Consider the following 56893-nt stretch of genomic DNA (forward strand, 5'->3'; position numbering starts at 1 on the left):
GTGGATAAAGTTGGGGAAAACGTGGCTGAAGACGATGTAGTTGCCGGACTGTGGCAACAGCTAGTCGCCCAGCTAAATGGCGATGATCGCCTAACCCCGCAGCTTCTTGGCTTTATCAGCCTGGTTGAACCAAAAGGTATTTTGGGCGAGACCCTTTATCTTGAGGTTCCCAACGAACTAACCCGCGAAATGATTCAGCAGCGCATGCGCACCTATATTCAGGAAGCCCTTGCGCCAAACGCCGACTTCGGCGGCCCAACAAACTTTGCCGTGGTGGTTAACCCCGATATCGAGGCTGCCTTTACCCCGGCAACTCCAATAGAGGAACCAATCGCCACGGTTACTCCCATCGGTGCTCCGATAAATTATGCGGAACTTCGCACTGGCGGGCCGGCGACCAACACTTTTGACACTCGGCTGAACCCAAAGTACACATTTGACTCGTTCGTGACCGGTGGATCTAACCGCTTCGCCCACGCGGCGGCATTTGCGGTGGCCGAAGCCCCGGCCAAGGCTTACAACCCGCTGTTTATCTATGGAAACTCGGGGCTGGGCAAAACTCACCTTTTGCACGCCATTGGTCACTATGCGCTTAGCCTTTACCCGCGAATCAAGGTTCGCTACGTGTCTTCTGAGGAGTTCACCAACGACTTCATTAACGCCATTCAGAACAACAGAACCGTCGACTTCCAGGCAACTTATAGGGACATTGACGTCCTGCTGATTGACGATATTCAGTTCTTGCAGGGTAAAGACCAGACCCAAGAGGCCTTCTTCCACACCTTCAACACCCTGCACGATCACAACAAGCAGGTTGTAATTACCTCTGATTTGCCGCCAAAGCAGCTGACTGGCTTTGAGGATCGCATGCTTAGCCGCTTTGAGTGGGGTCTTTTGACCGATATTCAGGCTCCGGAACTTGAGACTCGCATTGCGATTCTGCGTAAAAAGGCCGAAAACGACAAACTCCGCGTACCTGATGACGTACTCGAATACATGGCGGCCCGTGTTTCTTCAAATATTCGCGAGCTTGAGGGTACTTTGCTGCGTGTGAACGCTTTTGCGGCACTAAACCGCCAGGTAGTTGACATGCAGCTGGTTCAAACAGTGCTGAAAGATGTAGTTCCCCTCGGTGAAGACTCTGTGGTTGCACCAATTGAAATCATCAACGCTGTGGCGGCCTACTACAAGATCACACCCGATGACCTTTACGGCCAGAGCCGAATTGCAGCAATCGCGCTAGCCCGCCAGATTGCCATGTACATCTGCCGTGAGCAGACAAACTTGTCGCTACCTAAGATTGGCCAGCTATTTGGTGGCCGTGATCACACCACGGTGATGTATGCCCAAAAGAAGATCACCGAGTACATGAACGAACGCCGCTATGTTTACAACCAGGTGACTGAGATTATTGGCCGAATCAAAGCCGGTCAGCGCTAGAAATCTGAATTTTTTATAAATTCTTTATAAATATCCACATTGGGTACAACCCTGTGGATAACTGTGGATAAATCCCTAGTTTCCGTGTAATTCCGTCTATTTGGCTGTGATATCTAGATCGCTAATTCACAACCCCAATAGTTATCCACAGAATAATCCACAACTGTGTAAACATCTTTCATCGATGTAGTTCCGTGAGAAACATTGGTAAGTAGTTACTTATCCACATTTTCCACAGGGGTTAATAATGTTGTTTTAAATATTTAAATATTTAGCTAACTCATAACTCTTTAGTTGGAATTACAAGAAATTTTGGGCAAAACAATTTATGCCACAATAAACCCCTAACCGAATTTGGGGAGAATCTTGAAGTTCCAGGTCAATAAAGACGTGCTCAGTGAAGCCGTTTCATTTGCTGTTCGACTATTGCCACAGCGAACCACTTTGCCAATTCTTGGTGGAATCCTGATTGAAGCAGACGCCAACGCGCTGCGCCTATCGGTGTTTGACTATGAGGTTTCAGCGCAAGCCGAGATCGTGGCCAAGGTGGAAGAGTCCGGCCGTGTCTTGGTTTCTGGACGACTGCTTTCAGAGATCGCCAGCAAGCTGCCAAATGCCCCGGTTGAATTTGCCACCGATGGCTCCAAGGTCACCGTGAGCTGTGGCTCAACCAAGTTCTCACTTTTGACCATGCCGGTCGATGAGTACCCAACTCTTCCTGAAATTCCATTGCTGTCTGGCACCATCAGCGGTGAAGCATTTGCAAATGCCGTTGGCCAAATTGCAGTTGCCGCGTCGAAAGATGATGTGACCCCGGTGCTTACCGGCGTGCAAATTGAAGCCAGTGAAAAGACTTTGTCATTCGTAGCTACAGACCGATACCGCGTTGCTCTTTGTGAAGCAGCATGGAACGGATCAAAAGACGCAGATGGTTCAGTTGCTTTGGTACCTGCCCGCACACTGCAAGAAGTTGCAAAGACTTTTGGCAACCAGGGTGACATTCAAATTTCAATCGCCAAGAGCGATGATCGCGAAATGATTGCTTTCAAAGCTAACAACCGTTCAGTTACCTCGTTGTTGCTGAAAGGAAACTTTCCTCCGGTGAAATCTTTGTTCCCTGCCGAGATTGAGAACTACGCGGTAGTTGCTACTCAGGATCTTATTGATTCAACTCGTCGTGTCTCTCTAGTGCTTGAGCGCGAGGCTCCACTGCGTTACTCATTTGACGATGGCAAAGTTTCTATGGAAGCTACCGGAAACGAAACTGCCCAAGCTTCTGAAAATATTTCTGCCGAGCTAGAGGGTAAAGAAATTGTGGTCTCTCTAAAGCCGCAGTTCCTGATTGATGGACTTGCCGGCGTGCACAGCGAATTTGTGAAGATCGCTTTTACCAACAACGAGAACCCAAATAAGCCGGGTCCGGTTTTGATTTCGTCACACGGTTCAAAAGAAAAGACTGCCGCGGATTCTTACCGCTACCTATTGCAGCCAAATCTTTTGGTTCGCTAGTTAGCAATAACTAGGGCAAAATTACAAAAATCTGAGTCGAAGGGGCTGACGCGAGATGTTAATTAAGCATCTTTCGTTAGCCCATTTTCGTAACTACGAGAACGCGGAAGTTGAATTACAAAAAGGTGTGAATCTTTTTGTTGGTCCAAACGGTCAAGGCAAAACAAATCTTGCGGAAGCAATTAGATATTTGTCGACTCTTTCTTCGCACCGTGTGGCCGGCTACATACCAATGATCAAGCAGGGTGCAGCCCAGGCAGTTGTTCGTGCACTTGCATCATTTGATGACCGCGATGTTTTGCTTGAACTGGAATTAAATCGCGACAACCCAAACAAGGCACGTGTTAATAAATCGCCCGCGCAAAAAGTGCGCGACATTTTGGGTTACGTAAATTCAGTGACCTTTGCGCCGGAAGACCTAGACATCATCAAGCGCGACCCAAGTAATCGCCGTGCTTTCATTGACGAACTTGTAGTTCAGGTGTGGCCAAGATTTGCTGGCGTGTATGGCGATTATGAACGCGTGCTGAAACAACGAAACACACTTTTAAAAACCGCGCGCCAAACTGGCGCTAAAGGCTCCGCGCTGTCGACCCTGGATGCCTGGGATCAATCACTGGTTTCCTACGGCTCAGAAATTATTGCCGCGCGAGTTGATTTGATTGAACGACTTCGCCCCCACTTATTTGCCGCTTACCAATCAATTGCGATTGCCAACAACGAGCCAAAGATTTTGATTAAGTCATCTTTACTGAGCGCAACTGTTGCGCACTACCTGGACGAAGATGAAAGTTCCGAGTTTGCCGAAGCGGAATTCTTGAACACTGGCGATCGCGCCGAGATTGAAGAATTGTTCCGCCTGAAATTACAAAGTGTGCGCAACAAAGAGCTAGAGCGCGGAATTACATTAGTTGGCCCGCACCGCGATGATTTGGTGTTGCTGCTTGGATCACTGCCGGCAAAGGGTTATGCGTCGCACGGCGAATCATGGTCTTACGCACTTGCACTTCGTTTGGCATCGATTGCACTGCTTCGCGCAGAAACCAGAAGCGGCGACCCAATTTTAATTTTGGACGACGTGTTCGCCGAGCTTGATGCTGGCCGCCGCGAACGCTTGGCCCAAATGGTTAAAGAAAACGAGCAGGTACTTATTACCGCTGCCGTTGCTGAAGACATTCCAAAAGATTTGATCGCCACCGTGTTTCACGTGAAAGCCGGGGTGGTCACGAGTGAATAATTCGAACTCGCCTAGCGACGAAAACAAGGGCCAGGAATCCCCACAGGATTTTGCCCAAGAGTTCTACTGGAAGATGCGCGAGGCCATCACCGGCCGACTAAGCCGAGACGCCAAGAGGATTGCCGAAAAAGAGCAAAAGGCCAACTCGCGCCCGTTTGAAAAAGGTCGCGATTTTGTAAAGGGCGGCGATGCCATCGATGGTTTGATGAAGGCCTTCCGCTGGGAGAGCCAGCTGGCCGAGGCCGACCTTTTCAATAAGTGGGCCGAGATCGTGGGCGACACCAATGCTGCCAGCAGTCAGCCTGAGACCCTGACCAGCGGAACCCTCACGATTCGCTGCAAATCAACTGCCTGGGCCACCCAGCTGCGCCTGATGCAGGCCCAGATCCTGGAGAAGATCAATGCGGCCTATCCCGAGGTTGATATCAAGGCCTTGAAGATGCTTGGACCGGATGCTCCGAGTTGGAAAAAGGGCCCACGCTCTGTACCGGGCCGTGGCCCGCGCGATACCTACGGATAGAAATTAATCCAGAGCTTTTGCGCGCTGTTTCAAAAATGCTGCGACGTCGTAATTTTGATCGCGCCTAAATGGCAGTGCGCCAGAAATAATTTGATCGGGCAAGTCGGCAAGAGTGGCAAGTTGCTCTGTGATTACAGCCTCTGCGGCTTTTCTAGAAACCCCAAGTTCCCCAGCTGCTTCAACCAAAAGCGATCTTGACCAGTTAGTGGTCAACTCGTTGATCGCCAGGGCCATGGTGCGATCTTCGTAGTATCGGGTGCAGAGCAAATCGTAGGCAGGTGAAACTCGCCACTCGCCGGAATCAGATTCCAGCACAGAGAAATTCTTGGCGTGTGCGTCACCGTTGCCAATGAGCCAGTTGAAAATAAGTTGTTTAAAGAGTTCGTAGCCGGCAACCATCGAAGCCGGGCAAAGCGAGGCCAGCCCCTTGGCCATTTGCAGAAAATCAATGTTGTATTTGTCTGCCGGGTAAAGATTCGCCACCTGGCAACCGTCCTCGGCTGCTAACAACTGCTTGCCTTGCTTGGTTGCTAAGCGGTCAAAGCGTTCCAACAACAAAGCGGGTTGCCCTTGACCATCGATCAACAATTTGTGATTCGCGACCTTGATTCCACATTTTTTTGCGAGACCCAAAAAATACGCCTCGTTCTCGACCGCAAAGGGAACATCGGTGGGGTTTAGTTTCAACATGTAATCCACGTTTGCCATTCGCGCGCGGGCATTCAACATCTTGCTGGATAGTTTGTCTTGAACTCCGGGAATGCCAGTTGGTTTGGCGCCTTTGAATCGCTCGCGAATTTCTGAAAATGAGATTTCCGCGAGATCGTTAGGAAGCATCAGCGACTCACGCTCTGTTGCTGGGTTGGCGCCCGGGGCTAAGACCTGAACATCACCAATCAAATCTGCACCGATTTCCAGCAGCAAACCAAGGTCATCACTAAGGGAGGTCTTTAGGCGGTCGCTGATGGCGTTTAGTCGACGGCCCTCTGGTAGTAGCCCGGCAAAGTATGCCGGAGCTGCGCTGCCGCTCAGTAGCAAGGGTTCAGACGTGCGCGGCAAGGTAGTGGCGACTGGCTGACCACCAGAGGCCAGGTAGGCGTCGTCGTATTGAAACTTGATGTTGCCGCCCTGGCTGCTTAGCGTTGCCGCGAGCACACCCTTTTTGTAGACGAGGCCAAGCTGCTTATTCATTAGTTGCAAGTTCTAACTTGAGACTGAGGCCAAGCGTTGAAATTACTAACAGCATGCGATCTAGAGCAACAGTGGCCTTACCGTTTTCTAAATTGTGAATAAAACTAGATGAAACCCCAGCTAAGTCAGCGAGCTCAATTTGGGTAATTCCCAGCTGTTGTCGACGTTTTTTTATTGCAGACGCAAAACCTAAAACCGAGTCATTAATATCGCTCAAAATGGCCTCATTTTTATTCGTTCGAATAGATTATGGATAGATTACGTCAGAAAAAACGCTTAAACAAGGATTATTTACTCGAACGACAAAATTCAAGCGAAATCGGGGTTATCCACAAGTTCGCCGACGGGCCTATATCCCGCATAAATACTGGGATATTGGCATTTCCGAGTGGTAAAAATTGTCTGCCCGGCGGGGTAGAATTTGGGTAGTTAATCACCCCGAAAATCAGTCGCTCGGACGAGCGCATTTCTATAGGGCCTAACTACCGAGAATTAGGAGTACCACCGCAATATGTCTGAAAAAGCAACTGGGTCAGCAGCAGAAAAAGGCTCAAAGAACGCAGCGGAGCAAAGCTACGATGCCGGAAATATCCAGGTTCTAGAAGGCTTAGAGGCGGTACGTAAGCGCCCGGGCATGTACATCGGTTCTACCGGTCCCCGCGGTTTGCACCACTTGGTCTACGAAATCGTAGATAACTCGGTAGATGAGGCCCTGGCGGGCCACTGTGACACCATCAACGTCACCATCACCAAAGACGGTTGGATCAGAGTCCAAGACAACGGCCGCGGTATTCCAGTAGATGTTCACCCAACAGAGGGTGTATCAACCGTTCAGGTTGTACTTACCGTTTTGCACGCAGGTGGAAAGTTCGGTGGCGGCGGATACGCAGTATCGGGTGGTTTGCACGGTGTGGGTGCATCTGTTGTTAACGCGCTTTCAACCAAGCTTCGCGTGGCGGTTGCTCGCGAGGGTCACTACTGGACCCAGTCATACACCGTGGGTGTGCCAGACGCTCCCCTAGTAAAAGGTAAAGAGACTGACCTGCACGGAACCATGATTGAGTTCCTGGCCAGCCCAGAAATTTTTGAAACCGTTGAGTACGACTACGAAACTCTGCGCATGCGATTCCAGCAGATGTGTTTCTTGAACAAGGGCCTAACAATTTCGCTGAGCGATGAGCGCAACGGACGCGAAGACACTTACTGCTACGAAAACGGATTGAAAGATTACGTTGCGTATCTAAACAACTCTAAGAAATCGGAAATCGTAAACGAAGAAATTATTTCGTTCGAGGCTGAGACCAAAGAGAAGAACATGTCGGTCGAGATAGCAATGCAATGGACCAACGCCTACAACGAATCCGTTCACACTTACGCAAACACAATTAACACTCACGAGGGTGGAACACACGAAGAAGGTTTCCGTGCAGCACTTACCTCATTGATTAATAAATACGCACGCGAGAAGTCACTGCTTAAAGAAAAAGATGAAAATCTATCTGGTGATGACTGTCGCGAAGGTTTGACCTGTGTGATCAGCGTGAAGCTTGCTGAGCCACAGTTTGAAGGTCAGACCAAAACCAAACTTGGAAATACAGAAGCAAAAGCATTCGTGCAAAAAGTTGTAAACGAAGAATTCAGCGACTGGTTGGGCCGCAACCCAAACGTTGCAAAAGATATTGTTCGCAAAGCAATTCAGGCAGCAACCGCGCGACAGGCTGCACGTAAGGCACGTGAAGCAACTCGTCGTAAGGGACTACTTGAGTCTGGTGGCATGCCAGGAAAGTTGCGCGACTGTTCATCCCGCAACCCAGAGCTCTCGGAAATTTTCTTGGTGGAGGGTGACTCTGCGGGTGGTTCTGCAGTTCGTGGTCGCAATCCAGAAACGCAAGCAATCTTGCCGCTGCGTGGAAAAGTTTTGAACGTTGAAAAGGCACGACTAGATCGCGCACTTGGCAACGCAGAAATTCAGGCGATGATCACCGCGTTCGGAACCGGAATTGGTGACGAGTTTGATGTGAGCAAGGTTCGCTATCACAAGTGCGTTTTGATGGCCGATGCCGACGTTGATGGTTTGCACATTCGCACATTGCTACTTACTTTCTTGTTCCGCTACATGCGCCCACTGATTGAGCACGGTTACGTTTACCTTGCGCAGCCACCGCTATTCAAGATCAAGTGGTCGAACGGTCCACACCAGTACGTGTACTCCGATGAAGAACGCGACCGCGCACTTGCCGAGGGCGCAGCAGCTGGAAAAAAGATTCCTAAGGAAAATTCAATTCAGCGCTACAAGGGTCTTGGTGAGATGGACTACGACGAGCTTTGGGAAACCACAATGGACCCAAACACTCGCACCCTGCTACAGGTAACTCTTGAAGACGCTGCACTTGCAGACGAAGTTTTCTCAACCCTGATGGGTGAAGACGTAGAAGCACGTCGTTCATTCATCCAGAAGAATGCAAAGGATGTTCGCTTCCTAGACATCTAGGAGCGGGGGAAATCATGGCAGAAGAAACTACAAATTCATCAGGTCTTGTAGACCGAATCGAGCAGGTCGACCTACAGGTCGAAATGCAGCGCTCATACCTTGACTACGCAATGAGCGTTATCGTGGGCCGTGCTTTGCCAGACGTTCGCGATGGTCTAAAGCCAGTTCACCGCCGCGTGATCTACGCGATGTTTGACGGTGGTTACCGCCCAGACAAGCAGTTCTCAAAGTGCTCACGCGTTGTTGGTGACGTTATGGGTCAGTTCCACCCCCACGGTGACAGCGCCATTTACGACACCATGGTTCGCCTTACCCAGGACTGGAACCTGCGCTACCCACTTATCAGCGGCCAGGGAAACTTTGGTTCACCCGGTAACGACCCAGCGGCGGCCCCGCGATACACCGAGTGCCGCATGGCACCACTGGCCATGGAAATGGTTCGCGACATCGACGAAGAGACCGTTGACTTCCAAGACAACTACGACGGCCGCACCCAGGAACCAACCGTGCTGCCTTCGCGAATTCCAAACCTTTTGGTTAACGGATCTATTGGTATTGCAGTTGGTATGGCTACCAACATTCCGCCGCACAACCTTCGCGAGGTTGCCGCCGGTGCCGAGTGGTACCTAAAGAATCCAGAAGCAACCGATGAAGAACTGCTTGCAGCACTTATCGAGCGCATCAAGGGCCCAGACTTTCCAACCGGCGCACACATTCTTGGTCGCAAGGGAATTGAAGAGGCGTACCGAACCGGTCGTGGATCAATCACCATGCGCGCGATTGTTAACGTTGAAGAACTAAACGGCCGCACCTGCTTGGTAGTTACCGAACTTCCTTACCAGGTAAACCCAGACAACCTTGCAGAAAAAATTGCTGGGCTAGTTAAAGAAGGCAAGCTTCAGGGCATCGCGGATATTCGCGATGAGACATCGGGTCGTACCGGTCAGCGTTTGGTCATTGTCCTCAAAAAGGACGCGGTGGCCCGCGTTGTGCTTAACAACCTTTACAAGTTGACACCGCTGCAAGAAAACTTCAGCGCCAACATGTTGGCACTTGTTGATGGCGTGCCTCGCACACTGGCACTAAACGGATTCGTTAAGTACTGGGTTGAGCACCAGGTTGAAGTAATTGTTCGCCGCACTCAGTACCGTTTGCGCAAGGCAGAAGAACGCGCACACATTTTGCGCGGTTACCTAAAGGCGCTCGATGCACTTGACGCAGTAATCGCTTTGATTCGCAAGAGCCCAACAGTTGATGAAGCTCGCGATGGCTTGATGCAGCTTTTGTCTATTGACGAACTACAGGCTCGCGCAATTCTTAACATGCAGTTGCGTCAGCTTGCGGCTCTTGAGCGCCAGAAGATTATTGATGAAGCTGCTGAACTTGAAGCGCAAATCATTGACTTCAAGGCAATCATTGCTAGCCCAGAGCGTCAGCGCACAATCATCAGTGAAGAACTTGCCGAAGTTGTTGAGAAGCACGGCGATGACCGACGCACTCAGATTGTTGCCGGCGGCGAAGGCGATGTTCAGACCGAGGATCTAATTCCTGAAGAAGAGATGGTTATCTCACTTACTCGCGGTGGTTACATCAAGCGCACTAAGAGTGACAACTATCGTTCACAGCACCGCGGCGGTAAGGGCGTGAAGGGTGCAAACCTTCGTGCCGACGACGTAGTGGAACACTTCTTTGTAACCACCACGCACCACTGGTTGTTGTTCTTCACCGATAAGGGCCGCGTTTACCGCACCAAGGCATACGAAGTTCAAGAAGCTGGTCGCGATGCAAAGGGACAGCACGTTGCTAACTTGCTAGCCATGCAACCCGATGAAAAGGTTGCTGCGGTTCTAGACATTAGCGATTACCAGGCTGCTCCTTACCTAGTGCTGGCAACCAAGAGTGGTCTTGTAAAGAAGACCGCACTTGATGCTTATGACACTGCTCGCACCGGCGGCATCATCGCAATTAAGTTGCGCGATGGCGACGAGGTAGTTTCTGCAGTGCTTGCATCAGAGACCGATGACCTACTACTTGTTTCACACAAGGGCATGTCAATCCGATTCTCGAACAGCGATGAATCCCTTCGTCCAATGGGTCGCGATACCTCTGGAAATATCGGTATGAATTTCCGAAAGGATGACTACCTGCTTTCGGCAAGCGTGATTAACGACGTGGAAGATTCGTTTGTGTTTGTGGTGACTGAGGGCGGCTATGCAAAGCGCACAGAGGTTTCGCAATACCGACCACAAAACCGTGGCGGCCTTGGAATCAAGGTGGCCAAGCTTGAAGAGAAGCGCGGCGATGTTGTTGGAGCGATTATTGTTGCCGAAGACGACGAAGTTCTTGTAGTTTTGGCCAGCGGTAAGGTTGTGAGATCTGCAGTAAGTGGTGTTCCGGCTAAGGGCCGCGACACCATGGGTGTGGTTTTTGCTCGCTTTGCCGATGACGATAGCGTTATTGGTCTAGCCAAGAACACCGAGAGAAACTTGGAGTCTGCTACAGAAGCGCAAGACGCTACTGTAGATGAATCAAGCGAAACTGAAGGAGTAACTGAATGAGCCTTTTCGCCCGCGCAAAGCGCAACATTCCGCCAGTCAAGCAGGTAAAGCTCAAGCTGGTTCACATTGACTTCTGGTCTGCAGTTAAGACTGGTCTTCTAGTGACCACCGCAACCGGCATTGCAACTATCGTTGCGTTCTTCCTAATCTGGTTGCTGGTTTCTCAGACCGGCCTATTCGGCTCACTATCTACCCTGGTAAACAGCGTGATTGGTGGTGGCGCCGGTGCTTCGCAGCAGGGCGTTGACGTGGCTCAGACCCTTAGCCTGCCTAGAGTGATGTCTTTTGCCTTCACCGTTTCACTTTTCAACTTAGTTTTGGGCACCGCCCTGGTTGGCATCAGCGCATTGATCTTCAATGTGATTGGTCGCCTAACAGGTGGTATCTCAATCGGCTTTACGAACAACTAAGTTGGTTTGATTCAGTGAACTTTTTCGTGTAAAGTCGGAAAGGTTCTACGGGCCTATAGCTCAGGTGGTTAGAGCGCTTCACTGATAATGAAGAGGTCGGAGGTTCAAGTCCTCCTAGGCCCACCAGGAAGCCTTTCTCAACTGAGACAAGGGATCCAAACGTAGAAACACAGCAACAAAGTGCACCAAGACCCGGGGATTTAGCTCAGTTGGTAGAGCACCTGCTTTGCAAGCAGGGGGTCAGGGGTTCGACCCCCCTAATCTCCACAGAAAAGAATGTTAAAGTTACGAAAAAGTCGTGAGCATCGACTAACCTCAGATACACAAATCGGGAACTGTTAAACGCGAGCTAATTTTGCCGCACAAAACAGCCCTAAAAACATCAGCCGGGGGTTAGAGTGACGTTTTTGAGAAACCTAATCAAGAAAGTTTCTGCTCTTGAGGAAATTTACATTGAACGGTATCCGGACGTTAGCAGTGCGAAACTAAAACCTTTTACACACTGGTTAATTTGGGGAGTTCGCGAACGCCGCGTTTTCTTTCCAAACCTGAGATTGGCGTTGGCGGGAAATAAACTCACGGTAACAGCTTCTTTCGATCGCGACAATACATCAGATACTCGAATTCCTCTAGAAGTACTCGAGCAGTTTGATCGAAGTAGTGAAATTGAAATGGCGTTACCAACGACAAACGAAATCACTAATAGTCGCTTCAGCGTATTTGATGGAAGCGCCATTAGAACTCGAACAGGTGTAGATCCTAAGATTGTCAAACCATTCCTTGAGCGAAGATACCAAGCTATTCTGATTACTTCTCGCTTAGTCACGGGGGGCGCCGAAAAATACCTTGCAAAAATCGCAGGTCACATCCCGAATGGAAATATTTCCAAAACTCTAGTTATTTCAACGGAAGACACTAAAAGAGAATTTGAAGAACGTGATCTTCCAAACGTGATTGAAACCCTTAGAAATGCCGATCACCTTTTCTGGAGCGTAAACTCTGGATTTCCCGATAATGAGGAGACTTTCGCTCGTTTCGTACGCGGCCTTAGTTCTGAAGTTATCTTTGTTTGCAATTCAGATCTGGGTTACAGAATGTTGGATAGATTTTCAAAGGGAATTGCCACATCCTCAAAGTTGGTAGCACTTTTTTTCTCATTCGGTAATCGCGAGACCGTCACATGGGCACGTCTCTACGCGCGAAAACTTATTGGGAAAGTCACAATCGTATCTGACAACTCGACATTCGTTCGTGAGGCAAGAGATCTGGACCCCCTGGTAGGGGAGACTCTCATGAAAGTTATTCCTGCACCTTGTGAACAAGTTCCGACTCAAGAATTCATGGAAAAAATAAAAAGGCGATTTGAATTTCAATCGACAATCACCCGCTGGCTGTGGATTGGAAGGATAGAAACACACAAAGATATAGACGCCTTGGCCATACTTGCAAAGCTTCGTCCTAGGGATAAATTTGAGCTTTTTGGAACAGTCGAGAGGTCACCTAGCACCAAAACACTCTTTCGTCTCAGAAATGTCTACTACAAGGGGTTTCAAAAAAATTGGAAGGAGTTTCCTTTTGAAAGATATGCGGGTTTAATTTTCACCAGCTCCTTTGAAGGCATGCCAAATACGCTGCTAGAGTGCTCCCAAGAGGCAATCCCAATGATCATTTCTGACGTTGGTGGCATTCGAGACACATTTGACGAACGCAACAGCCTGCTTGTTAAACGTTCTCACGACCCAATACAAACAGCCCAAAACTTTGATGAAGCTATAGGAAGGCTGCTTTCTAAAACTGAATTGGAAATGAGAGAACTTCTCATCGAAGCACATGAAAGGGTCGCTTCCCGACATTCAGAAGATGCCTTCGGCAAACTTTTGAGAGAGTTACTAGAAAATGGATAGTGAAAATTCCAAAAAACAGGTAGACGTGTTCATACTATTTCATGCTGAAGGTCTACTAGCGCTTCCAGCCATGAAAAGCGCACACGAATTAGTTCAAAAAGCCAAATCTTTTGGAAAAGTTACACTCAATGCTGTTCTTGATAATGCCGATCCGAAAACTAAGGAAATTGTTAGCTCAGCTAAGAGTTGCTTTGATTCAATCCACTTCGTTGAATTCGGCGACCTTGGAAAAACTCGAAACTTCTGTATTCAAGTCGCCAAAGGAAGCCACATTTCAATGTTGGATGGTGATGACTTGTGGGGTGCTGAGTGGATTAGCAGGGCCATGACTCATGAGAGTAATGAGGAGGAGGCAACAGTTTTACATCCTGAATTTCTATATTACTTTCACGAGGATGACTTGGCCAACAGGGGGAAAGTAAAAAAGTCGTTCTTTATTCGCCATCAATCCTCTATTTTGACCCAAGCGTCCCCGAAATTGCTTTACTTGGCCAATTTTTGGTCCGCCAATAATTTCATGCCCTTGAGTATCGCAAGAAAATATCCTTATAGACCAACCATTCAGGAATTGGGCCTTGGCATTGAAGACTGGAGTTGGAACTTAGAAACGGTTGCCAATGGGATTCTGCACGAGGTCGTCCCAGGCACAATTCATTTCATACGAGTGAAACAAGCAGGTTCTCTCGGAGTTCAAAATTCACTTAGTGGTTTATCAGTCCATCGCCCTAACATTTCCGGATAAAGGGGTCTTTTTGGAGAGACGAACCGTGTTTGTAAATCATATACAGGGTGTCATAAATTGCCCGCCGAATTTGAGAAAAGGATCGTATCTTCCCTCGAGTTTGGGATTCGTGGTGGATAGCCCTAATTTTTGGCGCCAAAACAATTTTTAAGCCAAGGTTTCTAATCGACATGCAGAGGTCAACATCGTTGTAGCCCACAGGCAAATTCTCGTCAAACCCTCCAACTGTCCTGAAAATCGAACTTTTGATTGCGAGACACGCTCCGGTCACAGCCGAAACCTCAATAGGAGCCTCTAAGGCTTGGCTTAAATTTATGTTCCTTATACTTGAACCCTGAAATGGGTGTCCAGCTACAAGACCTTGACCGAGTTTTACCCCAAAGTGTTGAATCGAGCCATCAGGATAAATAAGTTTCTGTCCCACGACTGCAATCAGTTCGTGTTTCAACAATCCAGTTACGTCTTCAAGCCAGCCAGCCGAAAATATTTCAACATCATTATTTAGAAAAATTGATATTTCTGCATTGACTTTCTTAAACGCGACATTATTTAGCTGTGAATAGTTGAATGGACGACCATCTCTCATTACGTCAATAAAGGGGAAATCCCCCTTGAGCCTCGACAGCAGGATAAAGGTCTCCGGTTCCTCGCTTCCATTATCCACAATGGTTATCCGAAGTTTCCAGCCTGAACTGAATTTAATAATTGATTTAACACACTTTTCGAGTAGGTAAGCCTTATCTTTAGTTGGAATTATTATGTGGACTTCTTTGTCGAAGTTTTCCTCTTGACTTAGGCGCAACATCTCAGCGAGGGAGGATTGCTGATTAAATGCAAAATAAAGGTCAGTCCCCTTGTTCTTTGTCAAATGATTTCTTAGTCCCGTAAAAAGAGATTTGATTAAAAGTTCCGTCAGACGAAACTTACTCATGCAAGTTACTTGTTTGAGATCAAATAGAGCGAAAGGTAAAGCCCAAAGGATCAGTAAGGATCTCACAATTAATTCCATGCAAGGCGGCTTTCTATCCTATGATCCTAGAACTGGTATCTTTCTTTCTATGGGACAGCCTAGCCATTCAAACATTGCCCTAACATTAGCTTGGCAAGATATACGGCAAGCCTATCGACGCTCGGCCGTCGGGCCTTTTTGGCTAACAATAGGCATGGCTCTTCAGATTGTTACCATGGGGTTGGTTTTTGGTCTCATCTTCAAGACCGAGTTAACGGAATACTTGCCTTTCTTGGCAACAAGCATCATCTTCTGGGGCCTAATTTCAACTGCAATCAATGATGGATGCATGACCTTTATTTCGTCTGAGGCAATGATCAAGCAGTTAGAGGTGCCGCACTATCAATATGTAGTGAGGACAGTTTGGCGAAATCTTGTTTCAGCCGGGCACAACCTCGTTATCTTGCCTCTAGTGTTGTTGTTCTTTTGGCGTTTTCCCAGCTGGACACTTATCGGCTTGATCCCGGGTCTAGTGATTCTGGTCCTCAACATTAGTTGGTTAGTTTGGCTGCTTGGAATGATGAGTGCACGATTTAGGGACATGCCACCCATTGTTTCGTCAGTAATGACCATTGCTTTTTATGTGACCCCGGTTATGTGGTATCCGAAGCTCATTGAAAATAATTCATTGGCTCACTTGCTGATTGGTCTAAACCCTTTGTACCACTGGTTGCAGATTGTGCGACTTCCAATTATGGGACAGTGGCCGACATGGGAAAACTGGGGGCTTGGATTGCTCTCTGCCGGAATCGGCTGGGCAGTCACGTTGATGGCATATAAGAAGTATCGAAACATGATTGCGTACTGGGTGTAATTAGATGGCACACATCTCTTTCGACAATGTCTCAATTGAATTTCCAATATTCAACGCAACTGGACGCTCGTTAACTTCAAGTATTTTGAAAGTCGCTACTGGTGGCAAGCTTGACGCTGACCCAAATGGGCGCGTGTTAGTCAAAGCATTGACTGATATTTCATTCTCGCTTCGCGAGGGTGACAAAGTTGCATTGCTTGGCCACAACGGCGCTGGTAAGTCAACAATGCTGCGTGCACTTGGCCGGGTTTATGCACCCACCAAGGGAACTGCGGAAATAGTTGGTGAGATTGGTTCGCTAATTGACATCAGCTTAGGGATAAATCCAGAGGCAACAGGTCGTGAGAATGTTTACATTCGTGGCCAGTTGTTGGGACTAACTAAACATGAGATTTCTGAGAAGTATTCAGAGATTGTTGAGTTTGCCGAACTGGGTGACTTTATGGAGATGCCAGTTCGTACTTACTCATCTGGAATGCACTTGCGCTTAGCTTTTGCAGTGTCTACTGTTGTGAGACCTGAAATACTTTTGATGGATGAATGGTTGTCTGTTGGCGACGCAGACTTTCAGCACAAGGCCGAAGACAGACTTCGAGATTTAGTTTCTGGCACAAAGATCTTGGCTATTGCTACTCATTCGCGTGAGTTAGTGGAGTCAGTGTGTAATCGAGCTATTTGGCTTGAACACGGTCAAATCAAAATGGATGGACCAGTAGCTGAAGTTGTGCCCGCTTACTTTGGTTAGAAGTCTGCCGCTTTGGAGTCTTTCTCACTCAAGCTGAATTCAGTAATTCCCGAAGACTCAAAAGCGATTGCTAACTTTGCAGACAAAGCATTGATAGTTCTGTCTGCTCCTGGTGAGTACTCAGATGTGCATAGGTAGTTTGCGACTGAGTCGTCTTCAAGGCTGAGGAACGCATGGCCTAGGCCCTCTGAAATGAATACGCTTAAGCCATTTTCGGCTGAGAGTTCAACGGCATCCCACTGGCCATAAGTCGGCGAATCTTTACGAAGGTCAACGACAACGTCCCAGATTGCGCCTTTAGGGCAAGAGACGTATTTGGCCTGGCCTTCTGGGCTATCTGTGTAATGGATTCCCCGGATCACACCTTTATTAGAAACGCTTTGGTTGACCTGCTTCACAGTAAATGTCCGGCCAAGTTCAGATTCGATTTGCGAAATCTTGAACTGCTCCTCAAAGTGCCCACGTTCATCGTTATGACGAATAGGCGTGTGGATCCAGGCACCTTTGATCTTCATTTCTTGGAATGGCATAAAATCAAGGCTAGCCGAACAAGGGGAATTTATGCGCTGGGTAGTCATTGGTGACAAAGGGCTGTTTGGCTCTGAAATGGTGGCTTACCTTGAGGCCAAAGGCGAATTAGTATCGCGATTCAATAGGTCAAATTTGAATTTAGATGAATTGCCAGAATCACTGGCCCAGCAAATTGGGCCAGCCGATGTGATTGTGAATGCCATTGGATTTACGGCTGTTGATAAAGCTGAGTCAGAACTATACGAGGCGAATACAGTAAACGGAATTTACGCTGGCAAACTAGCTCAAGTGGCTGCAATCCTGGATGCCAAGGTTTTTTACATCTCGACAGATTATGTATTTGATGGTGGGTCTGTTACTCCTTATATCACTAGCGCAGCGACTAACCCGCAAAGTATCTATGGAAAATCTAAAGAGTTGGGCGAACAGTTGGTTGCTCAATCCGGAGCAAACTACACAATTTTTAGAACATCATGGTTGTACGGAGCACGCGGCAAGAATTTTGCAAAGACGATTGCTGCGAAGTTAATAGAGGATGGTGCAGTGAAAGTTGTGAGCGACCAAATTGGAACACCAACCTGGACGCGCGATTTGGCGGAAGTTGTTTACGCTCATGGAGTAAATCCATTCAATGAAAAAATTGTGCATGCGGTGGCAAGTGGTAGTGGGAGTTGGTTTGATTTTGCCCGTGAAGTTGCAGCCACCTTGCCTGAAGGCTCAAAATATTTTTTGAGCCCGGTGTCTACTGAAGAATTTCCAACAGCTGCAATTCGACCAGCATTTAGTGTTTTAGCTAATTCAGAAACCAAGGGGCCAATTATTGGCGATTGGCACGAACGCTGGAAAATTGCAGCACCAGAAGTGCTTGCAGAATTTCTAACTGATTAACGCTCGAAGGTAGTCGCCGTAACCAGACTTGCCATACTTGTCAGCTTCCTGAAGAAGTTGATCATTTGAAATTAACCCAAGGCGCCAAGAGACTTCTTCTGGAACATTGATCTTGCGACCAATCTCTTTTTCAATTTTGCGAACGCCTTCGGCAGCAAGATGAAGTGAATCGATAGTACCTGTATCAAGCCATGTTTTTGTTGAATCTAGAACTTCGACATTTAGCTGGCTGTTTGACAAGTACAGGTTGTGAAGATCTGTGATTTCAAGTTCACCACGTGCTGAAGGAGTTAAGGACTTTGCAAGCTCAACGGCTTGGTTGTCATAGAAGTAGAGTCCCGGAATCACAAAGTTACTTCTAGGAGACTTCGGCTTTTCTTCTATGCTGATTGCCTTACCTGCTGTATCAAATTCGATGACGCCGTACTCTTGCGGATTGGTTACCTCGTAAGCAAATACGGTTGCACCCTCACGGCCAGACATTGACTTCAGAGCCGTGCCCATTCCGATGCCATAGAAGATGTTGTCGCCAAGAATCAGTGCAACCGAATCGGTTCCTATAAATGATTCGCCAATCAGTAGAGCCTGAGCCAAGCCTTCGGGTTTTTCTTGGATGGCGTATGAAATTGAGATTCCCCATTGGGAGCCGTCACTGAGCAGACGCTTGAACTGTTCTTGTTCGTGAGGGGTCGTGATTACCAAGACCTCGCGAATACCAGCCAGCATCAGAGTGCTTAGTGGGTAGTAGATCATGGGTTTGTCGTAAACCGGAAGAAGCTGCTTTGAAGTTGGAAGGGTAAGTGGAGCTAGGCGCGTGCCTGAACCTCCAGCCAGAATGATGCCCTTCATGACTGCTAGCCTACTTTAGGGGTAGGAGGACGTACCAATGAGAATTCTGGTTACAGGCGGAGCGGGCTTTATTGGCTCTAATTTTGTGCGCCGCACTCTTGAGACTCGCCCTGATGTTTCAGTGGTTGTTCTTGACGCACTTACTTACGCGGGTTCTTTGTCTAATTTGTCTGGCCTTTTGGGCAAGTACGAATTTGTTGAGGGCAACATTCTTAATTCGGCTTTGGTTGATTCGCTGGTTTCACGAGTTGACCAGGTGGTTCACTTTGCTGCCGAAAGCCACAATGACAACTCATTGAAGTCACCTAAGCCATTCATTGATACCAATATTCTTGGCACCTACGAGTTGATTCAGGCCTGCGTGAAGCACGATGTGAAGTTTCACCACATCTCTACCGATGAGGTATTTGGGGATTTGCCGCTATCGGGGTCAGAAAAATTCACGGCTGAGACCCCTTACAACCCGTCATCGCCATATTCGTCGTCTAAGGCGGCAAGCGACTTGTTGGTTAGGGCCTGGGTGCGCTCATTTGGTTTGAAGGCTACGATTTCAAACTGCTCGAATAACTTTGGTCCGTATCAGCACGAGGAAAAGTTGATACCGCGCATGATTGGGCTGATTGCTTCGGGCAAGAAGCCTGAGTTGTATGGCAATGGGGCAAATGTGCGGGACTGGATTCACGTGGATGACCACAATGACGGGGTTTGGGCGATTTTGGAGCGCGGAGTGGTTGGCCGAACCTATTTGCTAGGCGCAGACAATCAGCGTTCTAATTTAGAAGTTGTGCAGGTTTTGTTGCGGATTATGGGCAAGCCTGAGGATTTTATTTCGTTTATTGAGGATCGGCCGGGGCATGACCTGCGTTATGCGATTGATGCGTCGGCGACTGAGGCTGAGCTTGGCTGGAAGCCGGTTCGTGGGAATTTTGAAGAGCGCTTGGCTGAAACCGTGGAGTGGTACCTGGGACGCCTAAACTTGCCAAAGGACTAGTTTTTAGGGGATTTAGGTCATGGGCGCATCGGCTCCAGTTATTGCAGTGGTTATTCCTGCGTACCGAGTGGCCGCCCACATTCTTGAAGTCATTGCCGAGATTGGCAAAGAAGTCTCACAAATTTATGTAGTTGATGACGCTTGCCCTGAGGGCTCGGGTGCATTGGTTTCGGCCAAGTGTGCCGATAAGCGCGTAAAGGTTTTGACCCATGCTGAAAACCAAGGTGTTGGCGGAGCTGTTGTTACTGGGTATCGCGCGGCGCTCGAAGGCGGTGCCGAGATCGTGGTCAAGGTTGATGGCGATGGGCAGATGGACCCGGCGCTTATCGGTGATTTAATTCAACCGATTGTTGACGGCAAGGCCGACTACACCAAGGGCAATCGTTTTGACAGCTTGGTTGGGCTGCGCGAGATGCCGGGCGTGCGCGTGCTGGGTAATGGTGCGCTGAGTTTGATGTCGAAGATTTCGAGTGGTTATTGGAACATCACTGATCCAACAAATGGTTTTACTGCGATTCACCGCGATGTGTTGCGCGCTATGCCGCTTGACATGTTGAGCAAGCGTTTCTTTTTTGAATCCGATGTTTTGTATCGCCTGAGCATTATTCGTGCGGTTGTTTGGGATGTGCCGATGGAGGCGCGTTATGGGAATGAGAAGAGCAACCTATCGGCGGTGAAGGCTCTGTTTGAATTTCCGGGCAAGCACTTTGTGCGTTTTCACAAGCGATTGTTTTACAACTACTACTTGCGCGACATGAGTGCGGCTTCGTTGGAGTTGCCACTGGGGGCGGCGCTTGGTTGGTTTGGTTTCATTTTTGGCGTGACAAAGTTTTCGGAGTCAGTTGAATCTGGAATGCCCGCGACAGCTGGAACTGTGATGTTGTCGGCGGTACCAGTTATTTTGGGTTTCCAATTGGTGCTGGCATTTTTGAGCCATGACATTGCTTCAGTGCCAAAGCGCGTGAAGCACAAAAAGTAGGAGTTTGACTTGACTGCAGCGGTTTCAGTGAACCGATTTGATCGTGCTTACTTTTGGCTGGTTGTTCCATTTATTGCCGCGTTGATTTCAATTGGCCGGGTGTGGCCGGTGCTACCTGCGGTAATGCAGGATGAATACGTTTACAGCATTCAGGCGCGTTTCACTCCTTTTGCTGAGCAGCTTTACCCAAACTATTTGTTCTCTTGGTTGTACTCAGGCACAAGTGCTTGCGGAGCTGACTTTTATAGCTGCGGCAAGGCATTGAATGTTGTGTTCTTCTTTGCGACTTTGGCATTTATCTTTTTCATTTCTCGCCGTTTGTTGAGCATCACCTGGGGCGCGATGATCGCAACCGTTGCAGCGTTTAGCCCAATTCACGTTTATGTTTCTTACTTCATGCCGGAGGCAATGTACTTTGCTTTCATCACCGCAACTATTTATGTTGCATTGATTGCCGGTGCTAAGCACAAGCTGTCTTGGTGGGTTGCAACCGGGGCACTGCTTGGTTTGAGCGCCTTGGTGAAGCCACACGCCCTGTTTACCTTGCCCGCGTTCCTCTTGTTTGCGTTGTTAGTTGCCTTGAGAAGCGAGAGCGGAAGCTTGGGCCAGGGGCTGATGGCTAGCCTGGGCAAGCTGGGAGCTTTTGCCGTTGTGAAGTTCGGCGGAGGCTTTGCTTTTGCTGGCGCTGCCGGTCTTTCCTTATTTGGAACATCCTATGAGTCATCTCTAAACCAATTCGTCTCTGAGAACGCTCAAGGGCAAGCAGATGTAGCTGCCCAGACCGTTTCGACGGTTTCTAATGCCGCGACAGAGTCGTCTGTTCAGGCTGCCGAGTCATCCGGACCTGGGTTTTTTGAGGTCTTTATTCCACACTCACTTGCACACCTAGCGCTGTTGCTTACCGTTGCCGGTATACCTTTGCTGCTTTCCATGAGCGTTATCAAAGACGCCGTGATAAAGAAGCAAGAAGTTTCAGCGTCCAGCCAGTTCTTGCTACTAATTGGTTTGCTTTCACTTTCATTTGCTCTTGTAGTAGGCGCATTTGAAGGAGTTGTGACCTCACTAGGTGATGATCACAGTTCAAGAATCATTACTCGCTACTACGAGTTTTTGGTGCCATTGCTTCTAATAGCTGCGGCGGTATTTGCTAAGTTCGTGGAGCCAAAGATTCGCGTCCGACTGATTCAATCTGGATTCATTATTGCCGCGCTGGTATTTGGCTGGGTATACCTGAGTGGGGTAAACCAGAGTTTTGCCGATTCAATTCTGCTTTCTGGATATCTTTCAGGCCCGGCTGTGATTCCGATTATTGCCGCAATTGGAATCATTGTTGCTTTGGTTTGGATTTTCTCTGCCAACTCAGGATCAAAACTAATTGTTTATGTTGCTACCCCGTTGATCTTGTTAATTGCTGGTTTTACTTCACAGAGTTATTTGCTTTCTCAAGTTGGAACCAACGAGGCGTATTTTGACGTTGCTGGTCAAAAAGCTAAAAGTCTTTTGGCGGATGTTGCCGGAGAAAAGATTTCAATTGTTGGGCCGGTGCGCTACCAAAACTTCACCACGAAGTTTTGGATTGATAAACCGGCTATTCAAGACGTAACTCTGCCGGATGGACAGGCAATCGATGCTGCATCGATGCCAAATGTTGATTACGTGGTGCTGATTGGCAACGCAAAGATTACCGGAACAACAGAAGTGCTAGACCAGGCTGAGGGCTACGCAATCGTAAAGATTGTTCGCTAACCCTACTTCTTTAGTTTTTTAGAAACTCGCAGGCCGGCGATGTAGGTTGCCTGGCGAACAGGCCACTCCCAGAGTTCGCTGATTGGTCGCAAGAGTTTTGGCAGGTGCGCTTTGCGCACTGCGCTGGCCTCGTTCACTGATTCACGACGGCGACTTACGGAAAGTGACCCTGGGTGCCAACGGAAGTTTGCCAGTACTTTTGGAATGTAGACGGCCTTACCAATTTCGCTGAGCGAATAAAAAAGTTCAAAGTCAAAGGCCCAGCCAAACTTATTGCTCAAGCCACCGACGCGTTCGAATGCATCACGGCGGTAGAGTGCACCCGGCTGAGGAATTAGCTGTGGGCCAACTCGCAAAAGTGGAACCGCCCACGGGCCACTCTTGTTGGTGAAGATTGGCTTTCCGTTTGGGTCAATGTATTCGCAGCCGCCAAATACCAGAACTGGTTCATCTGGCTGTGCCAGGCGTTCGGTAGCGGCTGTTAGTGAGCCTGGGGTCAAAAGGTCGTCATCACCCAGCCAGTTGATGAAGCGGATGTCTTTTGGCAGGGCACGGAAGCCAAAGTTGATTTTGGCGGCAAGGCCGGGTTCTGGTTCGTCTAGGTACTTGTCAATTAGTCCACTGGCCAGGAATTCAGAGGCATCAAAGCCCTTGTTGCCGACCAAGATCACATAGGCTTTGCCGGCATCGCGAATGGATTGCAGGGCTAGGGGCAGGTACTCGGGGCGGCCGCCAATAGTTGGGACGACCATACCTACACGTTCAGACATACCCAAAGTCTAGACTCGAGAGATGCTTGCTTTCCTACCTGGCTTATTGACCGGACTTTCGCTGATTATTGCGATTGGGGCGCAGAACGCCTTTGTGATTCGCCAGGGATTGACCAAGAAGCACGTTTTGCTGGTGGTGGCGATTTGTGCGCTGTCTGACGCGCTGCTGATTTTCTTGGGGGTAGGCGGTCTTGGTGCACTGATTCAGGGGCTGCCTTGGTTGCTTGAAATTATCCGCTGGTTTGGTGTTGTCTACCTGGGCTGGTTCGGCATCAAGTCACTGAGGTCAGCTTTCAAGACACAGAGCTTGGATGCATCGGGAACCCAAAGTGGTTCGGCCACCAAGGTGGTTACCGCGGTGCTGGGCTTCACCTTTTTGAACCCGCACGTCTACCTAGACACTGTGATTCTTTTGGGTTCTATTGGAAATCAATTTGATGACGACAAGTGGTGGTTTGCCACCGGGGCTGCCGTTGGCAGCGTGCTTTGGTTTAGCGCGATTGGTTTTGGGGCTAAGGCGGCATCGGTGTTTATGTCTAAGCCGGTGTTCTGGAAGGTGCTTGATTTGATCATTGCTGCGGTGATGTTCTCAATCGCAATTCTTTTGGCTTTCTACAAGTTCTAGCGGCGTTCACTTAGGCTGGTTGGATGGACGAGCAAGAACTAATGATCACATTTAGCGTGTTGAGTTTTTCTGTGCTTGGCCTTGGTGCAATTGTGTTGAGTCTGGTGACTCTGCTTGGTCGCGGCAATCGTTCGTTTGCGATTATTACTGCGGCCGCAACAATTTTTCTTGGCGCATTCATGTGGATTGTGCTGGCGCCACAGGGCTTGCTGCCAACTGTGCTTGGCGTGATTGCCTTAGTGCTTAGCGTGCTGCCACAAAAGCTGCGCACTTCAACCGCTGAAGAAGACTAAATAATTTCAGCACCGATTAGGCGCACAACCTCTGCACAAACTTCTAGGTTGGCAATTGAGTCAGCGTGTGATTCGTAAGGTGATTCCAGTAGACCCTCGCTGATGAACTTGGCCATTGCGGTTGCTTGATAGGAAAGACCTTCGTGACCTTGAACAGCAGAGTCATCAGTCCAGGTTGTGTAAGGGGAACCAAAATCGGTGTTGGCAATTGTGATGCTGGCAGGTACAAAGAATTCCGGTCCAACCGTAATTTTGGCCTTGTCGCCACCAACGGATGCAATGCCCGGCACCGCGGCGCGAGCAGAAAGCACGATGTAGGCACGCGCGCCGGATTCATAATTCAACTGAACCGATACTTCTTCTTCGATTCCGTTTGGATGCATCACCCCTTGCGCGGTTATTGACTTTGGGTTGCCTAGGAAAGTCTGGATAAAGCTAACTGGGTAGATGCCCATGTCGAAGAATGGATCGCCGTGACCCTTTTTCCACAAGCGAGGAATCTCTAGGTTGGCTTGAGCCATGTGTGCGGTGACGAGATCAATGTTGCCAAGTGTGTTGGACTCAAGCAGCTGACGGATTACGTCGTAGTGCGGAAGATAACGAGTCCACATCGCTTCCATTGCAAGAACGCCCTTGGCTTTTGCCGCGGCGAAAATCTCGGCGGCTTCTTTAGGGTCTAGCGCAAGTGGCTTTTCAACCAGTACGTGCTTGCCGGCGGCGATTGCCATGAGTGCGTGATCGCGGTGTTGGGTTGGCAGGGTTGGAATGTAGATGACGTCAATGTCTTCGCGGGCCAAAAGGTCTTCGTAGTTGTCGTGAGATTCGATGCCAAATTTTTCGGCGAAGGCCTCAGCCTTGCCCGGTGTGCGGGAGGCAACCGCCACGATGTGCTGCTTGGTGTGCTTTTGCACGCCGCCAACGAATGCCTGGGCGATGTCGGCTGCGCCCATTACTCCCCAGCGCAGCACCGGAACCGATGCCGGATCGATGATGCGCGGGGCTGGAAGTACTGGGCTTGAAGTTGTCATGCTTAGAGCATAAAGCCGGCGGCAAGCTCCAAAATTCCAAGGGCAGCTAGGCGCACGGTACGGCCGTCGGCTGAGTCTGCTGAGGCATCGATCTCTGTGAAGTCAACGGACTTGATTTGAGCGGCGGCTGCGGAGTTGCCCGCCGTCGCGGATTGGGCGCGGCCGGAGGCCTTGCCGATTTCAAAGCAGTAGGCACGGAACTCGTCGGCACTTAGGCCGCCCGGGGCGGCAGCCGGGCAGGCTGGCACCACGGATCGGTCACAGACATCAACATCAAAGTCCACGTGGATTGGGCCACCGGCAGCTCCGGCAACCTCAAGTGCCTCGGCAACCACGTCTGCTGCGTTTCGTGAGCGCAGCGCGGTGCGCGGAATCACGTGAATGCCAAAATCTTTTGCACGCTGTGCGTAGCTGTGTGAGTTTGAAAAATCCGCGATACCAATTTGCACGATGCGCTTGCCGTTGAGACCCGCCTCTTCAATCAGGCGACGAACCGGTGAACCATTGCTGATGCCATCGCGCAGATCGTGGTGCGCATCAAAAGTTATTAGGCCTGCGGTTGCGATGTGGTCTGCGTAAACACCCTTTGCCATTGCGTAGGTGACTGAGTTGTCACCACCTAGACCAATTGCAAGTTTGCTGCGAGTTGAAACTTGCTGCGCCAAATGCGCGGTGCGTTGTTCGCCCTCTGGTGAATCGGGGTCAACCACGTCGCCGAAGTCAGCGAATGAAAGCTGGGCAACATCTTTTTGGATGCTCCAGTTAAAAGTTGAGTAGCGCTGCAGGGCATCGCGAATTGCATTTGGAGTTAGCAGCGCGTGAGTTTTTGAAATTGAAGTTAGGTTTGCCGGAATGCCAAACAAACCAAGGTCATAGTTTGAAGTTTCGTCGGCCTCTTTCAACCACGCTGATGCGCGTGGCCAAAGTGGATCCTCGTGAACGTGATGGTTCATGAACGAAGTAACTCTGCTGCTGCGGCAAGTTCTGGCGCAAGGAATCTATCGGTGCCCATTCCTGGTACAACCTTGCGAAGTCGCGCAATCAGCTCGGCGCTAATCGGTGATGGCTGGTGCGGTGCGCGCAGCTCAACGGCGCGAGCGGCTGCGGTAAGTTCAACCGCAAGAATCATGCGCAGGTTGTCAACAACTTTGCGAAGCTTGCGACCTGCGTGCCAACCCATTGACACGTGATCTTCTTGCATTGCCGATGAAGGAATGCTGTCAACGCTGGCTGGTGCGGCAAGACGTTTGTTCTCGCTGACTAATCCCGCCTGGGTGTATTGCGCAATCATCAATCCGCTGTCGACTCCGGCATCTGCTGCTAGGAAAGGTGGCAATCCGCTGGAACGATTTTGGTCGAGCATGCGATCGGTGCGGCGCTCAGACATTGAACCAAGATCGGTTGCCGGGATCGCAAGGAAATCAAGAATGTAAGCAACCGGAGCACCGTGGAAGTTTCCGTTGCTGGTGACCTCACCATTTTCAAGAACGATTGGGTTGTCTACCGCGGCAGCAAGTTCGCGAGTGGCAACGACGGTGGCGTAATCGATTGTGTCGCGAAGTCCGCCGGTTACCTGCGGAGCACAGCGAAGCGAATAGGCGTCTTGCACCTTGCTGTCGCCAACGCGGTGCGAGGCAACGATCTCTGAGCCCTTGAGTGCCGCAAACATATTTGCCGCCGATTTGGCTTGGCCCGGGTGTGGGCGAAGTGGTTCGTGCAGTTCTGGTCTAAAGACCTGGTCTGTGCCCATTAGGCCCTCAACGCTCATGGCGGCAATCTTGTCTGCGTAGTCCACCAGGTGATTTAGGTCTGCGATGGCAAGGATGGCCATGCCGAGCATTCCATCGGTGCCATTGATAAGCGCCAGGCCCTCTTTCTCACGCAGTTCAACCGGGGTGATGCCAGCTTCGGCGAGCAGGTCGGCCACTGGGCGTTCGGTGCCCAGGGTTCCATCGGTGGCTGGGCCAAAGGCGCGGCCCTCGCCCATCAGCACCATGGCGCAGTGGGCAAGCGGGGCAAGGTCACCGCTGCAGCCCAGCGAGCCGTATTCGTGCACGTATGGGGTGATTCCGGCGTTCAAGATGTCGGCCATAGTCTGGGCAACCAGCGGGCGGGCTCCGGTGCGTCCAGAGCACAGGGTCTTTAGGCGAAGCAGCATTAGGGCACGAACGACCTCGCGCTCCACCGGCTCGCCCATTCCGGCGGCGTGGCTGCGGACCAGGGACTTTTGCAGCTGAACGCGGTCTTCGATGGCAATGTGGCGGTTGGCCAAGGCGCCGAATCCGGTTGAGATGCCGTAAACCGGAGTCTCACCGTTGGCTAGCTTTTCAATGTGCTCACGGGTGGCAGCCATGCCAGCCAGGGCCTGCTCTGAGATTTCAACGCGAGCGTTGTGGCGGGCAACATCGATCACGTCTTGCATGGTCATGCCAGCAGAGTTAATGGTGACGGTTCTCATTTTGTGACGGCCCTTCCGGCAATGTATGTCTCGCTAATCAAATTTACTCCCGGGCGGTAGGCCAGGTGAATGTAGCTAGGTGCGTTGATCACTGCAAAGTCCGCGCGAGCACCGATGGATAGATGTCCAATGTCATTTCGGCGAAGCGCCTTTGCGCCACCCATGGTTGCCGACCAAAGTGCCTCGGCCGGTGACATGCGCATTTCGCGAACCGCTAAGGCGATGCAGAACGCCATAGAAGATGTGTAGCTTGAGCCGGGGTTGCAATCAGTTGCAAGTGCCACGGTTACACCGGCATCAATTAGTTTGCGTGCGTCTGGATATTTTGAACGGGTTGAAAATTCTGCACCTGGCAAAAGTGTTGCCACGGTGTTGGAGTGGGCAAGTGCATCAATGTCTTGATTGGTTAGGTGCGTGCAGTGATCGGCCGATGCGCAATCAAGTTCAACCGCAAGTTGGATTGCACCAATGTTCTCAAGTTGGTTGGCGTGAATGCGCGGTGCAAGACCGGCGCTGATTCCGGCTTGCAAAATTTCGCGAGCTTGATCAACGTTAAACGCACCGCGATCGCAAAACACGTCAATCCATTTTGCGTGCGGAGTGGCTGCGGTAAGCATTGCGTTTTTAACGAGGTCAACGTATGCGTCGGCGCCCGCTTCAACTGAACCAAATTTTGCAACATCTTTGAATTCCTGCGGCACAACGTGCGCACCAAGAAAAGTTGTTTCGCTGGTGTGCTTTGCCGCAATCGCAAGTGAGCGTGACTCGGTTTCAACATCAAGACCGTAGCCACTCTTGGTTTCAAATGTGGTGATGCCGCTGGCATGCATTTCTGCAACTAGGCGTGCAAGGTTAGCTTCAAGTTGTGCATCGGTTGCTTCGCGAGTTGCAGCGACCGTGGTTTTGATTCCACCGGCACTGTATGACTGACCCTGCATGCGTGCAGAAAATTCTTCTGCACGATCACCGGCAAACATCAGGTGCGCGTGCGAATCAACAAAACCTGGAATTACAGTTTGCCCAGCTAAGTCAATTTGCACATCTGCTGCAGGTGAATTCTTTGACTCACCAACCCAAGCAACTTTTCCGTCTTCAACAACAATTGCGGCATCGCAAATTTCGCCCAAAAAATTTTCTGCGCTACGCGCAGCAAGCGAAACCGGGGAATCCCCCTGGCTGTTGGTAAATAAACAACCAATGTTGTTGAAGAGAGTGCTCATGTTTACTCAGTATCAAGCATCGGCACATGCACGTGCTTCTCGTGAGCAACGCGCTTGGCAATGTCGTAACCGCTGTCTACGTGACGAATAACGCCCATGCCCGGGTCGTTGGTCAGCACGCGGTTGAGCTTCTCGGCCGCTAGATCAGTACCATCGGCAACCGATACCTGACCCGCGTGAATACTGCGACCCATGCCAACACCGCCACCGTGGTGCAGCGATACCCAGCTCGCACCGGAGGCTACGTTGAGCATTGCGTTCAGGATTGGCCAGTCGGCGATTGCGTCTGAACCATCAAGCATTGCCTCTGTCTCGCGGTAAGGCGAAGCAACAGATCCACAGTCCAGGTGGTCGCGGCCGATAACGATTGGCGCGCTAACTTCGCCGCGCTTAACTAGATCGTTGAATACTGCGCCGGCCTTGTCACGCTCGCCATAACCCAACCAGCAAATTCGCGCTGGCAGACCTTGGAATTGCACGCGCTCCTGCGCCATGTTCAGCCATCGGTGTAGGTGTTTGTTGTCTGGGAAGAGTTCCATCATGGCCTGGTCTGTGCGATAGATATCTTTCTTGTCGCCAGACAGCGCAACCCAACGGAACGGGCCCTTACCTTCGCAGAACAGTGGGCGAATGTAGGCGGGTACGAAACCTGGGAATGCGAATGGGCGCTCGTAACCACCCTTGCGGGCTTCGTCGCGAATTGAGTTTCCGTAGTCAAAGACGACCGCACCTTTGTCCATGAAGCCAACCATTGCTTCAACGTGCTTTGCCATTGATTCTTGTGCGCGCTTGGTGAAGTCTTCCGGGTTGCTCACGCGGTAATCATTTGCGGTGTCAATGTCCATGCCCTCTGGAATGTAGTACAGCGGGTCATGCGCAGAAGTTTGGTCAGTGATGATGTCAATTGGTACTTCGCGCTTTAGCAGCTCGGCAAAAATTGTTGCAGCGTTACCAACTACACCCACCGATTTTGCAATGCGCGCATTCTTGTACTTGGTGACGACATCAATTGCCTGATCAAGGTTGTCGGCGATTTCATCTAGGTAGCGGTCGCGCACGCGCATCTCTAGTGAACGGCGATCAACGTCAACAATTAAACAGGTACCTTCGTTCATCGTTACCGCGAGTGGTTGTGCACCACCCATGCCACCGCAACCGCCAGTGAGAGTTAGTGTGCCCGAGAGTGTGCCACCAAAAGATTGTTCGGCGACGGCTGCGAAAGTTTCGTAGGTGCCCTGCAGAATTCCCTGAGTGCCAATGTAGATCCATGAACCCGCGGTCATCTGACCGTACATGGTTAGGCCTAGGTGTTCAAGGCGTCGGAACTCTGGCCAGTTTGCCCAGTCGCCAACCAAGTTTGAATTTGCCAGCAGCACGCGCGGTGCCCACTCGTGAGTGCGGAAAACACCAACCGGCTTACCCGACTGCACCAACATGGTTTCGTCGTTTTCAAGATTGGTGAGTGTGTTGACGATGGCATCAAAGCTCGCCCAGTTACGCGCGGCCTTTCCGCTACCGCCGTAGACAATCAGATTCTCTGGGTGCTCGGCCACTGCTGGGTCGAGGTTGTTGTGCAGCATTCGAATTGCTGCTTCTTGACCCCATCCTTTGGCGGTGAGGTTTGGCCCGGTGGCTGCGTGCAACGCTGAACGATTGATAGTTGTCATAGGTCAATAAAACTGTCTAAATCACACCGATAGAACCCTCAGAAAACTAGTAGTGTCTGAAATACGAGATTGCTGAACTACCGGCGAGACAAGGGGCCAAAGATGACCAATGTGCCTGGTGCAACCAGAGCATTGGCCATTCTGCAGGCCCTGGGCAAGGCTGGTTCGCCCATGCCAGCGGCCGCGATTGCCAAGAAACTGGGCCTACCCCGCTCCTCTACCTATCACCTGCTGGCCGCCATGGAGAAAGACGGCTTTGTGATCCACTTTCCAGAGGATCAGCGCTGGGGGCTAGGGGTATCGGCATTTGAGCTGGGCTCAGCCTATTTGCGGCACGATCCTCTGGAGCGATTGGCCCGTCCATTGCTTGCACGACTAGTTCGCGAAACCGAAAAGAAGATTCCGGCGGTTGCTCAACTTGGCATTCTGCAGAATAACGATGTCTTGTACCTGGCAAAGGAAGTTCCGCATCACCCGGTGACCATCGTTACCGAGGTGGGTGTTCGATTACCCGCACACTTGACTGCATCAGGAAAAGCGATTTTGTGTCAGCTTGATGCCAAGCAGGTGCGTGCCATGTATGGCGGAAACGTTGCGCTACCAACACGAACCGGAAAAGGTCCGGTGTCTGTCAAAGAACTCAACGTTGATTTACAAAACGCAAAACAAAAAGGTTTTAGTTTTGAAAACGGTTTTGTTACAGAGGGATTCAGCTCAATCGCTGTAGCGGTTTTGAATCATCTGCAGATGCCAGTTGCTGCAATCGGAATGACATTCAGAAATGATTCCGGCGCGGATGTGCATCAGGGATTTCTTGTGAAGCAATTACAGGCTGCCGCAACAGAATTATCTAAGCGTTTAGGTTCGCATTAATAATTTGCCTCGCAAGCGCGTAATCAAGGCGGCGACGTCGGTTGCCTTTTTTATCGTTGCCCTTGAAGGGCGCAAGGATTAGGTCGCTAGATTTTGCGCGAAGAATTTCTAGGTGCGCGTTGGCACGAACTACAAGTTCTTGAATTTGGGCATCGCTAAGTTCCGGAACGTCTAGGTAAGTCAACAAGCGAGATGAAACTTTGATGCGAGTGCGCTTGTATTCGAAATCACCGTAGATGAATTCAATGCGACGAACACCATCGTGTGAATCAACAGCACGCAAACCAATGCGACCGTTTGGATCGTTGAAAACAATTTGAATTCCTGATCTTGCGCGACCAGTACGTAGTTCAAAAATTTCATGTAGTGAACCAATTAGTGCATCGCCGTTGTAAACGCTGGCATTGCCAAGTTTGAATTCACCAAGTTGCTGAAGACCATCTGGACCAAAGCAGGCGACCACTGCCGGTGCCTCAGTGTCGGCAAATAAATCTCCCTCGATAACTGAAACCAACGCAAGCCGAGACTTATCAAAACTAGAAAGCAAAAATGTTTCTGGAATAACCGCTACGACAAAATCTGCGGCAGCTAAACATTTATCGAGCGCGATCTTGTAGAGGTTGTCATAATCACTGCCATCAAAGTAGGTGGCAACTAATCCATCAACGCCTTTGCGTTTGGCTGAGTGATTGGCCAGATAGGGCGGGTTGGTCACAATCACAGATGAGCTGGCATTGGGGATGCTCACCAGCGAGTCATTGCGAGCCCACTTGTCACCGGCGATATCGAGGCCAAAGGTGGCCACCCCAAACTCACGGCGAACCAAGTCCAGCAGGTGGCCATCGCCGGCAAAGGGGTCTAGGGCGCTGGTATTGGTAAAGAATGCCTGCGATAGAAAGGCACGGACCGGGGCATTGAGCCACGCGCCATCGGTTGTGTAGAAGGAGCCGCGGGAGACTTTATCGGGGTCAATTTCTACAAAGCGGTCGCGATCAGCCGAGACCAGCATTTGCCCGATACTTCGGGCGTTCTTTTGGCCGACCGTCCGACCGGATTCGGCCCGCTTTTCACTCATGCGACAATAGTAACCATGACTCAACACACTTCAGTAGCGACCCTGCACACAAACCACGGCGCAATCAAAATCAACCTTTTCGGCAACCACGCCCCTAAGACCGTAGCGAACTTCGAAGGTCTAGCAACTGGTGAGATCGAGTGGAAGGACCCTCGCAACGGTGCAACCCAGACCGGCAAGCCGCTATACAACGGCGTGATCTTCCACCGCATCATCCAGCAGTTCATGATTCAGGGTGGCGACCCAACCGGAACCGGAATGGGCGGCCCTGGTTACCAGTTCGGCGACGAGATTCACCCAGAACTTAACTTCAACGAGCCTTACAAGCTAGCCATGGCAAATGCGGGGCCTGGCACCAATGGTTCACAGTTCTTCATCACCACCGCAGCCACCGGTTGGTTGCTAGGCAAGCACACCATCTTTGGTGAAGTTGCCGACGAAGTTTCAAAGAAGGTAGTCGACAAGATTGAAAACGTTGACACCGATGGTCGCGACAAGCCACTTGATGACGTAATCATCGAGTCGATCACAATCGAGAAGGTCTAATTTAGGCTTCGCCTAATTAATCCCATGTTAAACATGTTCAAGCAGAGCCAGGCCCGAGTAACCCTCGGGCTGGTTTTGCTTAACGTGGTCATTTGGATTTTGCAGATCCTGCCTGGCTCGGGGCTGACTAATAAGTTGGCTTTCGTTCCGCTATCGGTGTTTATTGAACCGTGGCGAATGATTACCGCAGGCTTTGCGCACAGTGAATCAAACTTTTTGCACGTTGCGCTGAACATGTACTCGCTTTACATCTTTGGTTCAATTCTTGAACCGATGCTTGGGCGTTTGCGCTTCTTGACCGTGTGGTTGATTTCTATCTTCGGCGGATCAGTTGCGGTGATGTATTTGAACACCCCGGACACCTGGGTGATTGGTGCATCCTCTGGCGTATTTGGATTGATGGCCGCCTACTTTGTTGTTTTGCGCGCGGTGGGGGATCGCTCGCGCGGACTGGTTGGTTTGATTGCCATCAACTTGGCCTTTGGCTTCTTGATGCCTAGCGTTAGTTGGCAGGCGCACCTTGGTGGACTGCTTGCCGGTGGTGCCATGACCGCTGTTTACACAAACGCTCGGGGCTCTAAGCAGGCGCAAGTAGTTGGCGGAATCCTGGTGGCGCTGGTCTTTGTTGGGCTAACCATCTATCGAATGAACACAATGTTGGTTGGCTAAAAAGATTTCAACAGTTAGTTAGTTGCCGGCAATAAATGTCGGTGTTGGTTTCTAATTTTTTTCCATGACAAAAAATAAACTTGTTCCGCTGAAAGATGCGGTTGATGCATTCAATCTTGAGGTAGCAGCTGCGCTGGCCGAGTCAAGAATGCCCAAACCCATTTACCTCGGTGACAAATCTGAAACAGAGGCGGTACTTGTTCCCGCGGGTCTCATGGAGGAGTTGCTTGGACGGCTTGATGATGCAGATTTAGCCGACTTGATCACAGCCCGTAAATCGGCTGGTGATTCCAGGCCACTTGATGAGCTGGCCGAAAGTCTTGGGCTCGATAAGTCTGACTATCAGTAGCGCTCGCCCGCCAAGGATTAAAAGATGCACATACTTTTTGTGGATGAGAGTGGCACGGCACCGGAGCCAGCGCACGCGGAGAAGTCGCCGAAGTTTGTTTTGGGCGGGATTGTCATTTCCGAAAAGACTTGGCCAAAGCTGCGTGATGAACTTGAAATAGTCAAAAGAAAATATTCGGTTGATGGTGAAATCAAGTGGAGATATTTTCATCGCTCTCAAACGCTTCATCATGAAACGCTGGAACATTTAAGTGCAAGAAATCGTGATCGATTACGAGTTGATTTGTTTTCCATACTTAAGAGATACCCATCAGCAAAAGTAATTGCATGCGTAGTTGATCCGGTTCACGCGTATAAGCAGAATCTATTTCAGACTGCAGATGACCTCTACCACCACGCCTTTGGGTTGATAACGAAGCAGTTCGTAAGTTATCTAACTGAGTTGTCAGACAGGCACGGCCTAAATGCCAGGGGCCTCGTAGTAGCTGATAGCCGAAGCACGAGGCAGGATTCAAGACTTAGAACTTTTCATCATCTAGAAATGACAGAGGGGAAAGCTAAGGATTTTGAGATGCTTGTTGAAGGACTCTTCCTAGTGCCTTCGGATTTGAGCGTCGGAATTCAGTTTGCAGATTTGGTTGCCGGGGCAATTTTCAGGAAGCATGTCAGGCACGATAGCGAGTTCTGGGACGCCTTGGCTAGTTCGGCAATCAAAGGCATTGACACAAGTCTTTGCGCTTAAGTACTTAAAAGTAAGACGCCGTGTCTAGGTTTCCCTAGAACCTGCGAAGTCGCAGTCACGGCGTATTTATAAATTAGCAGAGGGTGCCGACAAAGTTCAACAGGGCAAAAGAAAACCGCCCCTAAGGGCGGCTTTCGAAAGTTATCGGTGTTGGACTTTACTTCCAGCGGGTTGACATCATGAAGCCAACCATTGCGATGCCAAAGCCAATCAAGATGTTCCAGTTTTCTAGGTTCCACGGGGTTCCCGCGCCTAGCGGGAACTGAGCACTGGTCACGTAATAAGTGATGATCCAGACCAAACCAAGAATCATGAAGCCGAACATAACCGGCTTGAACCAAGCTGGGTTAGGCGCGTCTTCTGCGTTGGTTGGGATAGCTTTAGGGGCTTTTGGCTTCTTTTCAGACATGAGCCAATTCTAACCTGCCGATTGGGCCGGCCGCCAAGGCCAAGGGCCGCCGGATCGCGGGCCCGGGGAACGCTGCTGCCCAGCAGGTATTCTTAAGCCCTGATGGTAAAAATCCTGGTTCTAGACAACTACGACAGCTTTGTCTACACACTCAACGGCTATCTGCAGCAGCTTGGTGCAGAAACCGATGTACTGCGCAATGACTGCGTTGCCGAGGCGGATTTGCCTGAACTTTTGGCTAAGTATGACGCGGTGCTGATTAGCCCGGGGCCTGGCACTCCGGCCGAGGCGGGCCTAAGCATTCCAGTGGTCAAGTTGGCGCTCAAGACCGGTCAGCCGGTATTTGGTGTTTGCCTAGGTCACCAGTCAATCGCAGAGGCGATGGGCGCAACCGTTACCAGTGCACCAGAGCTAATGCACGGCAAAACATCAATCGTGAATCATGATGACTCTTTGATTTTCAACGGCATTCGCCAGGGTTTCAATGCAACCCGATACCACTCGCTAGCCGTAGTTGATTCGACAGTTCCAGAAGATCTGATCGTTACCGCTCGCACCGGCAAGAGCGAGACTTCGCAGGGCGGAGTGATCATGGGATTGCAACACAAGACGCTGCCTATTTACGGAGTGCAGTTTCACCCAGAAAGTGTGCTGACCGAATCTGGTTACCAAATGCTTGGTAACTGGTTGGAGTCAATTGGCCTCAAGGGTGCCGCAGAAAAAGCCCGTGGATTATCTCCACTTGTTAATCTCACTTAATTACTGAGAACAGCCAACGTAAAGGATTACGGCCGAACCTTGGTTGGCAAGTCCCGGTGCAACTGACTGATCAACCACGATGGTTCCCTGAGCACCAGTACATTCTTCACGAGTGGTAATCGAAACCGGAAGACCAACCGCTGGCGCACTCATCGCTGCACGAGCATCACTGATGTCTAGGTTGCGAACATCAGGAACCATAACTTTTCCATTTGAAACTATTAGGTTCACCGCTGAACCCTCGGCGACCTCTGTGTTCAAGGCCGGAAGAGTTTCAATGACTTTGCCGGCGGCAACCGTTGCAGAGTTGCCCTGCGTAATTGTGCCAAGGGTGAGCTTCATGGTTGCCAAAACTCCGGCAGCTTCAGTCTCAGTAAGACCAGTCAGCGACGGAACCTTCACGGTGTTGGCACCTGCAGAAACATAAACGGTAATCACCTGACGGTCACCAACCACGGTTCCGGCAATTGGATCGGTGCGAATGATTGTGTCAACCGGAACGGTGTCACTTGGCTCCGAAGCCTTTGATACCAACAGACCCTGCGCGGTTAGTGAGCTGTAGCCATCGGTGTAGGTCTGACCAACCACGTTTGGCACACTGATTCCGCCACCTGGCTGAATGTTTAGGTTGAAGTTTCCGAATGCCACCAACCAAACCAACAAACCGATAAGCACAACTGACGCAGCCGATGCAACGGTGACAATCAATCCCTTTGATGGGCGGTTGAGTCCGTCAAGCAGCGGAGCCGGGGTTGAGCCGGTATTGGCTGGCAGGTCAACGCCAAGAGTTGAGAATGGGTTGGTTGCCGGTGTGCGCAAGTCGTTCCAGTCAGCGTTTGAACGCGGCGCTGCCTTTTCGTATCCGGTGTAATCAACCACTGTTTCTTTGACTGATGCTGCAGTCTCTTTTGCGCGACCAAAGAAAGATTTCTTTTCTTCAACCGGTTCAACAGGTGTTGCCGGTGCTGAGTGCACAACCGCGTCGGCGGCGGCAAGATCTGCAATCAAAGGTGATGCGGTTGTTGAAGGAGCTGCTGCACCAAGTAGTGCCTCAAAGTCGTCTTCGGCAACCGGCGCGCTTTCATTTGATGCACTAGGAATTACTGGTGCAGATTCCTGCGATTCCGCTGGGGTTTCGTCGAGAGTCCAAGCAGTAGTTGTTGCAGCAACTGCGTTTGGTGAAATTACCGGAGTAGAAATTGTTGCCGGTGAACCATTCGCTGCAGCAATCAGGTGCTCGCGGAATTCTTCTGCAGTTTGAAAACGCTCTTCGCGATCTTTAGCAAGACCACGCAGAACTACCGCATCAAGTTCAGGAGTAATTGACGAATCAAATTGTGACGGCGGAATCACCGCTTCTGAAACGTGCTGATAGGCAACCGATACCGCGCTCTCACCCTTGAACGGTGGACGACCGCAAAGCATTTCGTAAAGCAGAACTCCGGTTGAGTACAAATCGGTGCGAGCATCAACCTGTTCACCCTTAGCTTGCTCCGGTGAGAAATACTGAGCGGTGCCAACGATGCCAGAGGTGTGCGCCATGGTCGCTGAAGAATCTGAAATCGCGCGCGCAATACCAAAGTCCATTACCTTTACCTGGCCGGCATCGGTGATCATGATGTTTGCAGATTTGATGTCGCGGTGAATCACTCCCGCGCGGTGTGAAAATTCAAGAGCGGTTAGAACTCCGCTGGTCCACTCGATTGCTTCTTGACGAGTCAGGCGACGTTCGTGCAACAGATCACGCAGCAACTTGCCTTTGACGTACTCCATAACAATGAACGGATACTTGTGCTGGTTGCCGTATTCATCGGTGGTGATTTCTTCACCGGCATCGTAAATACGAACGATTGTTGGATGACCCATGCGCGCAGAGGCCTGGGCCTCTTGACGGAAACGAGCCTCAAAGGCCGGGTCGTTAGCAAGATCTGACTTGAGCAACTTGATGGCCACGGTGCGGCCAAGGCGAGTGTCGACACCCTCATAGACATCGGCCATCCCGCCGCGCCCAATTAGGTTTCCAACTTCGTAGCGACCGGCGATAACCCGCTGGTTTTCAGTCAATCTCTTGCTCCTTTTAGCGCAAAACGCGCGTGAACTCCCAGTCTAATCGCCCGTTTCTGGCTGTTTACTGAGAGACCGAGGGGCTAGGGGAGCCACTTGGCTCTGGCGTCGGAGTGGTTGGCTCCTGGCTTGGGGTTGGCACCTCGCCCGCAGGGACGTAGTAAATCAGAGTGACTTCAGTACCCAGGGTCAAAGTGCCCAGCGGGGTAGCGTCGTAAACGCTCATCAGGCGCGGATCGCCGTCAGGCAGCACGTCACCGGCCACGGTCTTTACCAAAAGCCCCTTGGCGCTTAGCTCGGCCGAGACCTCGGCCACATTCTTGCCCTGAACATCGGTCAGCAGCACGACTATGGGTGCACCCGATGGGTCTGGGCTGCCGGTTCCACCACTGCTAGATGGATAAGGCGACTGAGACCAGGTTGGCAGTTGCGGTTGCATTGAACCCACGATGATGGCCACGACCACCGATACCGCGGTCAACGCCAGAGCACCGATCAGCACAAACCAGGGCCAGACAATCGGCGGCTTTTGGGTTGGGTTTGTGTCGGCTGCGATTTCGAGCACCGCGGTGCGATCACTGACATCTTTTGGTTGCTGCAGCAGCTGGGTGGCCGCCGACTGACGTGGTGCGGTAGACATTAGTGACTCTGCGCGCTTGGCAAGAGCCAGTGCTGATTCCGGGCGCTGGTTGGGTTTCTTGGCCAGGCAAGACATAACCAGGTTGGCAACGCGAGGGTCAACCGACGATGGCAGTGCCGGCGGAGTCTTGTTGATCTGCGCCATTGCGATTTCCATTTGCGATTCACCGGTGAATGGCCGCTTACCGGCAAGGGCTTCGTAGGCAACGATTCCCAGTGAGTAGATATCGGTGCTTGGGGTTGCCGGTTTTCCGGTTGCTTGCTCTGGGGCAAGATATTGAACGGTGCCCATGACTTGACCGGTTGCAGTGAGGCCAACTTGATCGGCAACGCGCGCGATGCCAAAGTCGGTGATTTTTAGTTGACCGTCTGGAGTGATTAGTAAGTTACCGGGCTTTACGTCGCGGTGCACAAGACCAGCTTCGTGTGCCTCGTAAAGTGCGCGAGCAGTTTGCGCGATGATATCTAGCACGCGCTCGCTGCTTAGAGATTTTTCAACTTCAAGAATTCGCGCGAGTGAATCACCCGGCACAAGTTCCATCACCAAATATGCAGAGCCGCCGTCTTCACCGTAGTCATAAACGTTGGCGATGCCCTCGTGATTAACCATTGCTGCGTGACGTGCCTCTGTGCGAAAGCGCTCTAGGAACCCGGGGTCACCCATGTATTCCTGCTTAAGAATCTTGATTGCAACATCGCGCAGAATTACTTCGTCGTGCGCTTGCCAAACCTCACCCATACCGCCAATTGCGATTCGTGAAATTAATTTGTATCGGCCGCCATAGAGTTGACCAGCTTCTGGCTTCACTTGCGCAACACCGCCTCCATTACTTTTCTGGCAACCGGTGCAGCAAGAGAGTTACCTACTCCGCCCTGACCAATGCCACCCCCGTCAGCAATTACAACTGCAACTGCAACCTGTGGATTATCTGCAGGTGCAAAACCGGTAAACCAAAGTGTGTATGGCTCGCCTTTTCCGTTTTGCGCAGTTCCGGTCTTACCGGCCACCACAACATCTTTAATTCGCGCGTTTCCTGAAACACCACGCTGCACTGCGCCAATCATCATTTCCTTAACCGCCTGTGCTGATTCTTTTGACAGTGGCTGAGAGAAAATATCCGGTTGCGGCTGTGCAATCACGGCAAGGCTTGATGACAAAACATTTTCAACCAGGTTCGGCTTCATCAGCACACCCTGGTTGGCAACGGCGGCAGAGACCATGGCCATTTGCAGTGGGTTGCTGCGAACGTCGTACTGACCAAATGACGAAAGGCCAACCTGCGCGTCATCCATGTTTTCTGGGTAAACGCTGGCGGTTGAGGTCATTGGGTAGCTGACCTTTTTACCAAAGCCAAACAGCTCTGCCTGCTTGCGAATGGTGTCTTGGCCAAGAGCGATACCCAGCTGGGCCATCGGCACGTTGCAAGAAAAACGCAGCGCATCGGCGATTGAAACCGTTGGCTTGCCACCGCACTTGCCCTCGCCAGAGTTCTGCACAAAAACATTTGTGCCCGGCAGTTGGAACTTGGGTGGGTTAGGGAAAGTTGAGTCTTTGGTGTGCTTGCCTGACTCAACCGCCGCTGCAGCCATGATCACTTTGAAAACAGAACCCGGTGCATAAAGTTCATTGGCCGCGCGATTAAGCAGTGGACCATCTTTGTCGTTGAGTAACTTGGCATAGTTCTCGTTTGATTGCACACCGCTATGCACGGCAAGCAAGTTTGCATCAAAGCCAGGCTTTGAAACTAACGCCAGAATATTTCCGGTCTTTGGATCAAGTGCAACAACGGCACCCTTCATCTTTCCCATTGCATCCCAGGCAGCTTTTTGCACCACCGGATCAATGGTCAACTCAACTGACGCACCTTGCACCGGATTACCTGAAAGCAGCGCAGAGATTTGCTCAAAGAATTGCGAAGAGTTTTTACCGGTTAGGTATGAACCCATTGACGATTCAATTCCGGTTGAACCCTGATACAAACTAAAGAACCCGGTAACCGATGAATACATCGGACTCTTGTACACGCGCAGATATTGGTAGACATCGTCACTGCGAACTGATTCGGCAATTGGCTCTCCGTTTACCAAGATCGCACCGCGTTGTGTTTTGTATGAGTCATAGGCGCTGCGCACGTTGCGTTGATCTTGCGCAAGAGAATCAGCAGCAAAAATCTGAATCGTGGTGCTGGCAATGAACAAACTTAGGAACATTACAAAGATGACCAGGCTGACTCGCTTGAGTTCGCGATTCATTACCTCACCCCACTTGAAATGGTTGTGGGCTCGGAAAAGTTTTCACCGTTGCCGATGCTGTCTGAAATTCTGAGCAGCACACCAACGATGATCCAGTTGGCTAGCAATGACGAACCACCGGCGGCAAGCAGCGGGGTAGTCAGACCGGTTAGTGGAACCACGCGAGTCACACCACCAATCACGATGAAGCACTGCAGCGCGATTACAAAGCTCAGGCCGGTGGCAAGCAGCTTAGAGAAATCATCGGGGTGATTGAAACCAATGCGCATGCCGCGTGAAACGAATAGTAGGTAGAGGGTCAAGATGGCGAACATGCCAACCAGGCCAAGTTCTTCGCCGAGTGAGGCAATGATGAAGTCCGATTCGGCCAGCGGAACCAGGTGCGGAATGCCGCCGCCCAGGCCGGTGCCCAGCAGGTTGCCGTGGGCCAGGCCAAAGATTCCCTGGGCCAACTGGTAGCTGCCGCCAACCGCATCGTAGTTTGCCTGGTCAAAAGGGTTGAGCCAGGAATCGATACGGCCACTCACGTAGCCCATTAGTCGGCTGGCCACCAGGGCCCCGGTGAGGAACATGGTTAGACCAACCACCACGTAGATGGCGCGGCCGGTGGCCACGTAAACCAGCACTATAAATAGGCCAAAGTAAAGCAGTGAGGTACCAAGATCGCGCTGGAGCACCAAAACGATCAAGCTGGCGGCCCAGATCACCAGGATTGGGCCCAGTTCGCGGGCGCGAGGGATGCGCATGCCCAAAATCTTGCGGCCGGTCAGGGCCAGGGATTCGCGCCGGGTCACCAGGTAGCCGGCAAAGAACACGGTCAGCGCAATCTTGGCCAGCTCGCCGGGCTGGAAGGTAAACGGGCCAATGCCAATCCAGAGGCGGGCACCGTTAATGCTGCGGCCAATTAGCGGAAGGTTTGGCGCAAGCAGCAGCGCGATACCGATCAGCATTGATACGTAAACGTAGCGGCGCAGGAACAAATGGCTTGGCACGTAAATGATCACGAGAGCCGCCACGGTCATTGCCACCATGGTCCAAATAATTTGCCTGCTACCAAATTGTTCTGGATTGTCGTTGGCAATTGCACCAAGATCCAGTCGATAAATCATCGATAGCCCAAGCGTGTTAAGAATCACGGCGATCGGCAAAATCATTGGGTCAGCCTCGCTGGCGCGACGACGCAAGATGTAGTGAATCGCAAAACTAAACAGCGTTGGTGGTAACCAGTAGAAGAAAAGTTCTGTAGTTAGAACCTTCAACACCGATAGTTGCACCTGAGCCAACTCGTAGGCGTAAATTCCAGATGCGAAGAACAACAGTAGGAATTCGATGTTTCGATTGCGCGGAATTACCCGAACGATTTTAGGAATCGTGATGCTTGAGGTATCGGTCATTTATTTGAACCTTCCTCAAGAAGTTTCACAATTCGATTGGCATCTTCAAGTGATTCGGCGCTGATCGTGCGCTGCACCAAATTCAACTGGTAACTGTTTAGGTCATCAACAATCAATGTGGTGTCTTTATAAGGTGATGACAACATCAACGGGCCAAGTGATTCTTTGATGCCTTGGAAAATATAGACCTTGTCGTTTTGCAAACCAATGTAGTAACGAGTTTGGGTGTAGTCGTATGCCCAGCGCACGCCAAGCACCGCGATTGCAATAAGCGTCAAGATAGTCACCATCTGACGAACGCGGCGCCACCAAATGCGGCGCTTAGTTTCGCGCAAGAATTTTTCTAGGTAGTCATCGGCACCCGGCAGGTAACTTTCGGCATCGTCAACTTTGCGCAGCAGATCAAATAGGTTGAGCGGGTTAAGAATCTTTAGAGTGCGGCGACCCTTAGCTTCTTCAATTACAACTTCGTTTGCTGCGGAACCCACAAAGCGCGCGGTTGGTTCAAAGTCTGTTTGCAGGCCGGCGTCAAGAACATCAACCACAACCACGGTCACGTTGTCAGGAGCACCAAACTCCAAAGCTTCGCCAACCAGTAACTCGGTGGCTTCTTTTGAATCCATTTTGCTAAGCAGAATGCGCTCGGCAATTTCATCTGGCACCACCCCGGAAAGCCCGTCAGAACAAAGCAACCAGCGGTCGCCCGGCTTTGCATCCATTGAGAAGGTGTCAACATCTGGGAACTCTTCAACGTCACCAAGCACGCGCATCAACACCGAGCGACGCGGGTGAACCAGTGCTTCCTCGGCGGTGATGCGGCCGGTTTCAACGAGTCGCTGTACGAAGGTGTGGTCGCTGGTTACCTGCGAAACTTCGCCTTCACGCGCAAGATAAATTCTTGAGTCACCAATGTGACCCACGGTCACGCGATCGCCGGTGAAAACAATTCCACTGAAGGTGGTGCCCAGACCAGAAAGTTCTGGGTGTTGCTGCGCGGTTGTTCCAAGTAGTGCGTTGGCTTCCCAGATCACGTCGATGAGAGCCTTGGTTGCCTCTTCTGTTGAATCGTAAACCCGATCAACCTTGGCAACTTTTTGCGTGGTTAGTGCGGATGCAATGTCGCCACCGGCGTGACCACCCATGCCGTCGGCTACGAAGAATAAGTTGTAACCGGCGTAACCAGAGTCTTGATTGCTCGCGCGAATCCGACCAATGTCGGATGCCGCAAAGCTAACAGTCTTGATTGCCAATTAGTAGACCTTAGGCTCGCAACTCAAAAACTGTTTTGCCAACTCGAACCGGAGTGTTTAGTTTTACCACCGCTGGTGTGCCAACTCTTGAACCGTCAAGGAAAGTTCCGTTGGTTGAGTTGAGGTCTTGAATCAACCAGTCGTTGTTAATCAAAACAAGTTTTGCGTGATGGGTTGAGGCAAATTCGTCGTCAACAATTAGATCTGAATCTTCCGCCCGGCCTATGGTTAGCTCGCGACGATCAAGTGCAATGTTGTGTCCGGTTCTGTCGCCTTCAACAATTACCAATTTGGTTGCGTTGCTGCCGGTTGGTTCCATGACCAGTGAGCCCGGTGCGTTTGGTGCGATGGGTGCAGAGACAACCTTTGGTGCGTTTGCCGATGCTACGCGGCTGATAACTTTTTGACCAAACAAGTCGGCGCGAATTACAGAGATGATGCTGAAGATGAAAATCCAAAGCACCACAACAAAACCGGTGCGCACAAGAAAGAGTGCTAACTCGCTCATTCAGTGACCGCCATATCGTTGTTGATGGTTCGCGCAACTACTTTGAACACAAAGGTATTGGTGCCAGCTTGAATTTGAGTGTCACCCTGAATTGCGACTTCGCTGATTGGTCGCCCGGCGATGCGAGTGCCGTTGGTGCTTTTTAGATCTTTGGCTGCCGCGTTGCGACCATCCCAGATGATGGCAAAGTGCTGGCGACTGAGCCCTGTGTCTTGAATCTGAATATCGGCGCTCACATCTCGGCCAATGGTGGTCTGCCCAAGTTTCAAGATGAACCGCTGGCCGTTGACCTCCAGGGTCGGTAGCCACTCGATTTCGTGGTTTTGGGTGTTTGAACGCACCGATACCTGGCCCAGGTTCAGGCTGGAATCCTCAATCAGCTTGATGGCTAGGGCTGCTCCGAACTGAAAACCCTGCTTTTTAGCGTGTTTTGTGGCCAAATCCGTCAATTCGGTGATCAAAGAGTCGCCCAGGGCCGCCATCCGCTTGAAATCGGGAGTGGAAAGGCTCACGGTGAAGGTATTTGGGGCCAAAATCCGGTCTCGGCTGAGAATTGAGGCTTTTGAGTCCATTTCGGCACGAATGTGGCCGCTGATTTCAACCGGCTGGAGCTCGGACTTGAAGGTTTTGGTGAAAGCGCCGTTGACGACTCTTTCCAATCCCTTTTCGAAGTTATCCAAGAAGCCCATTGGAAAAGTTTACTTCCCGATACCTCTTATAAACCTTTCTGAGAGGTCGCTGAAAGCCATCGGTGTTTTCTGGCAGTTCGCTGGCAGGTGTCGCAGAGGTCGCTGAGTTTTCCGACCTGAGTTTGCGAATTTCAATAAATTCAAAGAGTTCCGATTTTCTCCTAATCAGAACTCAAACAAAGGATTATGAAATGACTAAGAACTTCAAGCGCAGCGCAATCGTTGCAGCTTCAGCGGCGACAGTATTGTCACTTGCTGTAGCAACCCCGTCTTTTGCTCACCAGGGTGTTGGTTCAAAATCTTCAACCAGCGAGACCCGTGTGGCACCAGTTGCTCACACAGAGGCAACTCTTCCGGTAACAATCACCGATATTCCAGCAACAGTCACTCAGATCGGCAAGATCACCAAGGGTGCCAAGTTTGTTGCTTATGCACTAGCTGCAGATGCAACTGCAATTCCAGCGACTCAGCCAACCACCGGTGGAAAGCCAGCAAAGGTTGAGGCAAACATTTCTTCAAACAGCACAGTTTCATACGCACTAGAAATTCACGTTCCAGTAACAGCTGGCACCACCAAGTTTGCGGTTTACAACGCGGCTGGAGTTGGCGCATTTGTGACCGTGACCGTTGATGCCGCTGGTGTGGCAACCGCAACTACTTCTGCAGCACTAACCGCCGCCTACGTTGAACCAACCAAGCCAGCGCTAGGTGAAGGAAAGGGCTTCAAAGGTGAGCGCGGTTTCAAAAAAGGCCACCGTCGTTAAGAATTAAAAGCTTCACAAGCGATTCCTCTCTCCAATAGATAAAAAGCAAGAATCCCCCACCATTGTGCCGGTGGGGGATTCTTGTTTAAGTTTCTTAACCTACTTGTTCCAGGTTGCGCTTTCCGCGAGTGTGAGTTGGTTTGTGCTCGGTGTGCTTAGGGTCTGAGTAGCAGCTATCGCAAAGCAAAATTAGATCTTTGCAACCCAGGTGTGAACAGTTGCGGAAGGCATTGGTTGCACCGCCGCAGCCCTCGCACTCTCCAATAACTTTGGCTTCATCGCTGAAGTCCTGAACCATTCGGTCGTCAAAGATGTAGAGCGAGCCCTCCCAAAGACCAGAGTCCTTGAACTTCTCGCCATAGCGAACGATTCCGCCGTCGATTTGGTACACCTCTTTAAAGCCACGGTTAATCATCACCGCAGACAAGATCTCGCAACGAATACCGCCGGTGCAGTAGGTCACGATTGGCTTGTCTTTCAGGTGGTCGTACTTGCCGCTCTCTAGCTCGGCAACAAAGTCGTGTGAGGTCTGAACATCAGGCACGATCGCGTTCTTGAACTTGCCAATCCTGGCTTCAAAGGCATTCCGGCCGTCAAAGAAGACGACCTCATCACCGCGCTCTTCAACCAGCTTGTTTACGGCCGCAGGCTTGAGGTGCTTGCCACCGTTGGTGATGCCAGACTTCTCTACCTTGATTTCATCGGGGGCAGTAAAGGCAACGAGCTCGGCACGATTCTTCACCGATAGGCGAGGAAAGTCATTGCCGGTCCCGTCAGACCACTTGAAGTCAATCTTGCCGAAACCTGGGAACTCCTTGGTTGCACGTACGTACTTCTTAAGGTCAGACATGTTGCCACCCAGGGTGCCGTTGATGCCGTGCTTAGAAACGATGATGCGACCCTTTAGATTCAGCGACTCACACAGAGTCTTCTGCCAAAGCTTTAAGGCAATAGGGTCGGCAACCGGCGCAAAGCCGTAGTACAAGATGATTTTTTGGAGCTCCATAAGCCCAATTCTACCGATGGGCTGTGTGGCGGGCTAGCCCTGGTTGTTAGGCCGGGCAGCCGAACGTCCGCCATAGGTCAGCGATTTAGGATTGTGAGATGAGCATGAAGCCAGGCATTGAAGAAACCTCTTTTGACCACTCGATTCGCGTGCAGGACGACCTATTTAGGCACGTAAACGGCACCTGGTTCAAAGAAACCCAGATTCCAGAGGACAAGAGCATGTATGGCTCGTTCCACATGCTGGCTGATGATGCCGAAGCCGCGGTCAAAGAGATCTTGCTGCAGGCTGCCGAATCAGCAGGTTCGGGCAAGGCCCCGGCCGGCAGCCCAGAGCAGCAAATCGGTGATCTGTATGCCTCTTTTATGGACGAGGCTCGCGCCAACGAACTTGGTGCCGCCCCGATAGCCGCCGAACTCAAGTTGATTGAGCACATCACCACTCTCGACGAAGCCACCAAGCTGATGGGCGAGTTCTCGAAGGCGGGCATCGGTGGGCTGTTTGGTTCATACGTAGACAACGATCCGGGCAATCCAAACCGCTACCTGGTGAATCTGTACCACGGCGGCATCGGCCTGCCCGATGAGGCTTACTATCGCGAAGAAAAGCACCAGGAAATTCGCGATGCCTACGTGCCGCACATTGCTCAGATGCTTTCGCTCGCCGGGTGGTCAAACACCGATGCCGAAGCAGCCGCACACAAGATCTTTGAGTTCGAAACCGCGCTCGCCGCAGTGCACTGGAACAACGTTGATTCTCGCGATGCGGAAAAGACTTACAACCTGGTTGCCTTTGACGACTTGCAAGCGACAACCAAAACTTTTGACTGGTCGCTTTGGTTGGCCGGTGCGCAACTTGAGCGCAAGGTTCTTGAAGAGTCTGTTGTGATGATGCCTTCGTTCTTTGAAGGACTTGAAAATATTTACAAGCAAGAGAACCTTGAGACCATCAAACTGTGGATGGCCTGGAAAGTCATTGGCTCAGCCGCAAGTTTGTTGAGCGATGATTTTGTAAATGAACGCTTTGCGTTTTATGGCACCAAGTTGACCGGTGCTCCGGTTAATCGCGCTCGTTGGAAGCGCGCGGTATCACTGGTCGAAGGATCGCTTGGTGAACTCATCGGAAAAATCTATGTTGAAAAACATTTCCCAATGGAAGCCAAGCACCGCATGGATGAACTTGTTGGTTACTTGATTGAGGCTTACCGTCAAAGCATTCTTGAACTTGACTGGATGAGCGAAGAAACCAGACAGAAGGCGTTGGTGAAACTGGATAAGTTCACACCAAAGATTGGTTTTCCAGATAAGTGGAAAGACTATTCGTCACTTGTGATTAAACGCGATGATTTGGTGGGCAACGTGCGCCGAGCAAACGCATTTGAACACGAACGCGAAGCGGCAAAGATTGGTGCACCGCTAGATCGCGACGAATGGTTTATGACTCCGCAAACCGTGAACGCGTATTACAACCCGGGCTTCAACGAGATTGTTTTTCCGGCGGCAATTTTGCAGCCACCGTTTTTCTCGCTAGAAAATGATGATGCGATTAACTTTGGCGCTATCGGTGCTGTGATTGGTCACGAGATTGGTCACGGTTTTGACGACCAGGGCTCAAAGTATGACGGTGACGGCGCGCTGCAATCATGGTGGACCGATGCCGACCGCGCCGCATTTGAAAAGCGCACCAAGAAGTTGATTGATCAGTACAACCAGCTTTCGCCGGCGCAACTTGGTGACGAGCACAAGGTGAACGGTGAGCTGACCATCGGCGAGAACATTGGTGACCTAGGCGGACTTGGCATTGCCTACAAGGCATACCTGCTGTCTCTAAAGGGTGCCGAAGCTCCGGTGATTGACGGCCGCACTGCCGCGCAAAGATTCTTTATTGCGTGGAGTCAGTCTTGGCGTGCGATTGGTCGCGACGAAATGGTCTTGCAGCGTCTGGCCACAGACCCGCACTCGCCCGCCGAGTTCCGTTGCAATCAGATCGTGCGAAACATCGATGTTTTTTATGAGGCATTCAACGTTCAGCCTGGCGACAAGCTGTGGCTTGACCCGGAAGAGCGAGTGGTGATCTGGTAAATGAATCTCTGGCTACGTCTGCTTTACGAAAAACTCACCTGGCGCCTGCGCACTAGGGAATCTTGGCTGGCGGTTGGGCGCCGCACCTATCGGGTTTGGCCATCGGATCTAGACGTCTTCAACCACATGAACAACGGTGTCTACCTAACCCTGATGGATCTGAGCCGCTACGACCTTGGCCTGCGCTCTGGTATTTGGCAAAAGTGGAACAAGCTGGGTTGGTATCCGGTGGTGGTTGCCTCAACAATTACCTTTAGAAAATCGCTGATGCCGTGGCAATCTTTTGACATTGAATCAAAGGTCATCGGCTGGGATGATCAGGCCTTCTATTTTGAGCAGAGATTTGTAGTTGCCGACGAGATTTACAGCAAGGCAATCGTGCGAATTCGTTTTCTAAAGCGCAAGCGTGGAATTTTGACACCGATGGAAGTTCTTGAGGGCACCGGTGGCTGGGATGGAACCAGACCAGAGTTGCCTCAGTGGGTTAAGGATTGGTCAGTGAGTGCTTCGCTACCTAAGGGTAAAGAGGCAGCGCCAAATATTTGGTAGAGCCAACATTTTGGCTCTACTGCAAATATTTTTAATAAAAAGCGAACCGTTAGTTTTTCGCAAACAACTTTTGAAAGTTTTCGGTGGCCGCAAGATCTCCGTTGGCAAGAATAAAAAGCGCTTCAATCCCATCTACTGCCGCTAGCAACGGGATGCCCCGGGTACCTGCCGCAAAAGCTGCGGTTGCCCAAACATCGGCGGTGACCAAATCTTTTGCCACCACACTCACCTGAACCAAATCCGTGGGTGCAGATTTTCCAGCGGCCTTGGGATTCCAAATGTGATCGCCGCGTTCCGCAGAACCGCTGGTTGCCAGGGCTCGGTAATCGGTGTTCTTCAAATCAATCACGGTGAGAATTGCGTGATCTGAAGATGCGATAGAAATTGGTTTTGAAATTGCAATGCGCCACTCTTGGTCACTGGTCAATTCATCGCTAAGCCATACATCGCCACCGGCATTCATGGTGAAGTCGTTGATGCCGGCCTGCAAAATATATTCGGCGGCGCGCTTGGCGGCCCAGGTCTTAACCACACCGGATGGATCAAAAGTATTTTGTGGAGTCATTGCGCTGAACCAACCATCGGTGCGTTTTTCCCACTCGTCGCAGGCGTCCCAAATTTCTGCCACTACCGGCGGGCAATCGGCAAGACGAGTCTCACCGCGGGCAAGCCTTGAAAGTGGTGAATCAGATTTGTAGAGACTGAAGGTTCTGTCTGCCTCGTGAAGAATCTCGCACGCTTGGCTCAGAATATTTTGAACCTCAACCTCGCCAAGTTCACTGCGACCGGCAAAACGAAAAGTCGTGCCCATGCAAATTTCTACGCGCTCAAAATAATTTCGATCAGTCGATGTCATTAGCCCAACTTCGACATAGCACTCGACAGCGCTTGCTTGTAAGCATCGGTAGTGAAGGTGGCGCCAGAAAGATTTCCAAAGCTCGCGCTCTGCGCCTTCATTGCCTCTTGATTCAAGATTGGAATTGCCTGATCAAAGCCCGGGCTTGCGGTGGCCTGAAGCTCTGTGATTGATTCAATCTTTCCCGCCGTTGCGGTTACCTCAAGTTCAATCACGCCGTATCGGTATTGAATTGCATCACCCTTTACGGTTTGAGTTTTGGTTGCACCAGCTGCCGAGCCACCCAAGTCTTTGGCCGGGTTCAACCAAAGTGCATTGATTCCAATCGCTCCACCAATGCTGGCCAGCACCAACAATGTGGTTGAAAGAATCCACGGCCGCTTTTTTGAGTAGGGATTAGCCAGCATCAGGTCTTTAGAATTTGCCAAGAGCCGACTCCAATGCTTGCTTGAATGCCTGGGTGGTAAAGGTCGCCCCAGACACATTGCCAAAGTTTGAGCCGTTTGCGTTCACCGCGGCCTCGGCCAGCATGCCTGGTACCACGGCCCAGTCGGGCCCCTTGGTTGAAGACTGAATTAGGTTTACGGCCGTGATGCTTGAGCCGGACTTCACAACCTCTAGCTGAATTACCCCGTATTTATAAGCTACGGCTGCGCCGGTTTGTGACACCGATGCGGTCGCCGGCTGCTTGGTTGGCGCAGGAGCTGTGGCTTTAGTTGGTGCCGACGATTGGGATGCGGATTGGCTTGGAGCGGTGCCCGGTTCAGCGGGTGTGGCTGGTGTGGCGCTCGGCTCGGCTGTCGGGACGGCCGGGGCATCGGTGTTGTTGGTTGCAGCAGGCTGCGGAGCGGTTTCCAAGCTAAGGCCAGTATCGGCCGCTTGCCCCAGCGACCACGAAGTCGCCAGCACGCCAAGGCTTAGAACGCCAACAATATTTTGAGTTGCTTTTCTCACCAGGCGTACTCCTCTGAGTGAATGTTGTCGACAGGGGTACCAGCTTTGCGCACTGTTTTAATTACGCTGTGGGTCCATGCTTCCGGGCCGCAAATGTAGACGTCGGCTTCTGAAACATGTGGCGCCATCACGGTGAGGCGAGCAACGTCTGGTGTGTTTGATCCATCATCATTTAGCCAAGAATTTTTACTAGCGCGCGGACCAGCTATCACGTGTAGTGGAAATTCTCGTCTGCGACATATTTCTTGAATCTCACTCAACAGAGATGCATCCGCTTCATTGCGCACGCGATAGATCACAGTGATGTCACCCGGGCGCGCGGCCATAGATTCGGCAAGAGTGCGAATTGGTGGAATACCAATTCCCGAAGCAATCAAAACAACTTTTTCTTTGGTGCGGCGTTCCTCAGTGAACAAACCGTAGGGTCCTTCAATTGCAATAGAGGTACCCGGCTTGATGTTTTGCATCAGCTTGGTGTCATCACCGCGATCACCAATCGTGAAGCGCAGGTACTCACCATTTGGCGCAGCCGAAATTGAGAATGGATGTGGGCGCCACCACTGCGAAGGTGTTAGCACTCGCAAGAAATAGAACTGCCCCGATACCGCTTCAATCTTTTCAAGGTGCTTGCCGGTCAAATAAAGCGAGACGGTGTCTGAAGAATCACGAACGGTTTGTGCAAGCACCAGGCGCTTACGGAACGATTTACGAATCGGAATAATTACGCGGAACCAAAGAATATTTAGAAAAACAAAAAGGTAAAGCGCAACCCAGATAGTTGTCTGCACCGGCTTACCTGCTACGTCACTACCGGCTGTAAAAATATGAGGCACTGCAAGGGCTACTGAAACATAAGATGTGAGGTGCACAAAGAACCAAGCTTCATAACTCATCTTGCGACGAGTGAAGTTGATTGAGGTCAACACCACAACAATCATCAAGGCCAAACCGATAGTGGCAATCAGCATGTCTTGTACATCGGTGATGAACCACCAAAGAGTTGTGCCGATAGCTTTGGCGTTAGTAATTGAGTACTGAACCAGCGAAGCCAAAAAGTGGGCAACAATCAGGTACAGCACCGGCTTGCCGAGGCGCTTGTGAACCACGGTTGCGCCATCGTGACCGTAGAACTTGTCAATCCAGGGAACTCGGGCAACGAGAAGTAGCAATATCAAGAGCAGGGCGGTGCCCAATAAAGAGGTAAGCCGGCTAATTGCACCAAGTGCGCTGGGTAGATCTGTGACGCCCTTTAGCCCGCCGTCGAGCAGAAACATCACCAGCACCGTCATGATGATTGACCAGGCAATTACCTCGATCACGTCTTGGGCTCGTTTTACCCGCACCGCCTTGCGTTCACCAATGCGAACCGCTTTATTGGGTTGGCTTAGCCGAAGTTGATTGGCCGGTGCGTCGTCCATTCTTGTAGTCTGTTCGCCAAGTCTGGGAGTTATCTGGATGTGGGCTGTGTGTCAGGGATGAATCCGCCCCAGATATAAAGTTGCCTCATGACAGCTCTTCCGATTGTGCGAACCTACACCGATGCCGAGGGCATCGACATCACTTTTTACGAATGGCCAGTGGCCCAGCCAAAGGGCTGCATTCAACTGGTGCACGGCTTGGGTGAGCATGCACGCCGATACGACCACGTGGCCGCTGCGCTAAATCGCGCGGGCTTTAGTGTTTATGCCGACGATCACCGCGGGCACGGTGCAACCGGATTGCGCATGACCGCCGAGGGCATCACCAAGAAGCAGGGCAATCTTGGCCCGGGTGGAATGGCAGCGGTATTTGCCGGAGTGCGTCAGCTAAGTCACATCATCGTTGGCGAAAACCCGGAGGAACCGCTGGTGCTTCTTGGCCACAGTTGGGGCTCAATGATTGCGCAGCGCATTTACAACAAATACTCCGATGAGTATGACGGCCTAGTTCTGAGCGGTTCATCCATTTTGATTCCAGGTGTGGTGCCAAGTTCTGGTTTCAACAAGAAGTGGAGCAAAACTCCAAACGCAACCGGATACGAATGGTTGAGTCGTGATGAAGAGGTTGGCCGCGAATTCCTGGCTGACCCAAAGAATTTCCCAGAGACAGCGATTCAAGTTTTTGGAATCACCAACACCGCAAAACTCATGGGTGTGCCATCAAAGCAAATTGATTCGCATGTTCCGATTTTGATTATGGCTGGATCAGCTGATCCGCTTGGCGGTGAGAAGGGTAACAAGAAATTACTTGATGCCTACCGCAAGGCCGGAGCGCACGATGTTGAGCTGGTTATTTATCACGATGCTCGTCACGAAGTTTTCAATGAAATTAATAAGCAAGAAGTGCTTGAAGATTTGATTGCCTGGTTGGATGACCGACTAGATGCCCACCAGCACCTTGACGAGATCTAATCCTTTTTAGGTAGCTCGCAAAAAGCCACTGCTTCTTCGATTGGGTTTAGCAGTAGGTCATGGGTCTCTGGGTGCTTCTCCATGTAGCGCACGGTGTATGAACAAACTGGCACCACCTTGTCAGCCCCCTGCTCACGAATGTCATTCAGTGCGAACTTGGTCAAAATTGCAGCCAGGTTCTTGCCCTGATGCGCCGGGTTAACGTGAGTGCTCACCATGTGGATTTCACCAGGAGTCTTGCGGTACTTGAGATCGCCGACTTCTTCGCTGCCCAGAAAGATTGCGTATCGGTGTTGCTCTGGTTCGTGAATGACTTTGGCTTCCATACTTCTAATTATGGGCCCCAATCTAAATAGGCCGGTGAGGCTCGTTTATCAAAACGTTACCTAAATTGGATTTTTGTTCTGGTTATCAGGAGTAGATTCAAGAACTACTGGGGGAGTATCCCAAAGCAAGTGCAACGACATAACCGGCTTAGGTGCCCGGGCACTTGGTCACTAGAAATAGTGACGGAGAGACTCAGTCTTCGGTCAACATTGGGGTTGACGGGTAAGACTGACCACCCCACTGAAGACCGTCGCGGACTTTCCGCCGGAGAGTCCTCGTTCCAAATCCATGGAGGACAAAAAATCGTGAAGAAATTTACTATCGTCGCAACTGCGCTGGCTTTAGCTGCATCTAGCATGAGCCTGGCACCGGCTGCGAATGCGGCAGCGGTTCCAGCTGCAAAAGCGAGCGTTCTAAAAGAATGTTCAAAGCTTGGCGAAGTTGCCAAGAAGAAAGGTGCAGACGGCTCAGACCTTTTCTGCATAAAGGCCACTAAAGGTGGAATGAAGGGCAAGCAGGTTTGGCAGTACAAGAAGCTGCCTGTTATCAAGAACTTGGACGTTATTGTTCCAAACTCACTGACCTCTGGTTTTGGTGGGTTTGGTAAGGCAATTGCTGACGCACTTAAGGCAGAGGGACTTACCGATGCCGAGCCAGTACTAACCTCAAAGCCAACCCCGTACAGCAACAGCTTGAAGTACGTCAACGAAGAGATGGCTGGTAAAGCCGGCAAGCTTGCAGTGACCGGATTCGCTCAGGTAGGTGGAGCATTCACCGCTAAGGCTGGATCTTTGGTTTCTGACGGTACTCCGGTAGCACGTATGTACGCAGAGTACAGCGCTATTGCAGTGAAGGCTGACTCAAAGTACAAGACCATCGAAGAGTTGGTTGCCGACATCAAGAAGGACCCAAAGTCAATGGCAATCGTAGGTAACGCCGTTGGTGGTGTTGACTACTTCGTTGCTGCTCAGCTTTACGAGGCACTAGGTCTGACCGTCAAGGACATGAACTACACAGCAAACAGCACTGTTGCAGCTTCAATCCTGAGTGATGCCAAGTATGCTTTCGCAGTTTCTGGTTACGGTGACTTCCCTTCATACGTTCAGGCTGGAACTCTAAGACTGTTGGCAGTAACTGGTCCAACCCCAATCAAGGGTGTAAATGTACCAACCCTGGTATCAAAGAAGATTGACGTTGTAGTTCAGAACTGGCGTGGAATTGTATTGCCACCAAAGACCAGCCCTGCCGGACGCGCACTAGTAATTCGCGCACTTGACATCGTGAACGCATCGCAGTCATTCGCCACTTACCTAGAGACCCAGAAGGCCTTCTACAACTGGCTACCTGGAACAGCCTTTGATAACTGGCTAAAGGGTGAAGAGAAGAAAATCCGCAGACTATACGCTGAAATCGGTCTTTTGTGATTTTAGATAAAAAGCGTTCTGCAAAGGGGGAGCTGGTTTTTACCAGCTTCCTCTTTCTCGCGGGTGTAGTTGTGTTGTGGGATGCAAGTCAGCTTCCCGAATTAGCTTCTGCAGATTTTGTTGGAAGTAAAACTTTTCCAAGCATTATTGGTTGGTTGCTAATCATCTTGTCTACCCTTCAATTGATCTCTGTTGCCCGAGGAAACCTTGGAGAACCAGAGGAAGTCGAAGGTGGTCAAGTTGCCAGCAAGTTGCGACTAAAGCCATTCCTATTGATGATTACCGGGCTGCTGGTGTTTGCATTTGGATTACCAATCATTGGATTTCCAATTGCCGCAACGATTTTGTTCGCATCGGTGGTCTACGCATTAAATCCAGCGAAGACAAAATGGTTTATTGCCATTCCCATTGCAGCAGCCACCGCTGCGGTTGTTTATTTTGGTTTCACCCTTGGCCTGCAAATTGATCTGCCTTGGGTATTTAATTTTGACTTTGGCCCTGCTGAGGTTGTTGTGGAAGAGGACTGGTAATGGACTTTGGTTCTTTTCTTGAGGGTTTCTCAAACTCCCTGACAATCACAAACCTTGGCTTTGGACTTTTGGGTTCATTGCTTGGAACTTTGGTAGGTGTGCTTCCGGGCATTGGTCCAGCTCTAGCAATCTCGTTGCTATTGCCGGTCACCTATGGTCTTGAGCCGCAGAGCGCGATCATCATGTTCTGCGCCATTTACTATGGCGCAATGTTCGGTGGCTCTACCACCTCAATTCTTTTGAATGCACCAGGTGAATCTGGTTCGGTAATGACAGCCATCGAAGGAAACAAGATGGCCCGGGCCGGCAAGGCCGGAGCCGCGCTTGCTACGGCGGCTATCGGTTCTTTCGTAGCTGGTGCAATTGGCACAGGAATTCTGGCGATTGCGGCCCCTGGCATTGCAGCCCTTGGCCTAAAGATGACTCCGCCAGACTTTTTTGCTTTGATGATTTTGGCCTTCGTGACCGTGAGCTCGCTAATGGGGCGTTCGATTAATCGGGGTCTAATTGCACTGACCATTGGTCTGGTTATTGGCATGGTGGGCATTGATCCCAACTCTGGCGCAGCCCGACTTTCGTTTGGCAGCCCAGATGCCATGGAGGGGTTCTCAACCGTAGTGGTTATTGTGTCTTTGTTTGCGGTTTCTGAGGCGCTGTACATTGCGCTCTCGGGTCGGCTTGAAAGCGGAACCCTGAACAAGCTGGTTGGTTCGGCTCGCATGAATAAAGAAGAGTGGGGTCGCTCTTGGAAGCCATGGCTTCGTGGCACTGCGATTGGTTTTCCAACCGGAGTCATGCCAGCGGGTGGTTCTGAACTACCAACCTTTTTGAGCTACACGCTTGAGAAGAAGCTTTCCAAAAATTCAAGCGAATTTGGCAAGGGTGCAATCGAGGGCGTTGCAGGGCCAGAGGCAGCAAATAATGCCAACGCGGCAGGAGCACTGGTGCCACTTTTGGCCCTGGGAATTCCAACCTCGGGAACAGCGGCAGTAATGCTTGCAGCCTTTGATCAATTCAGAATCAGCGCCGGCCCAATGCTTTTCGCAGAGCAGCCGCTTTTGGTCTGGACTTTGATTGCATCTTTGTTCATCGGAAACTTCTTGCTACTGGTAATTAATTTGCCGCTGATCAAGATGTGGGTTCAAATTCTAAGAGTGCCGGCACCATATCTATTTGCCG

General features: G+C 50.8%; 56 protein-coding genes and 2 tRNA genes (1 of these 58 cut by a window edge). 32 read left to right on the forward strand and 26 right to left on the reverse strand.

Features of this window, described 5'->3' with window-relative positions:
* The first annotated feature begins 21 nt into the window (after window positions 1–21).
* The 4 genes from dnaA (at window position 22) to RHOLA_RS00020 (ending at window position 4706) form a co-directional block, all read left to right on the forward strand.
* Window positions 22–1440: a chromosomal replication initiator protein DnaA gene (dnaA, locus tag RHOLA_RS00005; protein ID WP_038503471.1), complete on the forward strand. Its 1419-nt coding sequence runs from the start codon at window positions 22–24 to the stop codon at window positions 1438–1440.
* Window positions 1441–1806: 366 nt separating this feature from the next.
* Complete coding sequence (gene dnaN, locus RHOLA_RS00010; RefSeq protein WP_038501469.1) at window positions 1807–2949, forward strand: DNA polymerase III subunit beta; 1143 nt, start codon at window positions 1807–1809, stop codon at window positions 2947–2949.
* Between the two features lie 55 nt (window positions 2950–3004).
* Window positions 3005–4186: a DNA replication/repair protein RecF gene (gene recF, locus RHOLA_RS00015; protein WP_038501471.1), complete on the forward strand. Its 1182-nt coding sequence runs from the start codon at window positions 3005–3007 to the stop codon at window positions 4184–4186.
* Window positions 4179–4706, forward strand: a complete 528-nt coding sequence (locus RHOLA_RS00020) for a DciA family protein (RefSeq protein WP_051636111.1) — start codon at window positions 4179–4181, stop codon at window positions 4704–4706. The genes recF and RHOLA_RS00020 overlap by 8 nt, the downstream gene beginning before the upstream one ends.
* Window positions 4707–4709: 3 nt before the next feature.
* On the opposite strand, the gene RHOLA_RS00025 is transcribed toward RHOLA_RS00020, so the two are convergent.
* Window positions 4710–5897 carry a type II toxin-antitoxin system HipA family toxin gene (locus RHOLA_RS00025; protein ID WP_051636112.1) on the reverse strand — a complete coding sequence of 396 codons (1188 nt, stop codon included), beginning with the start codon at window positions 5895–5897 and terminating at the stop codon, window positions 4710–4712.
* Window positions 5890–6114 carry a helix-turn-helix domain-containing protein gene (locus RHOLA_RS00030; RefSeq protein WP_227818779.1) on the reverse strand — a complete coding sequence of 75 codons (225 nt, stop codon included), beginning with the start codon at window positions 6112–6114 and terminating at the stop codon, window positions 5890–5892. Before RHOLA_RS00030 ends, RHOLA_RS00025 begins: the two co-directional genes overlap by 8 nt.
* A 294-nt stretch (window positions 6115–6408) precedes the next feature.
* Between RHOLA_RS00030 and gyrB the strand changes: the two genes are divergently transcribed.
* The 7 genes from gyrB to RHOLA_RS00065 all read left to right on the forward strand — a co-directional run bounded on the left by gyrB (window position 6409) and on the right by RHOLA_RS00065 (window position 14002).
* Entirely contained in the window at window positions 6409–8388 is a 1980-nt protein-coding gene (gyrB, locus tag RHOLA_RS00035) for a DNA topoisomerase (ATP-hydrolyzing) subunit B (protein WP_038501473.1), read from the forward strand.
* Between the two features lie 14 nt (window positions 8389–8402).
* Window positions 8403–10946 carry a DNA gyrase subunit A gene (gene gyrA, locus RHOLA_RS00040; protein ID WP_051636113.1) on the forward strand — a complete coding sequence of 848 codons (2544 nt, stop codon included), beginning with the start codon at window positions 8403–8405 and terminating at the stop codon, window positions 10944–10946.
* Window positions 10943–11356 (forward strand): DUF3566 domain-containing protein, encoded by a 414-nt coding sequence (locus tag RHOLA_RS00045; protein WP_051636114.1) that lies wholly within the window; start codon window positions 10943–10945, stop codon window positions 11354–11356. The genes gyrA and RHOLA_RS00045 overlap by 4 nt, the downstream gene beginning before the upstream one ends.
* A gap of 49 nt (window positions 11357–11405) precedes the next feature.
* Window positions 11406–11482: transfer RNA gene (locus tag RHOLA_RS00050), tRNA-Ile, on the forward strand.
* 68 nt (window positions 11483–11550) lie between these two features.
* A tRNA-Ala gene (locus RHOLA_RS00055) sits at window positions 11551–11623 on the forward strand.
* Between the two features lie 140 nt (window positions 11624–11763).
* The gene (locus tag RHOLA_RS00060) at window positions 11764–13260 is read left to right on the forward strand and encodes a glycosyltransferase (RefSeq protein WP_038501475.1); all 1497 of its coding nucleotides are present in this window, start codon (window positions 11764–11766) and stop codon (window positions 13258–13260) included.
* Window positions 13253–14002, forward strand: coding sequence for a glycosyltransferase family A protein (locus tag RHOLA_RS00065; protein ID WP_038501477.1), 750 nt, complete (start codon window positions 13253–13255; stop codon window positions 14000–14002). The genes RHOLA_RS00060 and RHOLA_RS00065 overlap by 8 nt, the downstream gene beginning before the upstream one ends.
* Here RHOLA_RS00065 and RHOLA_RS00070 read toward each other — a convergent pair.
* Window positions 13986–14870 carry a glycosyltransferase family 2 protein gene (locus RHOLA_RS00070; RefSeq protein ID WP_227818780.1) on the reverse strand — a complete coding sequence of 295 codons (885 nt, stop codon included), beginning with the start codon at window positions 14868–14870 and terminating at the stop codon, window positions 13986–13988. The genes RHOLA_RS00065 and RHOLA_RS00070 overlap by 17 nt on opposite strands.
* Before the next feature lie 190 nt (window positions 14871–15060).
* Here RHOLA_RS00070 and RHOLA_RS00075 point away from each other — a divergent pair, with 190 nt between their 5' ends.
* Both RHOLA_RS00075 and RHOLA_RS00080 read left to right on the forward strand, forming a co-directional pair.
* Complete coding sequence (locus RHOLA_RS00075; protein WP_158384471.1) at window positions 15061–15825, forward strand: ABC transporter permease; 765 nt, start codon at window positions 15061–15063, stop codon at window positions 15823–15825.
* A gap of 4 nt (window positions 15826–15829) precedes the next feature.
* Window positions 15830–16570 (forward strand): ABC transporter ATP-binding protein, encoded by a 741-nt coding sequence (locus RHOLA_RS00080; protein WP_038501481.1) that lies wholly within the window; start codon window positions 15830–15832, stop codon window positions 16568–16570.
* Here the strand turns inward: RHOLA_RS00080 and RHOLA_RS00085 are convergent.
* Window positions 16567–17100 (reverse strand): dTDP-4-dehydrorhamnose 3,5-epimerase family protein, encoded by a 534-nt coding sequence (locus tag RHOLA_RS00085; RefSeq protein ID WP_038501483.1) that lies wholly within the window; start codon window positions 17098–17100, stop codon window positions 16567–16569. The two genes, RHOLA_RS00080 and RHOLA_RS00085, sit on opposite strands and share 4 nt — an antisense overlap.
* Here RHOLA_RS00085 and rfbD point away from each other — a divergent pair.
* Window positions 17075–17989: a dTDP-4-dehydrorhamnose reductase gene (rfbD, locus tag RHOLA_RS00090; protein ID WP_144239005.1), complete on the forward strand. Its 915-nt coding sequence runs from the start codon at window positions 17075–17077 to the stop codon at window positions 17987–17989. The genes RHOLA_RS00085 and rfbD overlap by 26 nt on opposite strands.
* Here rfbD and rfbA read toward each other — a convergent pair.
* Window positions 17978–18838, reverse strand: a complete 861-nt coding sequence (gene rfbA, locus RHOLA_RS00095) for a glucose-1-phosphate thymidylyltransferase RfbA (protein WP_038501487.1) — start codon at window positions 18836–18838, stop codon at window positions 17978–17980. The genes rfbD and rfbA overlap by 12 nt on opposite strands.
* A gap of 37 nt (window positions 18839–18875) precedes the next feature.
* Between rfbA and rfbB the strand changes: the two genes are divergently transcribed.
* The 3 genes from rfbB to RHOLA_RS00110 are packed head-to-tail and all read left to right on the forward strand — an operon-like array spanning window position 18876 to window position 22554.
* Window positions 18876–19829, forward strand: a complete 954-nt coding sequence (rfbB, locus tag RHOLA_RS00100; protein ID WP_051636117.1) for a dTDP-glucose 4,6-dehydratase — start codon at window positions 18876–18878, stop codon at window positions 19827–19829.
* Window positions 19830–19848: 19 nt separating this feature from the next.
* Window positions 19849–20808: a glycosyltransferase family 2 protein gene (locus RHOLA_RS00105; RefSeq protein ID WP_038501489.1), complete on the forward strand. Its 960-nt coding sequence runs from the start codon at window positions 19849–19851 to the stop codon at window positions 20806–20808.
* Window positions 20809–20817: 9 nt separating this feature from the next.
* Complete coding sequence (locus tag RHOLA_RS00110) at window positions 20818–22554, forward strand: ArnT family glycosyltransferase (protein ID WP_038501492.1); 1737 nt, start codon at window positions 20818–20820, stop codon at window positions 22552–22554.
* Window positions 22555–22556: 2 nt separating this feature from the next.
* On the opposite strand, the gene RHOLA_RS00115 is transcribed toward RHOLA_RS00110, so the two are convergent.
* Window positions 22557–23324 carry a glycosyltransferase family protein gene (locus RHOLA_RS00115; RefSeq protein WP_038501494.1) on the reverse strand — a complete coding sequence of 256 codons (768 nt, stop codon included), beginning with the start codon at window positions 23322–23324 and terminating at the stop codon, window positions 22557–22559.
* Window positions 23325–23346: 22 nt separating this feature from the next.
* Between RHOLA_RS00115 and RHOLA_RS00120 the strand changes: the two genes are divergently transcribed.
* Window positions 23347–23949 carry a LysE/ArgO family amino acid transporter gene (locus RHOLA_RS00120; RefSeq protein ID WP_038501495.1) on the forward strand — a complete coding sequence of 201 codons (603 nt, stop codon included), beginning with the start codon at window positions 23347–23349 and terminating at the stop codon, window positions 23947–23949.
* Between the two features lie 23 nt (window positions 23950–23972).
* A complete protein-coding gene (locus tag RHOLA_RS00125) occupies window positions 23973–24242 on the forward strand; it encodes a hypothetical protein (RefSeq protein ID WP_038501497.1) in 270 nt (89 codons plus the stop codon).
* On the opposite strand, the gene RHOLA_RS00130 is transcribed toward RHOLA_RS00125, so the two are convergent.
* From RHOLA_RS00130 to hutU, 5 genes are read right to left on the reverse strand one after another with little or no spacing between them, the layout of a single operon-like run.
* Window positions 24239–25270 carry a Gfo/Idh/MocA family protein gene (locus RHOLA_RS00130; RefSeq protein WP_038501499.1) on the reverse strand — a complete coding sequence of 344 codons (1032 nt, stop codon included), beginning with the start codon at window positions 25268–25270 and terminating at the stop codon, window positions 24239–24241. The genes RHOLA_RS00125 and RHOLA_RS00130 overlap by 4 nt on opposite strands.
* A 2-nt stretch (window positions 25271–25272) precedes the next feature.
* Window positions 25273–26223, reverse strand: a complete 951-nt coding sequence (locus RHOLA_RS00135; protein ID WP_038501501.1) for an arginase family protein — start codon at window positions 26221–26223, stop codon at window positions 25273–25275.
* Entirely contained in the window at window positions 26220–27728 is a 1509-nt protein-coding gene (hutH, locus tag RHOLA_RS00140; RefSeq protein WP_038501503.1) for a histidine ammonia-lyase, read from the reverse strand. Before hutH ends, RHOLA_RS00135 begins: the two co-directional genes overlap by 4 nt.
* Complete coding sequence (gene hutI / locus RHOLA_RS00145; protein ID WP_038501505.1) at window positions 27725–28948, reverse strand: imidazolonepropionase; 1224 nt, start codon at window positions 28946–28948, stop codon at window positions 27725–27727. Before hutI ends, hutH begins: the two co-directional genes overlap by 4 nt.
* A gap of 2 nt (window positions 28949–28950) precedes the next feature.
* The gene (gene hutU, locus RHOLA_RS00150) at window positions 28951–30615 is read right to left on the reverse strand and encodes a urocanate hydratase (protein WP_038501507.1); all 1665 of its coding nucleotides are present in this window, start codon (window positions 30613–30615) and stop codon (window positions 28951–28953) included.
* Between the two features lie 102 nt (window positions 30616–30717).
* On the opposite strand from hutU, the gene RHOLA_RS00155 reads away from it, so the two are divergent.
* Window positions 30718–31488: an IclR family transcriptional regulator gene (locus RHOLA_RS00155; RefSeq protein WP_038501509.1), complete on the forward strand. Its 771-nt coding sequence runs from the start codon at window positions 30718–30720 to the stop codon at window positions 31486–31488.
* On the opposite strand, the gene RHOLA_RS00160 is transcribed toward RHOLA_RS00155, so the two are convergent.
* Window positions 31466–32563 (reverse strand): hypothetical protein, encoded by a 1098-nt coding sequence (locus RHOLA_RS00160; RefSeq protein WP_144239006.1) that lies wholly within the window; start codon window positions 32561–32563, stop codon window positions 31466–31468. The genes RHOLA_RS00155 and RHOLA_RS00160 overlap by 23 nt on opposite strands.
* A gap of 15 nt (window positions 32564–32578) precedes the next feature.
* Between RHOLA_RS00160 and RHOLA_RS00165 the strand changes: the two genes are divergently transcribed.
* The 4 genes from RHOLA_RS00165 to RHOLA_RS00180 all read left to right on the forward strand — a co-directional run bounded on the left by RHOLA_RS00165 (window position 32579) and on the right by RHOLA_RS00180 (window position 34868).
* On the forward strand, window positions 32579–33109 hold the full coding sequence (locus RHOLA_RS00165; protein WP_038503493.1) for a peptidylprolyl isomerase: 531 nt from the start codon (window positions 32579–32581) through the stop codon (window positions 33107–33109).
* 33 nt (window positions 33110–33142) lie between these two features.
* The gene (locus tag RHOLA_RS00170) at window positions 33143–33778 is read left to right on the forward strand and encodes a rhomboid family intramembrane serine protease (RefSeq protein WP_038501513.1); all 636 of its coding nucleotides are present in this window, start codon (window positions 33143–33145) and stop codon (window positions 33776–33778) included.
* A 64-nt stretch (window positions 33779–33842) separates the two neighbouring features.
* Window positions 33843–34127 carry a hypothetical protein gene (locus RHOLA_RS07380; RefSeq protein ID WP_038501515.1) on the forward strand — a complete coding sequence of 95 codons (285 nt, stop codon included), beginning with the start codon at window positions 33843–33845 and terminating at the stop codon, window positions 34125–34127.
* A 24-nt stretch (window positions 34128–34151) separates the two neighbouring features.
* Entirely contained in the window at window positions 34152–34868 is a 717-nt protein-coding gene (locus RHOLA_RS00180) for a DUF3800 domain-containing protein (protein ID WP_051636118.1), read from the forward strand.
* A 157-nt stretch (window positions 34869–35025) separates the two neighbouring features.
* Here the strand turns inward: RHOLA_RS00180 and RHOLA_RS00185 are convergent, their stop codons facing one another.
* Complete coding sequence (locus RHOLA_RS00185; protein WP_038501517.1) at window positions 35026–35277, reverse strand: cell division protein CrgA; 252 nt, start codon at window positions 35275–35277, stop codon at window positions 35026–35028.
* Window positions 35278–35379: 102 nt separating this feature from the next.
* On the opposite strand from RHOLA_RS00185, the gene RHOLA_RS00190 reads away from it, so the two are divergent.
* Window positions 35380–36036: an anthranilate synthase component II gene (locus RHOLA_RS00190; RefSeq protein WP_038501519.1), complete on the forward strand. Its 657-nt coding sequence runs from the start codon at window positions 35380–35382 to the stop codon at window positions 36034–36036.
* Here RHOLA_RS00190 and RHOLA_RS00195 read toward each other — a convergent pair whose 3' ends face one another.
* From RHOLA_RS00195 to RHOLA_RS00225, 7 genes are all read right to left on the reverse strand, one after another.
* The gene (locus RHOLA_RS00195; protein WP_051636119.1) at window positions 36037–38100 is read right to left on the reverse strand and encodes a protein kinase domain-containing protein; all 2064 of its coding nucleotides are present in this window, start codon (window positions 38098–38100) and stop codon (window positions 36037–36039) included.
* Window positions 38101–38164: 64 nt separating this feature from the next.
* The gene (locus RHOLA_RS00200; protein ID WP_051636120.1) at window positions 38165–39547 is read right to left on the reverse strand and encodes a serine/threonine-protein kinase; all 1383 of its coding nucleotides are present in this window, start codon (window positions 39545–39547) and stop codon (window positions 38165–38167) included.
* Window positions 39544–40992: a peptidoglycan D,D-transpeptidase FtsI family protein gene (locus RHOLA_RS00205; RefSeq protein WP_038501521.1), complete on the reverse strand. Its 1449-nt coding sequence runs from the start codon at window positions 40990–40992 to the stop codon at window positions 39544–39546. The genes RHOLA_RS00200 and RHOLA_RS00205 overlap by 4 nt, the downstream gene beginning before the upstream one ends.
* Entirely contained in the window at window positions 40992–42386 is a 1395-nt protein-coding gene (locus RHOLA_RS00210) for an FtsW/RodA/SpoVE family cell cycle protein (RefSeq protein ID WP_051636121.1), read from the reverse strand. Before RHOLA_RS00210 ends, RHOLA_RS00205 begins: the two co-directional genes overlap by 1 nt.
* Window positions 42383–43636, reverse strand: coding sequence for a PP2C family protein-serine/threonine phosphatase (locus tag RHOLA_RS00215; protein ID WP_051636122.1), 1254 nt, complete (start codon window positions 43634–43636; stop codon window positions 42383–42385). Before RHOLA_RS00215 ends, RHOLA_RS00210 begins: the two co-directional genes overlap by 4 nt.
* Window positions 43637–43646: 10 nt before the next feature.
* Window positions 43647–44144 (reverse strand): FHA domain-containing protein FhaB/FipA, encoded by a 498-nt coding sequence (locus RHOLA_RS00220; protein WP_038501524.1) that lies wholly within the window; start codon window positions 44142–44144, stop codon window positions 43647–43649.
* Window positions 44141–44833: an FhaA domain-containing protein gene (locus RHOLA_RS00225; RefSeq protein ID WP_038501525.1), complete on the reverse strand. Its 693-nt coding sequence runs from the start codon at window positions 44831–44833 to the stop codon at window positions 44141–44143. Before RHOLA_RS00225 ends, RHOLA_RS00220 begins: the two co-directional genes overlap by 4 nt.
* 191 nt (window positions 44834–45024) lie before the next feature.
* Between RHOLA_RS00225 and RHOLA_RS00230 the strand changes: the two genes are divergently transcribed.
* Entirely contained in the window at window positions 45025–45597 is a 573-nt protein-coding gene (locus tag RHOLA_RS00230; protein WP_144239007.1) for a hypothetical protein, read from the forward strand.
* 94 nt (window positions 45598–45691) lie between these two features.
* Here RHOLA_RS00230 and trhO read toward each other — a convergent pair whose 3' ends face one another.
* Entirely contained in the window at window positions 45692–46603 is a 912-nt protein-coding gene (gene trhO, locus RHOLA_RS00235) for an oxygen-dependent tRNA uridine(34) hydroxylase TrhO (RefSeq protein WP_038501530.1), read from the reverse strand.
* Window positions 46604–46701: 98 nt separating this feature from the next.
* Here trhO and RHOLA_RS00240 point away from each other — a divergent pair, with 98 nt between their 5' ends.
* A complete protein-coding gene (locus tag RHOLA_RS00240) occupies window positions 46702–48684 on the forward strand; it encodes a M13 family metallopeptidase (RefSeq protein ID WP_038501532.1) in 1983 nt (660 codons plus the stop codon).
* Window positions 48685–49233, forward strand: a complete 549-nt coding sequence (locus RHOLA_RS00245) for a thioesterase family protein (protein ID WP_038501534.1) — start codon at window positions 48685–48687, stop codon at window positions 49231–49233.
* A gap of 49 nt (window positions 49234–49282) precedes the next feature.
* On the opposite strand, the gene RHOLA_RS00250 is transcribed toward RHOLA_RS00245, so the two are convergent.
* Genes RHOLA_RS00250 through RHOLA_RS00265 form a run of 4 tightly spaced genes read right to left on the reverse strand, consistent with a single transcriptional unit; the run spans window position 49283 to window position 52461 of the window.
* Entirely contained in the window at window positions 49283–50089 is an 807-nt protein-coding gene (locus RHOLA_RS00250) for an FAD:protein FMN transferase (protein WP_051636123.1), read from the reverse strand.
* The gene (locus RHOLA_RS00255; RefSeq protein ID WP_051636124.1) at window positions 50089–50517 is read right to left on the reverse strand and encodes an FMN-binding protein; all 429 of its coding nucleotides are present in this window, start codon (window positions 50515–50517) and stop codon (window positions 50089–50091) included. The genes RHOLA_RS00250 and RHOLA_RS00255 overlap by 1 nt, the downstream gene beginning before the upstream one ends.
* A complete protein-coding gene (locus RHOLA_RS00260) occupies window positions 50504–51043 on the reverse strand; it encodes an FMN-binding protein (RefSeq protein WP_038501536.1) in 540 nt (179 codons plus the stop codon). Before RHOLA_RS00260 ends, RHOLA_RS00255 begins: the two co-directional genes overlap by 14 nt.
* On the reverse strand, window positions 51040–52461 hold the full coding sequence (locus RHOLA_RS00265; RefSeq protein WP_038501538.1) for a ferredoxin reductase family protein: 1422 nt from the start codon (window positions 52459–52461) through the stop codon (window positions 51040–51042). Before RHOLA_RS00265 ends, RHOLA_RS00260 begins: the two co-directional genes overlap by 4 nt.
* A gap of 87 nt (window positions 52462–52548) precedes the next feature.
* On the opposite strand from RHOLA_RS00265, the gene RHOLA_RS00270 reads away from it, so the two are divergent.
* Window positions 52549–53433, forward strand: coding sequence for an alpha/beta fold hydrolase (locus tag RHOLA_RS00270; protein ID WP_038501540.1), 885 nt, complete (start codon window positions 52549–52551; stop codon window positions 53431–53433).
* On the opposite strand, the gene RHOLA_RS00275 is transcribed toward RHOLA_RS00270, so the two are convergent.
* A complete protein-coding gene (locus RHOLA_RS00275; RefSeq protein ID WP_051636125.1) occupies window positions 53430–53759 on the reverse strand; it encodes a GNAT family N-acetyltransferase in 330 nt (109 codons plus the stop codon). The two genes, RHOLA_RS00270 and RHOLA_RS00275, sit on opposite strands and share 4 nt — an antisense overlap.
* A gap of 306 nt (window positions 53760–54065) precedes the next feature.
* On the opposite strand from RHOLA_RS00275, the gene RHOLA_RS00280 reads away from it, so the two are divergent.
* The 3 genes in view from RHOLA_RS00280 to RHOLA_RS00290 are tightly spaced (each overlapping or abutting the next) and all read left to right on the forward strand, a layout consistent with a single transcriptional unit that may run on beyond the window.
* Window positions 54066–55184: a Bug family tripartite tricarboxylate transporter substrate binding protein gene (locus RHOLA_RS00280; protein ID WP_038501542.1), complete on the forward strand. Its 1119-nt coding sequence runs from the start codon at window positions 54066–54068 to the stop codon at window positions 55182–55184.
* Entirely contained in the window at window positions 55181–55714 is a 534-nt protein-coding gene (locus RHOLA_RS00285; protein ID WP_038501544.1) for a tripartite tricarboxylate transporter TctB family protein, read from the forward strand. Before RHOLA_RS00280 ends, RHOLA_RS00285 begins: the two co-directional genes overlap by 4 nt.
* Window positions 55714–56893 carry the 5' portion of a tripartite tricarboxylate transporter permease gene (locus tag RHOLA_RS00290; protein ID WP_038501546.1) on the forward strand. It continues 314 nt past the right edge of the window, so 1180 of the gene's 1494 nt are visible here — the first part of the coding sequence; it begins with the start codon at window positions 55714–55716; the stop codon falls past the right edge of the window. The genes RHOLA_RS00285 and RHOLA_RS00290 overlap by 1 nt, the downstream gene beginning before the upstream one ends.

The organism is Rhodoluna lacicola, assembly GCF_000699505.1.
Classification (GTDB): domain Bacteria; phylum Actinomycetota; class Actinomycetes; order Actinomycetales; family Microbacteriaceae; genus Rhodoluna; species Rhodoluna lacicola.

Bases quoted from the DNA above. Each gene is read 5' to 3' on its own strand.
- RHOLA_RS00265 (WP_038501538.1), bottom strand. From the start codon at position 52,461: ATGGACGACGCACCGGCCAATCAACTTCGGCTAAGCCAACCCAATAAA.
- RHOLA_RS00240 (WP_038501532.1), top strand. From the start codon at position 46,702: ATGAGCATGAAGCCAGGCATTGAAGAAACCTCTTTTGACCACTCGATT.
- RHOLA_RS00085 (WP_038501483.1), bottom strand. From the start codon at position 17,100: ATGCCATTCCAAGAAATGAAGATCAAAGGTGCCTGGATCCACACGCCT.
- RHOLA_RS00120 (WP_038501495.1), top strand. From the start codon at position 23,347: ATGCTTGCTTTCCTACCTGGCTTATTGACCGGACTTTCGCTGATTATT.
- hutI (WP_038501505.1), bottom strand. From the start codon at position 28,948: ATGAGCACTCTCTTCAACAACATTGGTTGTTTATTTACCAACAGCCAG.
- RHOLA_RS00130 (WP_038501499.1), bottom strand. From the start codon at position 25,270: ATGACAACTTCAAGCCCAGTACTTCCAGCCCCGCGCATCATCGATCCG.
- recF (WP_038501471.1), top strand. From the start codon at position 3,005: ATGTTAATTAAGCATCTTTCGTTAGCCCATTTTCGTAACTACGAGAAC.
- RHOLA_RS00135 (WP_038501501.1), bottom strand. From the start codon at position 26,223: ATGAACCATCACGTTCACGAGGATCCACTTTGGCCACGCGCATCAGCG.
- RHOLA_RS00065 (WP_038501477.1), top strand. From the start codon at position 13,253: ATGGATAGTGAAAATTCCAAAAAACAGGTAGACGTGTTCATACTATTT.
- RHOLA_RS07380 (WP_038501515.1), top strand. From the start codon at position 33,843: ATGACAAAAAATAAACTTGTTCCGCTGAAAGATGCGGTTGATGCATTC.
- RHOLA_RS00075 (WP_158384471.1), top strand. From the start codon at position 15,061: ATGGGACAGCCTAGCCATTCAAACATTGCCCTAACATTAGCTTGGCAA.
- RHOLA_RS00190 (WP_038501519.1), top strand. From the start codon at position 35,380: ATGGTAAAAATCCTGGTTCTAGACAACTACGACAGCTTTGTCTACACA.
- RHOLA_RS00180 (WP_051636118.1), top strand. From the start codon at position 34,152: ATGCACATACTTTTTGTGGATGAGAGTGGCACGGCACCGGAGCCAGCG.
- hutU (WP_038501507.1), bottom strand. From the start codon at position 30,615: ATGACAACTATCAATCGTTCAGCGTTGCACGCAGCCACCGGGCCAAAC.
- RHOLA_RS00045 (WP_051636114.1), top strand. From the start codon at position 10,943: ATGAGCCTTTTCGCCCGCGCAAAGCGCAACATTCCGCCAGTCAAGCAG.
- RHOLA_RS00170 (WP_038501513.1), top strand. From the start codon at position 33,143: ATGTTCAAGCAGAGCCAGGCCCGAGTAACCCTCGGGCTGGTTTTGCTT.
- RHOLA_RS00230 (WP_144239007.1), top strand. From the start codon at position 45,025: ATGACTAAGAACTTCAAGCGCAGCGCAATCGTTGCAGCTTCAGCGGCG.
- RHOLA_RS00205 (WP_038501521.1), bottom strand. From the start codon at position 40,992: ATGAATCGCGAACTCAAGCGAGTCAGCCTGGTCATCTTTGTAATGTTC.
- RHOLA_RS00185 (WP_038501517.1), bottom strand. From the start codon at position 35,277: ATGTCTGAAAAGAAGCCAAAAGCCCCTAAAGCTATCCCAACCAACGCA.
- RHOLA_RS00275 (WP_051636125.1), bottom strand. From the start codon at position 53,759: ATGGAAGCCAAAGTCATTCACGAACCAGAGCAACACCGATACGCAATC.
- RHOLA_RS00160 (WP_144239006.1), bottom strand. From the start codon at position 32,563: ATGAGTGAAAAGCGGGCCGAATCCGGTCGGACGGTCGGCCAAAAGAAC.
- hutH (WP_038501503.1), bottom strand. From the start codon at position 27,728: ATGAGAACCGTCACCATTAACTCTGCTGGCATGACCATGCAAGACGTG.
- RHOLA_RS00025 (WP_051636112.1), bottom strand. From the start codon at position 5,897: ATGAATAAGCAGCTTGGCCTCGTCTACAAAAAGGGTGTGCTCGCGGCA.
- RHOLA_RS00225 (WP_038501525.1), bottom strand. From the start codon at position 44,833: ATGGGCTTCTTGGATAACTTCGAAAAGGGATTGGAAAGAGTCGTCAAC.
- rfbB (WP_051636117.1), top strand. From the start codon at position 18,876: ATGAGAATTCTGGTTACAGGCGGAGCGGGCTTTATTGGCTCTAATTTT.
- RHOLA_RS00210 (WP_051636121.1), bottom strand. From the start codon at position 42,386: ATGACCGATACCTCAAGCATCACGATTCCTAAAATCGTTCGGGTAATT.
- RHOLA_RS00155 (WP_038501509.1), top strand. From the start codon at position 30,718: ATGACCAATGTGCCTGGTGCAACCAGAGCATTGGCCATTCTGCAGGCC.
- gyrA (WP_051636113.1), top strand. From the start codon at position 8,403: ATGGCAGAAGAAACTACAAATTCATCAGGTCTTGTAGACCGAATCGAG.
- RHOLA_RS00245 (WP_038501534.1), top strand. From the start codon at position 48,685: ATGAATCTCTGGCTACGTCTGCTTTACGAAAAACTCACCTGGCGCCTG.
- gyrB (WP_038501473.1), top strand. From the start codon at position 6,409: ATGTCTGAAAAAGCAACTGGGTCAGCAGCAGAAAAAGGCTCAAAGAAC.
- RHOLA_RS00270 (WP_038501540.1), top strand. From the start codon at position 52,549: ATGACAGCTCTTCCGATTGTGCGAACCTACACCGATGCCGAGGGCATC.
- RHOLA_RS00115 (WP_038501494.1), bottom strand. From the start codon at position 23,324: ATGTCTGAACGTGTAGGTATGGTCGTCCCAACTATTGGCGGCCGCCCC.
- RHOLA_RS00125 (WP_038501497.1), top strand. From the start codon at position 23,973: ATGGACGAGCAAGAACTAATGATCACATTTAGCGTGTTGAGTTTTTCT.
- trhO (WP_038501530.1), bottom strand. From the start codon at position 46,603: ATGGAGCTCCAAAAAATCATCTTGTACTACGGCTTTGCGCCGGTTGCC.
- RHOLA_RS00220 (WP_038501524.1), bottom strand. From the start codon at position 44,144: ATGAGCGAGTTAGCACTCTTTCTTGTGCGCACCGGTTTTGTTGTGGTG.
- RHOLA_RS00080 (WP_038501481.1), top strand. From the start codon at position 15,830: ATGGCACACATCTCTTTCGACAATGTCTCAATTGAATTTCCAATATTC.
- RHOLA_RS00165 (WP_038503493.1), top strand. From the start codon at position 32,579: ATGACTCAACACACTTCAGTAGCGACCCTGCACACAAACCACGGCGCA.
- RHOLA_RS00250 (WP_051636123.1), bottom strand. From the start codon at position 50,089: ATGACATCGACTGATCGAAATTATTTTGAGCGCGTAGAAATTTGCATG.
- rfbA (WP_038501487.1), bottom strand. From the start codon at position 18,838: ATGAAGGGCATCATTCTGGCTGGAGGTTCAGGCACGCGCCTAGCTCCA.
- RHOLA_RS00105 (WP_038501489.1), top strand. From the start codon at position 19,849: ATGGGCGCATCGGCTCCAGTTATTGCAGTGGTTATTCCTGCGTACCGA.